Below are 55,068 nucleotides of genomic sequence, written 5' to 3'. Positions count from 1 at the left end.
CCGCCAGATACTCGGTCAGTCGGTCCGAGGTCAGTCGGGCGACGGTTTCGATCAGTTCCTTCTCGGTCAGGGTCATGACGGCATTCCTTTCCGGGGATCGTAGCTGTGTGTTTCACGCCAGGTCTCCATGAACTGTTTCAGGTCGTCATCAATCTTGTCGGGCATCGATACGGTCAGTTCGATCAACTGATCCCCACGCTCGGACGAGCCGCGTTTTTTGACACCCTTGCCCCGCAATCGCAGGGTTTTACCACTGCTGGTGCCCGCCGGTACGCTGACATTCACGCCGCCATCAATCGTAGGGGCGGGGACTTTGCCGCCCAGAATCGCCTCGTCAATGGTGATGGGCAGCGTGATGTGGATGTCGTCGCCCTGACGATCAAATACCGGATGACTGGCGACCGAAACAGTTACCAGAGCGTCGCCCGGAGGGCCTTCACCAAATCCCGGCGCCCCTTTGCCGCGCAGGCGGATGGTCTGGCCGTCTGTAATTCCAGCCGGGATCTTCACCTCGATTCGGTCGCCGTCGGGCAGGGTAAGTTTCTGACTCGCCCCGAACACGGCATCCAGAAAACTGATCTGCAGCGAATAGTTCAGGTTGTGCCCCGGCGCGTGAAACTCATGGCCGCGCTGGCCGCCAAACCCGCCACGCCCGCGCATGAATTCGGCGAAGATGTCGGACATGTCGTCCGGGTCTGCCTGACGTCCGCGATAGGGGTTGCCAGCGGCTTCGGCATATTCACGGTAAAACTGCTGTTGCGGGCGTTCCTGACCCGAGGCGTCAATCTCGCCATTGTCATACCGGGCACGGGTTTCCGGGTCTTTCAGCAAATCGTAGGCTGCGGCGGCGGCTTTGAACTTGGCCTCAGCCTCGGCATCGCCGGGCTTCAGGTCCGGATGGCATTCCTTGGCAATGCGCCGATAGGCTTTCTTGATCTCGGCGGCGCTGGCGTCTTTTGCCACGCCAAGAACGGAATAGGGATCGTCGCTCATCTCACTCTCACGGGTCAGGGCATGTCTGATCTTGATGAATGTCTTCTACCATGCGATTTCAACGGGTCAAAAGGAAGAGACGATTGAATTGCCTCGTAAAATCCTGCAGGTCTGTTAACATCCGCATGTTTCTAATTGTTGATTGACGGAGATCGTCTCATGTCTCGTAGAATTAAGTCGGCTCTGGCCTTGCTGGCCGGGAATGCCATTGGGTTATTGCTTGCCTCGCTGTTGTTGTCAGGATTTGCGATCAAGCCGATCTCTTTCATCGTCGTTGTAATCGTCTTCACCGTGGTGCAGCTGATTGCCGAACCCCTGATCCTGAAGCTGGGTGAAAAGAAAGCGCCTGCGCTGAAGGGCGGGATTGCTTTGATCGTGACCTTTGTAGGCCTGTTGGTGACTGATCTGATAACCGCTGGGCTGACCGTAGGTGGAGTTGCGAACCTGTTGGGAGCAACGCTGTTGGTCTGGCTGGGGGCGCTGATCGCCAGCGTTGTGCTGCCGATCTACGTGTTCAAAGAACTGCGCGAAGCCAAGAAGTAATCACAGCGCGTTCAGGCTGGCCTCGATGGCTTGCCACAGTTCTTCTACAGGTTCGCATCCGACGGACAGGCGGATGAAGGCGGGATCGACATCGTCGCCCCATCGCGCGCGACGTTCGGCTGAACTGTGGACCCCTCCGAAAGAAGTGGCGGGGCGCAGAAGGGGGCAAGCGTTGATGAAGGCTTCGGCTTTCTCTTCACTTTCCAGTGTCAGGGACAGCAGAAACCCGAAGCGTGCCGTCTGTGACTGTGCCAGTTTGTGGGATGGATCGCCCGGCAGACCTGGATAGCGGACCTGTTTCACTGTGGGATGTGACGCCAAACGTTCGGCCAACACCTGCGCCGAGCTGCACATACGGTCAAAGCGTACATCCAGCGTTTCCAGCCCGCGATGCAGCAGCCACGCCTCATGCGGTCCGGGGATTGATCCGGACACTTTTCGCCATTCCTCGACCCGTTCCATGATATCGTTGTTGCGGCTGGCCACATGGCCCATCAGCATGTCGGAATGCCCGCCCATCGCCTTGGTATCTGACGATACAACCACATCGATGCCCAGTTCCAGTGGGCGTTGACCCAGCGGGGTCATCGTCGTGTTGTCGGCAATGGTCACTCCCCCGGCTGCGCGCGCCTGTTCAGCAACCGCTGCCAGATCGATCATATCCAAACCGGGGTTCGAGGGGCTTTCTACAAAGACAACATCGAACCCGTCAAAACCGCCGTTGGTAAAGGCGGCAGTGGGTCGTTCCTCAACGGTCACGCCCAGACCTGAAAGGAAACGATCCGCCAGCAGGCGTGTCACGTAGTACCCGTCCGACGGGATCAGCAGGCGTGATCCGGCCTTCAGGGTCGCGAACAACGCTGCCGAGATCGCTGCCATCCCCGAAGGGAATGTCAGGCAGGGTGCGTCCTCCAGATGGGCCAGAACATGTTCCAGATGCTCCCAGGTTGGGTTGTCGACGCGGCCATAGGTGCGCAAACCTTCCGTCACGCCGGGCAGGTGGTACATGCTGCTTTGGGTCAGTGGCAGGGTTACCGGCTCACCGGCGTTCAACGCGTTGCCGCGCAGGTGCAGCATCTCTCCGGTTTTAGAAGCCATAGCTCAGCGCCCCGGAATTTCGTCGCGGGGCGGGGCGGGTTCCCAGTTCTCGATGATCTCGACCGCCTCTTGCGCGGTGTCGACGAACCGGAACAGGTCGAGGTCTTCTTCCGAGATGGTGCCGGCATCGGCCAGCGCTTCCCAATTGATGACCTTTTCCCAGAATTCGCGGCCAAACAGCAGGAAGGGCACGCGGTCCATCCGCCCGGTCTGGATCAGGGTCAGGGATTCGAACAGTTCATCCATGGTGCCAAAACCGCCGGGGAAGATGGTGATGGCGCGGGCGCGCATCAGGAAATGCATCTTGCGAATGGCAAAGTAATGGAAGTTGAAGCTGAGGTCCGGCGTCACATAGAGGTTCGGCGCCTGTTCATGCGGCAGCACGATATTCAAGCCGATCGAACACCCACCCGCGTCCTGCGCGCCACGGTTTCCGGCCTCCATCACACCGGGACCACCGCCGGTGACGATGACGTTCTCACGGCATCCGGTTTCGTTTGACTTTTCGGTCATTAGCCGCGCGAACTCACGTGCCTCATCGTAATATTGTGACAACCCGGCCAAAGTCTCTGTTCGCGCCGTGTGTTTCTGCGACGGCTCCGGAATGCGCGCGCCGCCGAACATCACAATGGTCGAGGTGATCTCGCGCTCGATCATGATCATCTCGGGCTTCAGCAATTCCAGTTGCAGACGCACCGGGCGCAATTCGTCCCGGCACAAGAATTCGTCATCGGCAAAGGCAAGGCGATAGGCAGGTGAACGCGTCTGCGGCGTGTCCGGAACCTCACTCGCGGTCGAGCGGTCGGTCTGCGCGTCGCGGAACGGATTGTGGCGGTCTTCTCTCATAGGTGATCGATCCCTGCTTGCGTGTTCATGAAACAGCTATAGGGTTCGCGATCAGAGCGCCAGTCACGGAAAGACAAGAATGAATTGGAAAAGTGAAATTTCAAAAGCCCGCGACCGTATCGCCGGATATGCACAAGTGACCCCAGTGATGGAAAGCCGCATTCCGGGCTATCCGATCGAGCTAAAACTCGAGCACATGCAGCACACTGGCAGTTTCAAGGCACGGGGCGCGTTCAACACATTGCTCAGCATGGACGTGCCACAGGCAGGCGTTGTGGCCGCGTCCGGGGGCAACCATGGTGCGGCGGCTGCTTATGCTGCGCAGACGCTGGGCTATCCCGCCAAGATATTCGTACCGGAACTGGCAGGTCCGTCGAAAATCGCGCTGATCCGGCAAACTGGCGCGGATCTAAGCGTCGTGTCCGGCGAATACGCCAACGCGCTGACCGCGGCGCAAGAACATGAGGCAGCTACTGGTGCCATGCAAATTCACGCCTATGACGCCCCGGCGACAGTGGCGGGGCAAGGGACCTGTTTTGCCGAATGGGATGCTCAGGGGTTGCAGGCCGATACGGTTCTGGTTGCTGTGGGTGGCGGCGGTCTTATTGCCGGTGCGCTGGCGTGGTTTGACGGCGCGCGCAAGGTCGTTGCAGTCGAACCTGAAACCTCGTGCGCGCTGAACGCTGCGTTACAGGCGGGTAAGCCGGTGGATGTATCTGTCTCGGGTATCGCTGCAAATGCGCTGGGCGCGCGGCGGATCGGACAGATCTGTTTCGATCTGGCGCAAGGCATGAGCTCGGTTCTGGTATCGGATGACGCGATTGCGGATGCGCAAAAGGCGCTTTGGCAGAGCCACCGCATTTTGGTGGAGCCCGCAGGCGCAGCAGCCTTGGCTGCATTGGCGTCGGGTGTCTACCAGCCTGAACCGGATGAGCGTGTTGCCGTTCTGCTGTGCGGCGCAAATATTGCACCGGACCCGTTTGCAGGGTGAATTATCGGCTTGTGAACGGGTAGGGCGGATTTTATCTATAATCCATGTCCGCTACGATTTCCGACACGATCTACCAAAACCTGAGCCAGCAAATCATCACCGGAGAGCTTGAGGCCGGGGAAAAGCTGCGGCAAGACCATATTGCCCGCCAATTTGACACCAGTCACGTCCCTGTACGTGAAGCCCTGTTGCGGCTTGAGGCGCATGGATTGGCCCGGCATGAGCCTCGCCGCGGGATGCGCGTCACCGCGCTGGACCCGGCAGAAGTGCGTGAGGTGATAGAAATGCGAGTGGCGTTAGAGACCCTTGCGTTGCAGCAATCCGTGCAGAACATGTCTCCGGTCGCGTTGGACAAGATCGATCGCGCACGCATCGCCTGTGATGAGGCGCAGACGATGCCGCAATGGGAAGCTTTGAACCGAGCGTTCCATCGTGCCATTCTGACACCTTGTGGCCTACCCCGGCTTTTGCACGCCATTGACGATCTGCATATCGCAAGCGCGCGCCACCTGTTCGCACATTGGCGGTCAAAATGGGTGCAGCAGGTAGACAAGGATCACGCCGCGCTGGTTCAGGCCCTCAGGCGCAGGGATCTGAGCACCGCCAAGGGCATCCTGACCCGCCATATACGCCGCGCAAGCTGACGAAAGGCCGTTTCAGACGCAAAATGATCCATGTTCGTCGCATTGCACCATTGTTTCCACTTGCGTATAGGCCAAACCGACACGAACAGATTCTGTAGGGAGACGCCCCATGTCCAACGCGCAACTGGAAGCCGCCATCGAAGCCGCCTGGGAGGCGCGCGACACAATCACGCCCGCCACCACCGGCGAACAGCGTGAAGCGATCGAGGATACGCTGAACGCGCTGGACAGCGGATCGCTGCGTGTTGCGGAAAAGCTTGAAAATGGCGACTGGCACGTGAACCAGTGGGCCAAGAAAGCGGTTCTGCTGGGCTTTCGCATCAAGGATATGGAAATCCAGTCCGGTGGTCCGCAGGCTGGCGGCTGGTGGGACAAGGTGGACAGCAAGTTCGCCGGTTGGGACGCAAGCCAATGGCAAGCCGCCGGGTTCCGTGCTGTGCCGAACTGCGTTGTCCGCAAGTCTGCCTATATCGCACCCGGCGCTGTTCTGATGCCGTCTTTTGTGAACCTGGGCGCTTATGTCGATGAAGGCACCATGGTTGATACATGGGCCACCGTTGGATCCTGTGCGCAGATCGGCAAGAACGTTCACCTGTCGGGGGGCGTCGGCATCGGTGGTGTCCTTGAGCCCATGCAGGCCGGACCGACCATCATCGAAGACAATTGCTTTATCGGTGCCCGTTCCGAAGTGGTCGAGGGTTGTATCGTACGCGAAGGTTCGGTTCTGGGCATGGGCGTGTTCATCGGCAAATCCACCAAAATCGTGGACCGTGAAACCGGCGAAGTCACCTATGGCGAAGTGCCGCCCTATTCGGTGGTTGTTGCCGGTTCGATGCCTTCCAAGAACAACATCAGCCTGTACTGTGCCGTGATCGTGAAACGGGTGGATGAAAAGACACGCTCGAAAACCGGCATCAACGAATTGCTGCGCGACTAAATTGCCGTATATCCTCCAAGAAGGGCTGTAGCTTGCGCTGCAGCCCTTTTTTGAGCCTTATGCCTTCACCGGATAGCGGTCTGGTTCTTCAAAAACGTCAATCACACGAGAACCCGCTTTGATCTTGCCACCGTGTTCGACACCCGAAGGGATCGAATAGCTGTCGCCCGGGCGGTATATTCTGGTCTCGGTGCCGATGGTCAGTTCGACCTCACCCTCGACGACAGTGCCCCATTGGGCTTTGTGAGAATGTGCGGGCAGTTCAAAATCCTTGAGAAAAGTAAAAAACGCCACCAGCCCAGCATCCGACCGGATCACAGCGGTCTGAACTACATCTTCGGGGAAAGGGACGTCGAGGCTGGGAAATGCTGTGATGAAATCGGGATATGTCATGAAATGGTCCTGTGTTGTCATGGTTCGGCTGTTTACCGGTACTATGGACGCCAGATTGCCCGTCTGCAATTCTGGGCTTCTTGACCGTCGGCGGGCACGCAGCTATGGCCCTGCGCATGGAAAAGCAAAAGAAACCTTCGCGTCAGCAAGTTTATACTCTTCTGGTCCAGATCGGTCGCAAGGATGGTGACGGGCTGCCCGAAGGGGCGACCGGCGCGGCGTTGATCTGCTATGCCAGCGGAGTCGACGAGGCCGAGGCCGTGCGCGAAACGGTGGCCATTCTGAAGCAAGCCGATACAGCGCCGCTGGATGTCACTGGGTATGGCACTTTGGCGGAACGCGAAGCGCAAGGGCATGACATAGAGCCGGACGAGCGTGCCCTAATGCAACGCGCATTGGACGAAAACGCCGTGATCGTCGCGCAGATGACACCGTTTTATGGCGACGAGGCTGAAGCCTAGTTTCGTGTACCGAACCACTTGCGGTAAATTTCGTCGTAAGTTCCATCTTCGCGCAGTGACAGTAAAGCCTGATTGACGTCCTCGACCAGCGGCGATCCTGTCGGGAATGCGATGCCATAGTTTTCGCGCAGGAAGATGCCGCCTGTCATGGACGCAATACGCCGCCCCTCATGCGAGGCGAAATAGGACAGGACTGGCGCGTCAAATACGACTGCGTCAAGTTCCTCGGCCTTGAAGGCGTCCAGCATCTGCTCCAGTCCGGGATAGCCGGTGAATTCGATCTCACGCCGGTTTAGAAAACTTGCCGCGGTCGAGTTGGAAATGGTGCCGACATTTTTGCCGTAAAGATCGTTGACCGAGTTCACGCTGCCGGTAATCGCGTCTACCGTCATGACCGAGGTTATGCGTGCGGTGAAAACCGACACAATGAACAGCGACGACACAACCAGCACGACCCCCAACATTCGCCCAAATGGGGTGCGGGGCATCCGCTCTTCGAAGCCGCCATTCACAACCAAGTTGAGCGCCCACCAGAATGACGGGAACCAGGCTTCGTTCAGTTTGCGGTCGAAATAAGGTTGGGCGCGGCGCTCAAAGCTCCACATCAACATGCCGCCGCCCAGTAGAATGGCAAAGGCCAGACCGATAGCAATGAAGAGTTCTTTGGACAGCAACGCCTGCAACAGCGAGGGCCGACGAACTGCGTCTGACGGCACCATGATCTGCAGCCCGGCCTCAAAGATCGGCTGACTGAAATCCATCTGTGTTTCACGCATCGCCGTGATCGAGATATTGGCGATGGCTAGGTCGGCAGACCCGTCTTGTACGGCACCCAGCATTTCGGAAAAGGCGTCCACACGGTTGACGGAATAGTCCCAGCCCAGCGACTCGGCCAGTGCCGCAAGCAAGTCCATCGAGAAACCCGTTTCATCCCCGTCCTCGACATAGGAAAACGGGGGGCGTGTCACGGTCGTGACGGAAAGGGTCTGTGCCAGGCTCTGCTGTGCGATGACGGCGAAAGTCAGGCAGATCAGAGCGTAAAACGCGCGTTTCATTTTCTTTTCACCTGTTTCGCGGCCCTGTAACGCGATTGTGTGACACACGGCAAGGTGGTCGCTGGGTAAATTGCCATGTTTTGTTGGGGTCTCGCTTTGACACGTCCGGCGTCGGAAGATTGATTTTTTTGTGGATTGGGGTTGGAAAACCGGGCAATTCGTTGAATCTGTGCGCGAACCCGCGAAAGACAAAGCTCCAGAGGCCTCCGCATGACCGACCCCGTTCAATTGACAGCCGACCTGATTCGTTGCCCATCGGTCACACCGGAAGAGGGCGGCGCGCTTGAATTGCTCGACTCGGTTCTGACTGGCGCGGGCTTTGAGTGCACACGTGTCGACCGTGGCGGCATCAGTAACCTGTTCGCGCGGTGGGGCCAGAAAGGCCACGCGCGCAGCTTCGGGTTCAACGGCCACATAGATGTTGTTCCGGTAGGCGACGAAGAGGCTTGGACGATGCCGCCTTTCGGGGCCGAGGTGCGGGACGGTGTGATGTACGGGCGCGGTACCACCGATATGAAATCCGGGGTCGCGGCGTTTGCTGCGGCTGCGATAGACTTCGTGCGCGACACACCGCCGGACGGGGCCGTCATCCTGGCGATTACCGGCGATGAAGAAGGTGATGCGCTGGATGGCACCACCGCCTTGCTCGACTATATGAGCAGCGCAGATGAGCGCATGTCGGTCTGCCTGGTAGGTGAGCCCACATGCCCGAACACGATGGGCGAGATGATGAAGATCGGCCGTCGCGGTTCGATGACGGCATGGTTCACGATCACTGGCGTTCAGGGGCATTCGGCCTATCCGCATCGGGCTAAGAACCCACTGCCTGCGATGGCGCGGCTGATGGATCGGTTGGCAAGTCACGAACTGGATCAGGGCACGGGTCACTTCGACGCCTCAACTTTGGCAGTGGTCACGATCGACACGGGGAACGCTGCCACCAACGTGATCCCAGCCCGGAGCAGCGGCGCGGTCAATATTCGTTTCAACGATCTGCATTCCGGTGCGAGCCTAAGCGATTGGTTGCAATCAGAGGCGGATCAGGTGGCTGCCGAGTACGGCGTTGAGGTGGACGTAAGAATCAAGATTTCTGGGGAAAGCTTTCTGACCCCGCCGGGGCCACTGTCTGATCTGGTGGCCAAGGCGGTCGAAGCGGAAACCGGTGTCACGCCCGAGTTGTCCACAACAGGAGGCACATCGGATGCGCGTTTCGTCAAAAATCACTGCCCGGTGGTTGAGTTTGGGCTGGTCGGGCGCACCATGCATCAGGTGGATGAATGCGTCGAGGTGGCACAGGTCGAACAGCTCAAGTCGATCTACACGCGCATCCTGACGGAATACTTTGCCTGACCCATGCCGCGCACATTGGTGATCATGGTCAAGGAACCCCATCCGGGTCGGGTGAAAACACGGTTGGGTCGCGACATCGGCATGGTGGGTGCAGCATGGTGGTTCCGGCATCAGACCCGGTCGTTGATCCGGCGTCTGCGGGATCCACGCTGGCAGATCGTATTGGCGGTGTCCCCGGATGCAGAGGGTCTGAACAGTCGGGTCTGGCCGGCTGATTTGCCGCGCGCCGCACAGGGGCGTGGCGATCTGGGGGATCGGATGGGGCGAATGCTGCGGGGCATGCCCAAAGGTCCGGTTTGCCTGATCGGTGCCGATATTCCGGGAATTTCGCGGGCTCACATTGCCAGCGCTTTTGGTGCACTGGGGCGGTCTCAAATGGTCTTTGGCCCTGCACCGGATGGCGGTTACTGGTTGGTTGGCGCGCAACGCTATGCGGCTTTGCCAGCAGGTCTGTTTCGCAATGTGCGCTGGTCGACGGAACACGCTTTGGCGGACACGTTGGCCACGGTTCCCGGCGCGCGGGTCTCGTTGCTGGATCACCTGCGCGATGTGGATACGGTGGCCGATCTGAAAGCCTGAAGTTTTTTGATCATGACGCGGTCGCAAACGCGTGATAGGCCGAAGATATGACTCGCATCCCCACCAAGCAGGAGGTCCTGGACTGGATCTCGGCGAACCCCACTCTGACGTCGAAACGCGATATTGCCAAGGCCTTTGGCATCAAGGGCGCAGATCGGATTGATCTCAAGCGCATCCTCAAAGAACTTGAGGCCGAAGGGCATCTTGAAAAGCGCAAGCGCAGCTATCGCGACCCGGATCGCCTGCCGCCGGTCAGCGTTTTGCAGGTCAAGGCACCGAACCAAGATGGAGACCTGTTTGCCCGTCCGCTGGAGTGGCATGGTGAGGGGGTCGAGCCCATCGTGCTGATCATTGCCCGCGCCAGTGATCCGGCGCTGGGCGAGGGCGACCGCATTCTGGCGCGTCTGACCGTGGTGCATGAAGAAGATCATAACTATGAAGCTCGCCTGATCCGCCGCATCGGAACCAACCCGCGCAAAATCGTCGGCATCTTCCGCAAGGGCGCCGAAGGGGGGCGGATCGTGCCCATCGACAAGGCCGGATCCACCGAATGGCTGGTTGCCGACGGGGCACTGCTGGGCGCTAAAGACGGCGAATTGGTCGAAGCTGAGCAGGCGGGACCCAAAAATCGCATGGGTCTGCCGCGTGCGCGCATTGTTGAACGTTTGGGTGATCCGACCGCGCCCAAGGCTGTGTCACTGATCGCGATTCATCAGCACGGCATTCCGGATGACTTCCCTGACAAGGTGATTGCCGAGGCGGACAAGGCCAAGCCAGTTGGTTTGAAGGGCCGCGAAGACCTTAGGGAAATGCCTTTGCTCACCATCGACCCTTCGGACGCGCGGGATCATGACGATGCATGCTATGCGCACGCCGATGACGACCCGAAGAACCCGGGCGGGCACGTGATCTGGGTCGCCATTGCAGATGTCGCCGCTTATGTGCAGCCCGGAACTGCCCTGGATCGTGAGGCGCGAAAGCGGGGCAACTCAAGCTATTTTCCTGATCGGGTGGTTCCGATGCTGCCGGATCGTTTGTCGGGCGATTTGTGTTCCCTGCACGAGGGTGTGCCGCGTGCCTGTATCGCTGTGCGGATGCAGATCGACGGAGATGGGAACAAGATTGGACATCGCTTTGTCCGCGGACTGATGCGGTCGGCTGCCTCGCTGAATTACTCAGAAGTACAAGAGGCCATTGACGGCACTCCGAATGATCGCACCGGGCCGTTGCTGGAGCCAGTGTTAAAACCGCTCTATGCCGCGTACGCTGCCTTGAAAAAGGCCCGCGCGGTGCGGCAGCCGCTAGAGCTTGATTTGCCCGAACGTAAGATCGTTCTGTCAGAAACCGGCGAAGTGACGAGCGTGGCGTTCCGCGACCGTTTGGATGCCCATAAGCTGATCGAGGAGTTCATGATCCTCGCCAATGTCGCCGCTGCTGAAACCCTGATTGCCAAGCGCCGCCCGCTATTGTTCCGTGTGCACGAGGAACCCGCGCCTGAGAAGCTTGAAAGCTTGCGGGAAACAGCACAGGCGGCGGGTTTGAACCTGGCCAAGGGGCAGGTATTGCAGACCCGGCATCTGAACGCATTGTTGAACGCGGCTGCGGGGACAGAGGACGCCGAACTCATCAATCTGACCACTCTGCGGTCAATGGCGCAGGCTTATTATAACCCAGAGAACTTCGGGCATTTCGGATTGGCGCTGCGGAACTATGCGCATTTCACATCACCCATCCGCCGCTATGCCGACCTGATCGTACATCGCGCTCTGATCTCGGCCCATGGCTGGGCCAAGGACGGGCTGACTGAAGATGAAATTATGCGCTTGGACGAAATCGCCACGCACATCTCGGACACAGAGCGCCGTTCGATGATGGCGGAACGGGACACAACCGATCGTTATCTGGCCGCCTATCTAAGCGAGCGGGTGGGCAATGAGTTCTCTGGCCGGATCAGCGGCATCGCCCGTTTCGGGGCCTTCGTGAAGATGGACGAAACCGGCGCGGACGGGCTGGTGCCGGTGCGGTCTTTGGGGCGCGAGTTCTTTCATTTCGACCGCGAGGCCGGGACACTGATGGGGTCGGACACCGGCCTGATCATCGCCATCGGTCAGCGTGTCACCGTTCGCTTGACCGAAGCAATACCTGTTACTGGCGGTCTGGAACTGGAACTTTTGTCGATCGACGATCAGGCGCTGCCGCGCGGACGGGGTCATTCCAAGCGGGCGACCCGCCGAAAGGCTGTCAGCACCAAGCGCAAGAAGGACAAGATCAAGCGCAAGGTGGAACGCAAGCGCCGTCAGAGGTGATAGGTCAGCGCCCGGGCGATCAGCCACCCGTGGCGGTTCGGATCTATCTGATGCGGGTCGTCGAACAGAAGGGCACGGGTCCCGTCAATGCGATCTTCATTCGGGAAGGCAGAGGTGAAATCACCCATCAATCGGCTTTGACAATGCACGAACAGTGCAAAACTGGCCGACTTGTGTGCCCCCAGCCGGATCGTTGATCCTTTGGGCGCAAGATACGCAGGTTGGCCCCAGCGCAGCTCCTCTCGCAGCGGGGTGGCCGCGGGCAGAGTTGTTGCCGTATCAATGATCAGGTCACGCAGCGCAAAGGCCCCTGCGCGCGCGGGCGGTGCCAGGGCCTCGAATGCTGCGGCGACTTTGGGGTTATCAAAAGGTTTCAAACGGGTATCGCCTGTTCCATCCGGTCCACGTAACTGTTCAACACCTTATCCTGTTTGATGCGCTGGGTCAGCGGGGTATCCGCAGGCGTTACGCGCATTGCAGCCAGCATCGGACCGACGCTCATATCCGCAGACGTCGGCCTGTCCCCCAGCAAGAACGAGGATTGCCAAAGATAGGCCGAGATCGCTTCAAGATCGCGTTCAACCCTGTCCAACCGTTCGGACAGCGAGAACCGCCCAATCCCTTGAGACGTAATCCCCTTCAGAACAGATTTTCGGATTGCGTTGGACGCAGGCTTGCGGATCAGGGCCGGTATCCCGGTAAAGAAGGTTTCGCGTAGGATCGGCCACACGTCGTCATTGCCCCAACGGTCCAGAACGATGTGAAAATACAGGTGTTCTTCGGCCATGCGTACCAAAGCGCGGGAATGCGCCTTTTCCACATCGGTCAGCCCCTGATCGAAATTTGCGCCGTTGGTTTCCAGCCAGTCGCGGATCAGGTCGCTGTCGGGGATCAGACGCTCGGGTGTGCGCAGAACGGGTAGTTTCTGATGCGGCATCTTTCGGGGATCAAGCATGTCAGAGCGCTGCCATTTCCGGCCGGAATGTTGCAGCATCAAAGCCGTCTTGACGCAGAACGGGCTGGCACTGAACAGGCCGAAGGCAGAAGGATAGGTGAGAAGGGTCAGCATCACTGGGCTCCGTTTGTGGGGATGCTTGATACGTAGTCGGCACTGATGACAGTTTCTGACATTAGGTTTAAGCTAGGGTGCATCATGTCTCGCACCGCCCGACTCTTCCAATTGATGCAGGCCCTGCGTTCTGGCCCGTCGCCCAAAACCTCAGCGCAACTAGCGCAGGATCTGGATGTGTCTGCCCGGACCATCCATCGCGATATCGATGCGCTGCGTGGTCTGGGGGCCGTGATCGACGGCGAAGCGGGGTTTGGGTTTACTCTGATCGAGGATGCAACATTGCCCCCGCTGGGCTTCACCGATGATGAGCTTGAGGCGCTGGTTCTGGGCCTGCGTGAAGTTCAGGTTATTGGTGATCCGGCTTTGGCAGAAGCTGCCAATGTTGCCCTTCGAAAGTTGCAGGGCCGCTTGCCCGCGCGTCAGTCGCACCGATTGAGTCACGCAATTTTGGCGGCCACCCGGTTTGACCGACCCCCGGCACCGACGATTGACGCGGCAACACTAAGACAGGCGGCTTGGGATGAGCGTGCAGTAGAGTTTTCGTATGCCGACGCAAAGGGAGAGGCCACGCGGCGGCGCGTAGATCCGCTTAGCATCTTCTATATGGACCGTTCGAACGTGTTACTCAGCTGGTGTCATCTGAGGCAGGATTTCCGCGTTTTTCGCCTCGACCGGATGCAGGATATGTGTGTGACGGATCAAAGCTTTAGGCCAAACCGGGTGCCGATGCTGCGCGATGTGCTGGCCCGCATACGCGCAGACCGGGAAGCACAAGACTGCGAGGCAGGTACCTGAGCGCTTTGTGATTTACCGATTTTGCGCTACCCTAAGGGTGAGCAGTAATCAGGAAAAATCGGTATGCATAAATGCGTAGGCGGCGTCATGACCGTCGCATTATGGGCATCCATGGTGCAGGCGGACACAACAAAAACTGGAAAATGGTCGGGCGGCAATATGCTTGGCGAAACGATACAGCTGGCCTCGGCAGACTTGGCTGTTTCGCTTCGACCCGTTCCGCGACCATCAATCGAGGCGCTGCAGGTGTCTGCGGCTGCGGCAGCGCGGTTTCAGGTTTGGCTGAGCGCGTTTCAGGATAGGGCGCGACAGCAGGGCATATCGCAAGGAACGCTGTCTAAGGTGTTTTCGGACATAACGTTTGACGAAGACATTATCGCGCGGGATCGAAATCAGGCGGAATTCTCGAAACCGATCTGGGAATATCTCGATTCCGCCGTCTCGGATACGCGCCTGTCCAATGGTCGGGCCGCAATGCAACGGCACCGGCAGGTGCTGAAGCAGATCGAGGCTGAATACGGAGTCGAGAAAGAGGTGGTCACGGCAATCTGGGGGCTGGAAACCTCGTTTGGGTCCTACCGTGGCAGTAGCCGCACGCTCAGGTCTTTGGCGACACTGGCTTTTGATGCACGGCGTGCTCAGTTCTTCGAAACTCAGTTAATCGCTGCCCTAAGGATCGTGCAGGCAGGCGACGTAAGCGCTGCAAATATGTTGGGCAGTTGGGCGGGCGCGATGGGCCACACGCAGTTCATGCCGACCTCGTATCTGGATCATGCGGTCGACTTTGACGGAGATGGCCGTCGCGACATTTGGTCAGATGACCCAACGGATGCGCTGGCTTCGGCGGCGTCGTATCTGGCGCAACACGGCTGGACTAAGGGGCAACCTTGGGGTGTCGAAGTGCGATTGCCTGCGGATTTCGATTACGCGTCGGCGCGGCGCGACTTCACCCAGATGCCGTCCGAATGGGCCGCGCAGGGTGTTGTGGGAACCGATGGCAAAGCAGTTCCGGATCACGGTCAGGCCGCGATTCTGCTTCCCGCAGGCGGGCGGGGTGTTGCCTTGATGATCTTCGACAATTTCAAAGTGATCGAGGCGTATAACGGGGCCGACGCGTATGTGATCGGCATCGGGCATCTGTCCGACCGGCTGGCCGGAGGTGTACCGTTTCGATCCGACTGGCCGCGCGCTGACCGCGTGTTGAGTTTCACCGAGAAAAAGGAACTGCAAACCCGCCTGACCAATGCCGGGTTTGATACAAAGGGTATAGATGGGCGCGCTGGGCCAAACACGATCAGCGCGGTGCGCGCATACCAACTGGCGCAAGGTTTGCGGCCAGATGGGTATCCAACTGAGGAATTATTGGAGCGGCTGCGATAAGGCAGTCGTAAAACCCAGGGCCGGCTCAGTTTCAAACGCGGGCGCTGACTGCGTCTTTCACGATTTGGCATTGTGAAGCCTCCCGTCTGCCACCACTCACACGGCAGACAGGAGGTAGACCCTGCGGGATGGCAGGTTGCGATACAGGCCGAAGTAATATTCTTCCGAATCGCATTCGAATATTTGAAGCTGACGTGGGTGAAATCAAGTTTTTTGTCGCGCGTAAACTTATGGTAGCTGTTGGCAAGAGGTCTCGTAACTATTGACGACTGTCTTCTCAAAGGTGGCAACGTGCAGAGTTCTACGTCTGGGTTTGCAGTAAGAAACGTAAGTTTGAAGCCAAATAAGAAAAGGGACGCTGTTCAAAGCGTCCCCTGACTTTATAATTGCGAAATGGCTTACGAGGCCGCTTTCATCAATCCTTGTGCGATGATCTCGGCCTGCGCCTCATCCAGCGATTTGTGGATTCGCACGAACATCTCGTCGATATCTGCGGGGGTCAGGATCAGCGGGGGTGATATGATCATCCGGTCGCCGACATGGCGCATGATCAGGTTGTTGGCAAAGCACCGGTCGCGACAGATATAGCCGACAGTGCCTGGCTCGGACGCGAATTTGGCGCGGCTGGCCTTGTCTGGTGTCAACGCGATTGAGGCCATCATGCCGACAATCTTTGCCTCACCGACCAACGGGTGTTCGGCCAGAGCCTCCCATTTTTCCTTCAGGTAAGGGGCAGCTACATCGCGTACATGCTCGACGATTTTCTCTTCTTCAAGAATGCGCAGATTTTCCAAAGCTACGGCAGCGGCGACCGGATGGCCGGAATAGGTGTAGCCGTGGTTGAACTCGGTGCCGCCGATCACTTGGGCAATCTCGTCGTTCACGATTGATCCACCGATGGGCGCATAACCGGAGCTCAGGCCCTTGGCGATGGTCATGATGTGCGGCTTGATCCCGACGGTTTGCGAACCGAACCAATTGCCGGTACGGCCAAATCCGCAGATGACCTCGTCGGCGATCAAAAGGATGTCGTACTTGTCACAGATACGCTGGATTTCCGGCCAATAAGTATCCGGCGCGACGATCACGCCGCCTGCGCCTTGCACGGGTTCGGCGATAAAGGCTGCAACGCGGTCTTCGCCCAGTTCCAGAATGGCTTCTTCCAGTTCGCGTGCGCGGGCCAGTCCGAATTCTTCGGGCGACATGTCACCACCTTCGGCCCACCAATTGGGTTGGTTGATGTGGTGAATGTTTGGAATCGGGATGCCGCCTTGCGCGTGCATTCCTGCCATACCTCCCAATGAGGCCGAGCCCACGGAAGACCCGTGGTAGGCATTATGGCGGCTAATGATGATGTTCTTATTCGGCTGGCCTTTTTCGGCCCAGTAAGTTCGGACCAGACGGATATTGGTGTCGTTGGCCTCGGACCCGCCCGCCGCAAAGAAGACGTGGTTCAGATCGCCAGGCGCCAACTCGGCAATCTTTGCGGCCAGCGCTATGGCCGGAACGTGGGTCGTTTTGAAAAATGTGTTGTAATAGGGCAGTTCACGCATCTGACGTGCGGCTACTTCGGCCAGTTCGTCGCGACCGTAACCGATATTGACGCACCACAAGCCAGCCATGGCGTCAAGAATCTCTTCGCCCTCGCTGTCGGTCAGATAGACCCCCTTGGCGCGAGTGATCACGCGTGCGCCTTCCTGACCCAGCGCGCCGTTGGCAGAAAATGGATGAAGGTGATGCGCGGCGTCCAGTGCCTGTAGTTCGGCGGTTGGCATATGGTTGGTGATGGTGGACATCTGAGGCTCTCCCACAAAAGCAGTGGTGATCACAATATGATCAAATTTTGGACTGTCAATCGAATCGGACGAAATCAGCCTGATGTGAGCGACTCCGAGATCAATTCCATACCCTGTTCAATGTCCTGAGCGGTAGCTTTTGCCGCCTTTTGAGCGTCTCCGTTTCGTAATGCGCTGATTATATCCTTATGCCGATCAGGCAGGCTTTGCGTGCCAAAGCGACCGCACACCACACGCAGAGACGGGCCAAAACGCAGCCACAGTCTTTCGGCAAGATCACTGAGAATCGCTGCATTGGCGTGGGAATATAGCGATTCATGAAAGGCCTGGTTTAAACGCAGATAGCCCCCAACGTCGCCATCTGCGATCATATGATCCAGCTGTTTGTCGATACGCTCAAGATGATCTATGTCGTCTGCCTGTAAATTCGCAGTGGCGAGTCTGGAAAGCTCTGATTCTATTGAGATTCTGGCGAAAATCATCTGCTCAATGTCGTCGGAGGTCAAAAGCGGAACGCTAACGCGGCGGTTACCTTGAAATACCAAGGCCCCGTCCGAAATCAGCCTACGGATTGCCTCGCGGACCGGGGTCATTCCAACACCCAGCGAATCAGTCAGACCCTGGATTGTGACGGGTTGCCCAGGGACCAATTCCCCAAACAGGATCTGCGACCTGAGGGTTTGATAAACCTGCTCGTGCGCGGGCTGTTTCCCGCTTTCGGCTTGCGGCGAAGATGCCTTATTTTTGATCAAATCCAATTGGTTCATCCTATTTCGACATACCCTGACTTGTCAGGTGACAGACCTCGTGAAACCATACGCTGGATCAGGGAAAAACGCAAAACTTGATCAAATCCAAAAAAACGGGAAAATAGCCGTACACTTGCAGGGAGAAGAATATGACAATCAAAACGCTGACCATGACAGCGGTCATCGCATTGGGGACTTCAGCGGCTTTCGCTGAAGAGGTGCGTGTCTACAACTGGTCCGACTACATCGACGAAGAGCTTCTGAGCAAATTCGAGGAAGAAACTGGTCTGACCCTCATCTACGACGTGTTTGACAGCAACGAGGTTCTGGAAACCAAGATGCTGGCTGGTGGTTCGGGCTATGACGTGGTGGTGCCTTCTGGCACGTTCCTTCAACGTCAAATTCAGGCAGGGGCGTTTCAGGAACTGGATGCGGCCAAATTGTCGAATGCGGGCAACCTTTGGGACGTTATTCAAGAGCGAACTGCTGGATATGACCCAAACAACGCCTATTCGATTAACTATATGTGGGGCACCACGGGCATTGGTGTGAATGTCGACAAGGTCAAAGAAGCCTTGGGCGACGATGTGGCACTGAACAGCATGGATCTGGTTTTGAAGCCAGAGAACATGGAAAAACTGGCGGCGTGTGGTGTTCATTTCCTTGATGCGCCAGCCGAAATGATACCAATGACCTTGCAGTACATCGGTGAGGACCCCGACAGCCACGATCCGGATGTGATCAAAAAAGTTGAAGACGTTCTGACAAGCGTTCGCCCTCATATCCAGAAATTCCACAGTTCGGAATATATCAACGCGCTGGCGAATGGCGATATTTGCGTTGCCGTGGGTTGGTCAGGTGACATCCTGCAGGCACGAGACCGCGCAGCCGAAGCCGAGAACGGTGTGAACATCGAATATCATCCGTTCGCGGAAGGATCGCTGATGTGGTTTGACCAAATGGCGATCCCGGCGGATGCACCGAATCCGGAAGGCGCGCATAAGTTCCTGAATTTCATCCTGGATGCCAACAACATGGCTGCCGCGTCCAATTACGTCTACTACGCCAACGGCAACGAAGCTTCGCAGGAGTTCCTCGAGGAAGACGTGATCGGCGATCCGGCGATTTATCCGGATGAGGCCACGATGCAAAACCTGTACATCACGACGCCATATCCCGCGAAAACGCAGCGCGTCGTGACTCGTCTTTGGACCAAGATCAAGTCAGGTACCTGATCGGAGTGAACAAGCGCGGGGCGGTCAGGAAACCGCCCCGCTGCAATATTGTCCTTTAAGACAAGCGGGGGCTGCTTTGAATTCTGACGTCTTTGAGCCATGGGAAGACCCACAGGCGAAACCTTTGATCCAGTTCCAGAATGTGACCAAGCGCTTCGGCGAGTTCACAGCGATCGACAACCTGTCGCTGGATATTTTCGAACGTGAGTTCTTTGCGCTGCTCGGCCCGTCAGGGTGCGGCAAGACAACGATGATGCGGATGCTTGCCGGGTTCGAGACCCCGACCGAAGGCCATATTCTACTGGGCGGTCAGGATATCGACCCGATCCCACCGAACAAGCGGGCCGTGAACATGATGTTTCAGTCATATGCCCTTTTCCCGCATCTCAGCGTCTGGGAAAACATCGCGTTTGGTCTGCGCCGGGACAACATGCCGAAACATGACCTGGATGAGCGTGTTGAAGAGATGTTGCGTCTGACACGGTTGGAGCAGTTTGCCCGCCGTAAGCCGCATCAGATTTCAGGTGGACAACGACAGCGCGTGGCTTTGGCGCGCTCGCTGGCGAAGGCTCCAAAACTTCTGCTGTTGGACGAACCGTTGGGCGCGCTCGACAAGAAACTGCGCCAAGATACGCAGTTCGAATTGATGGATATTCAAGAGAAAACGGGCACGACTTTCGTGATCGTCACCCACGACCAGGAAGAAGCCATGACCGTTGCTAGCCGCGTGGCAGTGATGGATCAGGGGCAGCTGATGCAGGTTGCCACGCCCGACCGGATTTATGAAAACCCGGCCTCGGTCTATGTCGCTGATTTCATTGGAGATGTGAACATTATCGAAGGCCGTGCAGCCCCATCGGGGGAGGATACTTATCAGATTGATTGGGCCGAAGGTCAGGCCCCTTTGACGGCGTCATCGTCAACCGGATTCTCGAACGGTCAGTCTTGTCATCTGGCGATCCGCCCTGAAAAAGTGACTATCTCTGCCGAGCGGCCGGCCGATGCGGTCAACGCCGTTCAGGGCAAGGTTCATGACATTGCCTATCTGGGCAATCTGTCCACCTATCACGTCGAACTGCAAAATGGCACAATCATCAAGGCGCAGACGGCCAACACCCGCCGCATCTCGCGCCGTTCGTTCACCTGGGAAGACCCGGTCTGGCTGTCCTGGACAGCGACGGCTGCGGTTTTGTTGGCCAACTGATGCGCCGCGCTGTTCTGATCGCCATCCCTTATGTCTGGCTGTTGGCATTGTTTCTGGTGCCGTTCTTCATTGTCTTGAAGATTTCACTGTCGGACACGGCGCTTGCCATTCCGCCCTATACTCCGACTTTGGACTTTTCAGCCGGTTGGGCGGGGATCAAAGATTTCTTCAGTCAGCTGGATTTTGAGAATTATGTCTGGCTCACCGAAGACGATTTGTATTGGAAAGCCTACCTGTCCAGCGTCAAGATCGCTTTGATCTCGACCTTCCTGACGCTGTTAGTTGGCTACCCTATTGCCTATGGCATGGCACGTGCACCCCAGGAATGGCGTCCGACGCTGATGATGCTGGTTATCCTGCCCTTCTGGACCTCATTCCTAATCCGGGTTTACGCGTGGATGGGTATTCTTTCGAACGAAGGGTACCTGAATCAGATTTTGCTTTGGACGGGTCTCATCTCGACCCCGCTGACGATCCTGAACACCTCGACCGCTGTCTATATCGGCATCGTTTACACCTATCTACCCTTCATGATCCTACCTATCTACTCGGCTTTGGAGCGCTTGGATGGATCACTGATCGAGGCAGCCGAAGATCTGGGATGTTCCCGTTTGCAAGCGTTCTGGCTGGTGACGATTCCGCTGTCCAAACCCGGGATCATCGCGGGTTGCTTCCTTGTGATGATCCCAGTGATCGGTGAGTTTGTGATCCCCTCGCTTCTGGGCGGTTCAGGTACGCTGATGATCGGCAAGGTTCTGTGGGAGGAGTTCTTCTCGAACCGAGACTGGCCGGTGGCCAGTGCTGTGGCCATCGTGTTGCTGTTGATCCTGGTGATTCCCATTGTGCTGTTCCAGCGGAACCAGCAGAAACAGGCGGAGGCCGACGGATGAACAGATTAAGTTGGTTCAATACGGTTTCGCTGACGTTGGGATTTGCGTTCCTGTACATCCCGATGATCATCCTGATCGTTTTCAGCTTTAATGAAAGCAAGCTGGTCACGGTCTGGGCCGGGTTTTCTACCAAATGGTACGGAGAGCTTCTTCAGAACGAGGCGTTTTTGGATGCTGCCTGGGTCACGATCCGGGTCGCGGTGTTTTCGTCGACACTGGCAACGATTCTGGGAACGGCTGCCGCTTATGTGCTTGTCCGAAGCGGGCGGTTCTTTGGCCGGACGCTGTTTTCCGGCATGATCTATGCACCGTTGGTGATGCCCGAAGTGATCACCGGTCTGTCACTGTTGCTGCTGTTTATCGGAATTGGTCTGGATCGCGGTATTCTGACCATCGTGCTGGCCCACACGACCTTTTCGATGTGTTTCGTTTCGGTTGTTGTGTCCTCGCGCCTCATCACTTTCGATCGCTCGTTGGAGGAAGCTGCGCTGGATTTGGGATGTTCACCGGCGCAGGCGTTCCGCCTTGTTACCCTGCCGATCATCGCACCGGCGGTGATCTCAGGTTGGTTGCTGGCCTTCACCTTGTCGCTGGACGATCTGGTGATTGCCTCTTTCACCTCGGGGCCGTCGGCCACGACATTGCCGATCAAGATCTTCTCGGCCGTGCGCCTTGGCGTCAGTCCGGAAATCAACGCATTGTCCACGATCATGATTGCCGTGGTGACAGTTGGGGTGATTACGGCCTCGCTTGTGACCAAACGGGCGATGGTCAGGCAGCGGCAGGATGAGATGGCCGCGGCACGCACCGAATGAAGCGGGTATTTCCCGACTACGCTTATAGCGACGCACCACGCGACGGCTGTTGGTGGGACGAAACAGTGCCTGCCTTGGATTGGCCAGAGTTGCAGGGCGACACGAAGGTGGATGTCGCGGTTGTTGGTGGCGGGTTTACTGGCGTTTCCGCTGCCCTGGATTTGGCTGAAGCCGCTTCAGTTGCGGTCTTCGAAGCTGGTCCGCCGGGGTGGGGTGCGTCGGGGCGAAATGGCGGTTTCTGCTGTCTCGGTGGGTCCAAACTTAGTTCAGCGATGATGGAGCGTCGCTACGGGCGCGCTGCGGCGCAAGCCTATGCTGCGGCGGAAGAAGATGCGGTGAACCTGGTCGCCGCTCTTCTTGACCAGCATGGGATAGCAGCAGACAGACATTCCAGCGGAGAAACCCAATTGGCGCATTCGAACCACGCCATGGACGTGTTGCGCAGAAACCAAGATGAGATGGGCGTGCTGCATGATGCAGCAGACTTACCCGGGTTGGGATTGGGCGGTCCCTTTTTGGGTGGGTACACGCACCCGGTTGGCTTTGGCCTGAACCCTCGCAAATACTTGTTTGGGCTTGCGAAAGCAGCGGAAGCTTTGGGTGTGCGCCTGTTTCAAAACAGCCCGGTGCAGCGTATCGACAAAACTGCATCAGGATTTGCTTTGAAAACACATACTGGGCAGGTCCACGCAGAAATCGTGCTGATCTGCACCAACGGGTATTCCAGCGAAGACATTCCGGATTGGATGTCGGGGCGGTACATGCCTGCTCAGTCTACGGTTATGGTTACGCGACCGCTCAGCCAGGCCGAGCAAATGGCACAGGGCTGGACGTCGGACCAGATATGTTACGACACACGTAACCTTCTGCATTACTTCCGCCTGATGCCGGACGGGCGATTTCTGTTTGGCATGCGGGGCGGGCTGCGGTCCTCAGTGCAGACAGAAGCATCCATACGGGCAAAGGTTCAGCAGGATTTCAAAAAGATGTTTCCGGCCTGGTCACAGGTTGAAGCCACGCATCTTTGGTCCGGATTGGTGTGCATGTCCCGTGCGCTGACGCCTTATGTCGGTCCCATACCTGAGCAGCCGGGCATCTACGCTGGCTTTGCATATCACGGCAACGGCGTCGCTATGGGAACCTATTGTGGTCGAGCCTTGGCAAGGCTGGCCTTGGGGCAGAATGCCGGCTTGCCCACGCTTATGAGTCAAACACCTCAGCGGTTTCCAATGGGACGTTGGCGGCGGGCAATCATGCCGCCAGCCTATGCCCTGATGGCTCTTGCGGATCTTAGATAAAGTCGTCGATCACAGAGCAGCCGTTTCCAGCCTCAGACCTTCTGCATAATCGGGCGCGCCATTCTCCGCGCGCCACAGACAATAGCTTGCCATACGCCAGGCGTACCAGGGTTTGAGGTGCTGATAGCGGGCTACGATTTCCGCATTATCATAGGCGGACAAAAACTGGTCTTCCTCTGCTTTTGAAAGAGGTGCCCCCCGGTACAGCCGTTGCATGGCAGGCGACAGGAACAAGGCAAGGTCTTCGGTTGGGTCGCCACGGGCAGGGCATTGCCAGTCGATCAATGTCAGGCCGTCAGTTGCAACCAAAATGTTGCCTGCAACAGGATCACCGTGGATCAAACATGTCCGTTCCGTGGGCGCAACCTCTATAGTTGGTTGCTGTTCAAACAACCTGTGCCGTGCCTCCGAGGTGCAGCCTTGTAGAATGCGACACCCGTGGGCCTTTAGATCGGTACTGCCGTTACATCCGGACGGGGCCGGGACCGAAAGCACAAGGTCATGCAATCGTCGCAACAACCTGCCAACCGTATCGGTGCCCTTCTGCCAGGGTGTTCCGGGGGCGTGGTCATAAAAAACCCAATGCGCGTCCTTGTGCCGCCCTGCTGCACGCAAACGCGGCACGAAGCCTTCCGGGCCAAGGGCCTCCAGGCACCGCGCCTCGAGTTCAGCGTCATTACGAAACAGCGGATTGCGAAGCGTGGTGCTGTAAAGCTTCAGCACCTTGTCGCCTCCGTCCTCTAGAACTTTCCAAACTTGATTGGTGCGTCCACCATACAGCGATTCAAAACGCGGGTATGTGCTGACCAGCCCCTGAGCGCAGAGGTGGTCAACCAGATCGCGAGGAGGTGCAGGCGTTTCGGGCAGAGCTTCTGTCACTTTTTTTGGCGAGTCGATTTGCCAAGCTTTGGACGCTCCTGTGCCGCAGATCAAGCACCAGTTCGAACGGCGTTCACCTTGCCTGCGGAAATCACCTGCCCGCCGCTGAGGATCAATAGCACTGAGTTGCCCCCAACCTGTGCTTCTACAACGCGGTTATAGGCAGCAGCTGGCGTTTGGGTCAGCAGTTCTCCATTCTTGTGGCTTTCCAGTGTAGCAGTGTAGTTGCCGGTGCCTATCGGATCGCCCGATGCGGTCACGCCAGCCCACACAAACTCGGATTGTGCTGGGGACACTGTCATTCTATCGAGAACGGTTCCGTTTTCGTCACGTATTACCAGTTTGGCAGTGTCGGCCTTTGGATCAGCCTGAGCAAACAGTGTCTTGGGCTGACCTTCAAAACGGAAAGCAGATGTTGATCGGACGTCCATACCGACCCAGCTTGCAAGCTCATTCAGATTGACGCTGCCCAAAGTGCCGGCCAAAGACGACAAGTGATCATTGGTTTGAACTTGTTGCTCGACCATCGAGAACTGGGCCAGCTGCGATGCATACTGAGTCGAGTCCATGGGTTCTAACGGATCCTGATTCTGTGCTTGGGCAGTGAGCATTAGCAAGAAGGTCTCAAAGTCAGATGTGATCGCAGAGGTCTGTGTATTCTCTGCGGATTGCTGAGAGGTCGATGCTTGTGTGGTGGTGACGGGAGTGATCATCGGTCAAAACCTCATGTCGATGCCCCGGCCTGGGACCTGAATTTGTTGCAGAGATACGATTTGAGCATCCGAATCGCTTTGCGGGTCATCGAACGCAGATCCGGACTCTGGTGTATCGGTGCCAACCGCCTGGCCATCCGCATCGGAAGATGTGCCCAGATCAAAGTTCAATTCACCGTATCCCAGTTTCTGAAACTCTTCCGCAAGTACGGATAAATGGCGTCGCATCAGCTCTAGGGTCTCGGGGCGTTCGGTGGCAATTGTCATATGCATGCCGTCGTCGCGCCCGTTCAGAACAATGGAAACTCGCCCCAACTCTTCAGGGTTCAGCGCTATCTCCATTGCTCCGGATCCCGCACGACCCTGAATCGACGCCGCAAGTTGACCAGCGATTGCTCGTGCGATTTCGGCGCGGGCAAAAGTTGACTGTCCAGAAAGGTGTTGCGTCGTTTCACGCGGAGCGGTTTGGAGTGCTTCGTCCTTGGTAACAACTGTGGTTTCAGCGCTCTGATCAAGGACCGCGTGTTCCTTCTCGATAAGGTCTGCCAACATTTGAAGCTGTGCAACAGGCGGCGCGTGGGCCGGTTTTGTTGATTTGATTGTTGCGGGCGTGACCTCAGACCGTTGCGTGGACTCAATGCTTTGAGATGTTGGGGCGGATTCCGGGGCGTTGAACGTGCCTTTTGCCTTAGTCAGGTGGTCAATCGGTCGGCTCTCCTTTGCGACCGCGACAGGCGTCACGTGCTGGTTCAAAGCAGGCAGTACCTGACCTGTCTTGGATCGCGTTAATGCGGGTGCAGGAGCATCAACCGGGTCGGGCTGGCTTGTTGTCGATGAAAACTTTGGCCGTTCCGGGTCATTTTCAGCGGATGCACTAGGATCACCTGCCGATGCCGGTGTGTTACTTGAAAGCCCTCCTTCAGCCACAGGCTGACTATACGCGACATGTGTTGAAGAGCTCACCAGTTCCACTACACGAAGAGGTTCTAAAAGCGGGGCAGCTTCGGGTTCCGCCATATCTATGCTTTGTGCTTCTGCGTCCGGCGTTTCGATTTCAGGGGCGGCAAGGGACAGGTCGGTATCGGGCAGATCGTCGGCTTTTCCATCTTGGCCCAGGATGTCCTCAAAGCGTGTCACCCCGCTGGCCTGCCCCATTTCATTTTGTGACGAGGTCGGTTTTGCAGGGGCTATTGACGCCGTAGTGGCCAGCATAATTGAGTTGGGCATTTTGCTCCGGCTCCGTGTGATTGGCCAGAACTCTGCACTCAGGAAGTTACGTTTATTTTAACTGCTTTCGCTTTTGATCGAGAAAGTTCGAAGCAAATTTCGGAGAAAGCTATGCAAGTTTCCACCCACGCGCAGGCGGGCCAAATTCCTTTGGCCCAGACCCAACTCAAAGAAGCAGCCGTTGAACTGGAGGCGGCCTTTTTAAGTGAAATGCTAAAATCCGCTGGGCTGGGAGAAACGCGCCAGAGTTTTGGCGGTGGGGCAGGGGAAGACCAGTTTGGCTCGTTTCTTGTTCAGCATCAGGCGCAGCAACTCGCCCGGTCCGGCGGCGTCGGTCTTTCTGAAATACTGCTCAAGTCGTTGATGGAGAAAGCTGATGACATCTGAGGTCAACATGACGCTGATCAAGTCTTTGGAAGAGGTTCTGGATCTTGAGCGCGCGGCGCTAGTGCAAGGGGATCTTGATCGATTGACGCATATGGTTCCGGAAAAAGAGAAGCTGATCGGCGCAATAAATAATCTTCAAGTGCAGGACAGCGACGCATTGATTCGGGTGCAGCAGAAGGTCGCGCGTAATCAGGCCTTGCTGAACAGTGCGGCCGACGGAATCCGCGCCGTGGCCAGCCGCATGGCTGAACTGCGCCGGGTTCGGCAGGAATTCAGTACCTACGGCGCTGATGGTCAGCGCAGCGAATTCGCGATGCGTGGAACAGTGAAATTGGAAAAAAGGGCATAGGCAGGAGTTTGATTCAAATCCGAAATTTCCCGCCTTGAGGTTTTAGCACTCCGTTAGGGGATCTGGTTCAAGAGTGAGGCTGCACCTGAGAATGGCAGGTGGCGCGATTGGCCAAGCGGCGCATCGCATAGGTCAGAACGACACCAATGCCCGCAGGTTTTGCGGGGTGAACACGGGCAAAATGGCTCAAACGGAAAAGGATGACAGCAATGTCCAGCATTCTGACAAACAATGGCGCGATGGTTGCGCTGCAGACACTGAAGTCGGTAAACAAAAATCTGGCGATGACGCAGAACGCGATTTCGACCGGTAAGGATGTCGCGACGGCCAAGGACAATTCGGCAGTTTGGGCGATATCCAAAGTGATGGAATCGGATGTCAAAGGCTTCAACGCCAACAAGGACAGCCTGGCGTTGGGGGAATCGACCGTTGCTGTGGCCCGGAACGCGTCGGAAACCGTGACCGATCTGCTGACACAGATGAAGGAAAAGATCGTTGCAGCGCAGGAAGACAACGTTGACCGCGGCAAAATCAACGATGACGTGACTGCTCTGAAAGACCAGATCAACTCGGTTGTCAGCGCCGCGCAGTTCAACGGTCTGAACCTGGTGGACGGCTCTGCAGGCTCTGCGTCGATCCTCGCGTCCTTGGATCGGGACAGCCTTGGCAATGTCACGGCATCGTCGATCACTGTAACAGGTCAGGACTTGTCCACTGGTGGTTACACCGCAGCCCAGGTATTTGACGGTTCAACCGGGGCGTCTACTGGCAATGACCGAGTTGGTGCGACCATCGACAACGGTGCGACTTCAGCAACCGCTCTGGTTACGGATGAATCCAGCGGGGCCTTCGCGGCGGGTGACAAGGTAGTTGTCGCAATTGACGATCAGGTTGTGTCGTACACAGTTTCCGCAGCCGATGCAGCCGCGACCACAACGGGCGACCTGGTTGCCGTGGGTCTGAAAGCAAAGATCGAGGAGTTGGGGATTTCCGGCCTGACTGTTGACTACGATTCTGGCACTCAAGGCACTCTGTCCATCACCAATTCGACCGGCGACGACATCTCGTTCTCGGCTCAATACGTGAACGCTGGTTCGGGTGGTCTGGGTGCGTTGACGGGCATTGACGTCTCGACCGGCGCTGGCGCGACTGCCGCTTTGGCAACGATCGAAACGCTGATCGATACCTCGATTGACGCATCGGCTGCTTTCGGGTCCTCGCAGGGTCGGATCGAGACCCAGAAAGAGTTCATCTCGAACCTGGCTGATTCGTTCAAGTCCGGCATCGGCTCGCTTGTCGATGCGGACATGGAGGAGACTTCTGCGCGGCTGCAGGCGCTGCAGGTACAACAGCAGCTGGCTACTCAGTCGTTGTCGATCGCCAACCAGGCACCACAGTCGATCCTGTCGTTGTTCCGCTAAATCACAAAGCGGGTCGGGGCATGATTTTAGTGCCCCGACCCTGATCGCCTGACGACGGCCCTTTGGAAGGATTTCAAGTGATACCGCAAACGCTCGCCCACCGCGCTTACGCACAAACCGCTGCGCCGACTCGAACGCCCCGCGATACCGAATATGAGGCAATTTCCAGGATCACGCGGCGTCTTAAGGCCGCAACAGCCCGCAAGGCGACAGATTTCTCGGCGTTTGTTCAGGCCGTTCATGAGAATCGACGGCTTTGGGGGGTGCTGGCAACAGGCGTTGCCGATTCCGCGAACGCTTTGCCAAACGATCTGCGGGCGCGGATTTTCTACCTTGCCGAGTTTACCGAAAAACACAGCAGTCGTGTGTTGGGAGACGGCGCAACGGTTGAGCCATTGTTGGAAATCAACACGGCTGTATTGCGCGGGTTGCGCCAGATGGGGGCGACCTGATGAGCGGTTTGGTCCTAAAGCTTGCCCCGAAAGAAAGAGTACTGATCAACGGCGTGGTTATTGAGAACGGGGATCGTCGGAGCAGGTTTTCAGTCATGACGCCACAGGCAAACGTTCTGCGGCTGCGGGATGCGATCCATCCTGACGAAGTTAATACGCCTGTGCGCCGTGTCTGTTATGCCGCGCAGCTGGTTTTGTCAGGTGACATGGAGCCGGATCAGGCACGTCAGCAATTGCTGCGTAGCGTGGAAGAGTTGAGCCAGGTGTTCACGGATGCGGACAGTCGCAAGGTGCTGTCTGAGGCCACGGATGCCTTGGTGGCCGAGCATTACTACAAATGTCTTAAGTCCCTGCGTTCGCTTCTACCACGTGAAGAGCGGCTTATGGCCTATCAGCAATGACCTTTCAGCCAGTTATCCCAACCGGTGGAATTGTAGGCTGGCGGTTTCTTCAGCGTACGTACGACAACCAGTTCCAAAGTTTCTCGTCTTCCTCGGTGAATGAGCGGGAGACGCGGTATTTTCTTGAGAATATCGGCAAGGTGGAATCTGCAGAACAGCTGGTGTCGGATCGCAGGTTATTGCAGGTCGCCTTGGGCGCGTTTGGATTAGAAGGCGATTTGGACAATCGGTTTTTTGTCCGCAAAATCCTTGAAGACGGAACGCGAGCCGATGACGCTTTGTCCAACCGTCTGGCGGACAAACGGTATCGAGAGTTCTCTGACGCTTTCGGGTTTGGGCCCGGGGACGTTCGGAAAACAGCGTTGAAAACCAACATGGAAAAGATTACTCAGGCCAATGTGACGACACGGTTTGAAGTCGCCGTAGGCGATTCGGACGAGACAATGCGTATCTCGCTTTACGCGCAGCGCGAGCTGGCCGATTTGGCCAAAACGGCTTCAAGCGCAGATACCAAGTGGTTTGACCTGATGGGCCTGCCCCCCTTGCGCAGCATGATGGAAACGGCGCTTGGCCTGCCTCGGTCCTTTGCTCAGCTGGATATCGACAAACAACTGGTCGAATTCAAAGACCGGCTGTTGCAGCTGACGGGCTCGGAAGATTTGTCTCAGTTTTCGGATCAGAAAGCACTCGAGCAACTGACCGACACTTACTTGGCCCGAAGTCAGATTGCGCAGCTTCAGAATACGATTTCACCGGGGCAGACGGCTCTGATCCTGCTTGGGGCTGGTTAGAAAGAGTGTTTGGTCCAGAACTGGATCGTCCTTTTTTGGGGCAGGATCATGTGTGTGCAGACAACATTTTCACGTAGGTTTTAACTGTCCAGAATGGCATCCGCCGCAGTACGTAAAGCATATGACACAACAGGTTGAGACACGTTGTGCAGCTCTACCGCACCCAAAGGCAAAGCGTTCGAGCAGGCGGGCTCGATATCTTCGGACACGACAATGCGATGCCCTTTGGTTTTCCCGAACTCTCCTAAACGTGCGGCGATATTGGCGGCTTGACCGATGACTGTGAAATCAAGGCGTTCGCGTGAACCCACATTTCCATAGGTCACGCGCCCGTAGGACACGCCGATCGAACAGTCACAATGCGTGTCAGAGCCGTCCTTACGCAGCTCCCCCAACGTTTCAACGATTTTGACCGCTGATAGTTGTGCGTTCATACGTGCGGTTGCGGCGTTCTCGTCCGCAGCTGGAAAGACGGCCAAGACAGCATCGCCAATAAACTTAAGAACTTCCCCACCGTTTTCATGAACGATACCTGAGACCGTTTCAAAGAACGCATTCAACACATTGATGTAGTCGCTGCGCCCCAGCTTTTCTTCCAGGCTTGTCGAGTTGCGCAGATCGCAGAACATGATCGCCGCGTCGATCTCATCCCCGTCCCCGCGCCGGATCTCTCCTCCTAAAACACGGGCACCCGTGCGTTTGCCGACATATGTTTCCAACAAAACCTGAGCGTTTTCTCGTTGCATGAACACTTCATAGAATCGCGCGATAACCGAAGAGCACTCGAAAACAAGGCCCAGGTTTTCTGTCGTAAACCCGTCTGGGTGATCGCAGGTCAGTGTCAGTACATTTGTCCGCCCATCGGAAAACGGCAGCGGCATGGCGACATAGTCGGTCGCGCCTTTGGCCCGTAAATCCTCCATGATCGGGAAACTATTGTGCGGGTTGTCATCGTTCAGCCGTTGCCGCACGCCCCCCAAACCGTTCGAGACGTGGCGCAGCGGGCTGTTTATGAAGGCCGGGTGATCATGGATTTCGTATGTTGGCGCCCGGGTCAGAATCTCTTCTTCGCCTTTTTCCCAGATATAATGCTTGCCCACGATCAAGGGGTGTAGGGACCATGCCAAAATACTCAGACGCTGTATCGCGATACCGTGCTCCAGCATTTTTTCAGCCAAAGCTTCTGTAAAGCTCTCTGGTGTCGTCGCTGTCGACGCACCGCGCATCAGCCAATCAATCAGAGGCCCGCTGATGTTGCCATCGTCAACTTCGCGCAGGCGGTTGTCGCCCAAATCTATCCGTGTATAGGCGCTGGGCGTAAACCCGATGCAGCCTTGTATCGCTTTGCTTTCTGGCAAAGTGTCTTCGTAGGCCCAAACGGAATTGGTCAGTGTTTCACCGGGCAGGCTAATGTCGTGATAAGTGGCCGTGCCTTTGAACGGGCAAAAAGTTTGCAATTCAGTTTCTGCGCTCAGATCTACGCAAACGTCTGCGCGCGGCACATAAACCGTGGGCGGCAGGCGTGTTTCATACATAACCTTGGCATTTGTGCTTTCAGCCAAAAGGACGTCATCGCGGTAAATCGCAATCCTGCCGCTCAGAGGTTCGACAGAGATTCCATATCCATTCATCTTTGGTGCGGCGTGGACGTTCATAAGCGACCTCCCTTGCCTTTGGTATATTCAGAATGGGCGCTCCCATCCCACTTTCCAAGAGGCCGAAACTGGATTTTACCGGAAACGAGCGTTGGCGTCCAAGTGATCAGACCATCTGAATGACGTCTTTTTCTATGGACAGCATATAGCCTTTCTTGGCGATATTCTTGACCAAAAGTTCACTGACCATTTGATTTCCAAGCGCGTCGCGCAGCCGTTTGATCCGCGTTGCGCCTGCGGCTTCGTCGCAGTCGGCTTCGTCGCGACCGGAAATCACTCCTTCGATCTGGGCACCGGACAGAACCTCGTCATCCAGCCGGGATTCCGCCAGAACGGATAGGGTTTCCATGGCGGCGGGCGTCAGTTTGAAATCCATATTGTTGAGGTAAACGGTGTTCTCCTCGCGACTGATCAGCAGGGATGTCACCTGAATGCCAGTGCGTTCAATCTGAGCCATGCGTCGGTTCAGCAGAACCAGCATCACCAGAAAGACCAGCGCCGAGATCATCATCGCGCTGGCAAAAACCAATAGTACGTAGATGACCATTCGGTAACTGGACAAGGTGTCGGCAAAGGCGGTGCCGGACTGGGCCAGTATTTCAAGCAACCGGATTTCTGTTTGCGAGGTCAGATCGGCCTCGACAAACAGCCGTTCGACCCGCGCGTTGAAGGCGTTTGCGTCTGGCAGCGTCCAGAACAGGAAAACGGCAGCGGTGATCAGGATAGCAACGATGGCAGCGATGCCCAGCACAACCAGCCGGACGCCCGACCGGCGCGCATCAGAAACGGAGATAGAATTGTCCGGCATTGTCCTTCCTCTGATCCAGCCCTTCTGGCCCAAAAACGGATTGCACCTCTAGCAGTGTCCACCCCGATGCGTTCAGGCGCTGTGCGATTTCAGCCCGGGCCCGGCCCTTGTCGCAGGCCGAGACCTGAATGACCCCGTAATGCAGGCGCAGCGGGTTGTCTTTCTTGGCCTTGTAATCCGCATAGCAATCCGCCGCAGACACGGCAGAACCAAGCGATATCAGGGCCGCAAAGGTCAGAGAAGAGAGGATCTGTTTCATAGGCCGCATCCTGCGCATGAGTTGCCGCGATATTCAATAACCCAAGGGGTTTGCGGGTTCTGATATCGGATAACACAGGGCTGTTATTGCCTGTCTGGACCCACCGCCCCAGTGTCAGGGCAGTCAGGACGCGGTCCGTCATACGGTCGCCCAATCAACGAAAAGGATGCGCATCATGCATAAGAAATTCATCGCTCTGATCATTGCGACCGCTGTTGCCATTACTGGTGTCTCGGCTTCTCAGGCGAAGGCGGCGGATGCCAAGGACATTCTGGGTGGCCTGGCGGCCATCGCGATCATCGGCGCGGGAGTTCATTATTATAACAAAGAAAAGCACAAAGACCGGGCGGCTCGTTATCAGGCATATAACCCGAAACCCTACAAGCCACAGCCCGTGCGCCCGTTGCCGCCGCGCGTGGCGCGGTACGATCTGCCGCAGCGCTGCCTGCGCAAGTATAACGGGTATTCACAGGACCATTTGTTGCTTGGTCCGAAGTGCCTGAAGAAGCACTACAAACATGTCCATAGCCTGCCGAAAGAGTGCAAGGTTGGTTTCTGGAACGGCAAAAAGGTTAAGCGGGCATATGAGCCTGCATGCCTGCGCAAGAAAGGATACCGCGTCGTTTATCAGTAACATCGGTCGAGCAGGAGCGGCGCCCATGAAGCGTCGTGTTAGAGAGGGTGGTTTGGGCCACCCTCTCTTTTTTCTTGCGGTGCTGCGTGAAACGCGGTTTTCCGATGGCATGACAAAGCCAGATTTCGAACTTGAGCAGGCGCTGCTGGAGCGGGGCCATATTCGTATCGCCGGAGTGGATGAGGTCGGGCGTGGCCCTTTGGCCGGGCCTGTTGTGGCTGCAGCCGTGATTCTGAACCCAAAGGATATTCCCGAGGGGTTGAATGACTCCAAGAAGCTGACCGCAAAACGTCGGGCCGCACTGGACGCAGAGATTCGCTCCAGCGCTGCATTTGCCATTGCCGAAGCGACCGTTGCCGAGATTGACGAGATTAACATCCTGAGGGCTTCGCATTTGGCGATGGTGCGCGCGGTTGAGGCACTGACACCTGCCCCTGATTTCCTGCTGATCGACGGCAACATGATTCCGCGTGGCATGAAAATCCCGTCGCAGGCCGTCGTGAAGGGGGATGCCCGTTCGGTGTCGATTGCAGCTGCTTCGATCCTTGCGAAAAACTGGCGGGATCAGGTGATGGTGGATTTGGCGCAACAGCATCCGGGTTATGGATGGGAAACCAACGCCGGTTATCCGTCAAAACAACACAAAGAGGCGCTGCAAAATCTTGGCGTGACCCCACACCATAGACGTTCGTTCAAGCCGGTGCACAATATCTTGTATCAAGAGTAAATCGTAAGGTGCTGATTCAAAAAAGAAATTGACGGCGAATCGTCTTTGACTCATCCTTGTCTCAACCAAATGAGCGCAAAAGCGCCGTGGATACTTGAGGCAGTGATATGACAACGACCACCAAAAAGGGCGCAAAAGCGCTCCCTTTAAACACGATTCTTTCCGGGGACTGCATCGAAGTGATGAACAGTCTGCCCGAGGCGTCGGTTGACCTGATTTTCGCGGATCCGCCCTATAATCTGCAGTTGAAAGGCCAGTTGCACCGCCCGGATAACTCTCAGGTGGATGCGGTTGATGATCACTGGGATCAGTTTTCCAGCTTTGGTGCCTATGACCAGTTCACGCGCGAATGGCTGAAGGCGGCACACCGTCTGCTGAAGCCCAATGGCGCGATCTGGGTTATTGGGTCTTATCACAACATCTTCCGCGTGGGCTCGGCCCTGCAGGACGCGGGGTACTGGATTTTGAACGACGTTGTATGGCGCAAGTCGAATCCCATGCCGAATTTCCGGGGCAAGCGCTTTACCAACGCGCATGAGACTATGATCTGGGCCAGCAAGCGCGAAGGTGCGAAATACACGTTCAACTATGAAGCTTTGAAAGCGCTGAACGAAGGCGTGCAAATGCGCAGCGACTGGGTGCTGCCGATCTGCACCGGGCATGAGCGTCTGAAGGACGAAAACGGCGACAAAGCGCATCCGACGCAAAAGCCGGAGTCGCTGCTGCACCGCGTGTTGATTGGCTCGACCAATCCGGGCGATGTGATTTTGGATCCGTTCTTTGGCACAGGTACAACCGGTGCAGTCGCCAAAATGCTGGGTCGCGAGTTCATCGGAATCGAGCGTGAGGAAAGCTATCGCAAAGTGGCCGAGAAACGCATCGCCAAGGTGCGCAAGTTCGATCGCGAAGCGCTGGAAGTCAGCGCCAGCAAACGCGCCGAACCGCGCGTACCCTTTGGCCAACTGGTCGAGCGTGGAATGCTGAGACCGGGCGAAGAACTCTATTCCATGAACCAGCGCCACAAGGCCAAAGTGCGCGCCGATGGCACGCTGGTCGGTCAAAACGTCAAAGGCTCGATCCATCAGGTTGGCGCACATCTGGAAAACGCTCCATCTTGCAACGGCTGGACATACTGGTGCTTCAAGCGTGATGGAAAAACGGTTCCGATCGACGTTCTGCGTCAGCAGATCCGGGCCGAGATGAACTGATTTCACGAACACCGCCGGTGCCTGTGGCCTGACACAAGGCACTAAGCCTTGCCCCGCCGATCCTACGGCGGGGTCTTTTGTTTTGGCATCAAGAGTGGTTGCATGACAGTGACCCTGACACTGCAAGAAAGATCACGGCCATGACCGAGACGACCGCGCAGCCCCGCCGCAGCCTGTTTTTTACACAGCCTGATACATATGATTTGGACAACAAGTATACCGAGGCGGCGTTAGAACGGCACAAGCGCGAAGGGTTGGAACTGGCCGTGCGTGCCCGTTGGGTGGCGATGGCGCTGACTGGGGTTCTTCTGATTTTCCTTAACCCGCAGTGGGAAGTGCTTTGGTATCACTTCATCCTGTTGCTGATCTGCGCCAACGGGTGGCTGATACGCCGTGCGGGTCGCGTTGGGCAGTCGCGGGTTGAGTTGCTGCTGATCTTTGTCGACCTGCTGATCATGACGCTTGGAATGATTGTGCCTAACCCGTTCAGCGAAGATGTTCGACCGTTGGCGATGCAATATCGGTTCGACAACTTCCAGTATTTTTTCATCATTTTGGCAGCTGGGACTTTGGCCTATTCTTGGCGGACGGTGATTGCCATCGGCTCCTGGACCGCGATGATGTGGACGGCGGGGTGGATCATTGCCTGGTGGGTGGCCACCCCCATTCCAGGTATCAGCGAAAAGGTTGCGACGGCCTTGCAAGGGTATCCGGATGTGGCGGAATTGCTAAATCCCAACAGCTTCATGGCCCCGCAGCGTATCCAGCAAGTCGTCGTTTTTATCATGGTTGCGGTGACATTGGGTGTCTCGATGCGGCGATTGAACCAGCTGTTGATGAGCAACGCCGGTTTGGAAAGGGAACGGGCCAACCTGTCGCGATATTTCTCTCCTAACGTGGTGGATGAACTCAGCCAGAACGACGAGCCGCTGAAACAGGTCCGTAAAGAGAATGTGGCAGTCTTGTTCATCGACATCGTGGGTTTCACCAAATACGCCGCCGGGCGTGATCCCTATGAGGTCATCGAGGTGCTGCGAGGTTTCCACGCCCGTATGGAGACCGAAGTGTTCCGGCACCATGGAACCCTGGACAAGTATCTGGGTGACGGCTTGATGGCGACTTTTGGTACGCCGGTGCCGACGCCCTTGGATGCGAGCAATGCCTTGGGCTGCGCGCGCGCGATGGTAAAAGTGATCGACCGCTGGAATCTGGATCGTCGGCGTGCCGGAGAACCTGAAATCCAAGTTGGGATTGGGGTGCACTATGGCTCGGTCGTTTTGGGGGATATTGGCGCCAACCGGCTGGAATTTGCAGTGATCGGTGATGCGGTTAATGTGGCTGCCAAGCTGGAGGCACTGACGCGCGAGTTTCAGGCAAACATAGTTGTCAGCGATGCTGTGCGGGAACGGGTAGCCGAAGAAAACCCCACTGTGCCAGGTGCGATGGAAGGCTTCACTGCACATCGCGATCAATCTGTCCGCGGGGTAGAGACGCCGATGAATATCTGGGTGATGAAGAACTGAAACCCTCCCGCCCATCAGAACAGCATCGAAGATGCCGTGCTGACAGTTGGGCCAGACAGCGCGCAGACGCGCGCTGCGGTCACGCTTTGGGCATCGGGTTCAAAGCCTTGTTGTAGGGGTGCCAGTCCTTAATCTCGGGGTAATAATGGCGTCGCCATTCCCGAACACGCGGGTTCATCACCCGCTTCCAAAGCGGAGGGATCATCGCTGCGACTGTCATCACCGGATAGCCATACGGCAATTGCGGGGCTGAGTCTGGTCTGTGATGTTGCAACAGCGGAAACCGGCGGTTGGGTTTGTAGTGATGGTCGGAATGGCGCTGCAGATTGATCAGCAACCAGTTTGATGCCTTATGCGCCGCATTCCAGGAATGACACGGCAAGACATGTTCGTACCGACCGTCGCCCAGATATTTTCGTGTCAGGCCGTAGTGTTCGACGTAGTTGACCAGCTCAAGCTGCCAGATCGCGACACCGGCTTGCAGCAGAAACAGGGCCAAACCAGCCCACCCTCCGATCAGCGCAGCCAGCGCCAGCATCGCGCCTTGCAGGGCCCAGTATCGCCAAAACGGGTTGGAACGATCCGTCCATGGCCGGTCTTTGCGGGCCAGCTTGTCGCGTTCGGCGTTGAAGGCTGACATCAGACATTGCCATAGAACGCGGGGATAAAAGCGGTGGAACCCTTCATTGTAACGGGCTGTCACCGGATCGCGTGGTGTGCCCACGTAACGGTGATGGACCAGCAGATGTTCGGACCGGAAATGAGAATACAGTACCATGGCCAAAAGGATATCCCCCAGCCATCGCTCGCCCCGACTTTTCTGGTGCATAAGCTCGTGACTGTAGTTGATCCCGATTGTACCGGACAGGACGCCCATACCGAAAAACAGGCCAATCTTTGCGGGCGTCGACAGATGGTTGGTGTGGGTTGCATACCAGATCAAACCAAACAGCGTCAGGAATTGAAGCGGCACCCAAAGCTTGGTCAGCAGGATGTACCAGCGCAACACATCATCAGATGTCTCCGGATCGGCGTTTTGCTCGTTCAGGCCGGTGATCCGGTCCAGAACCGCAAAAGCCCACCACGTTGAAAGTGGGATCAACAGGACCCACCAGCTTCCGGCAATTGCGGTGAACCAGATCAACGGGATCAACAGCAGGGACACCCAGAAAGGGGAGGCGGATTGCCAGCGGGACAATGTGCCTGTTGCGATCATTTTTTCTGCTCCGACGTTATGGGCCTAGCCTATCCGCGACCCGGCGGATTGCACAGCGGTCTTAACGTTCTCTCCACAGATCGTAGGCTTTGCGCATCACTGTCGGCAGGTCGCTGGGTTTGAAACTGTGCTTGTCTAGCATGGTTAGGTGTTCGGGCACGAATTGATCCTCTAGATCGACAGTCCAAACTCTGAGAATCAAATGGAAATGCGTAAAGGTATGGCGCACTTCTGCGGGCAGGATCGTCCACTCTGCCGGGAACGGGGCGCGTTCGGTTGGGGCATCGTTCCACTCTGATCCGGGCCAGCCTAGCATTCCGCCCAGCAGCCCCTTGTCCGGTCTGCGTTCCAGCACCATGGCCCCGTCTGCCTTACGCGCAATATAGACGTGGCCATAGCGGGTGGGCTTGGGTTTTTTCGGTGTCTTTCGGGGCAAGTCGATCATGGTACCCGCGATGCGGCCCTGACAGGGGTCACGCAACGGACATATGCCGCAGGCCGGAGATTTCGGCGTGCAGATCGTGGCCCCCAGATCCATAACCGCCTGAGCATAGTCACCGGGTCGCGTGGTCGGCGTCAGGGCCTCGGCTTTTTCTTTCAGCAAAGGTTTAGACCCTGGCAAAGGATCGTGGATGTCATAAAACCGGGCCATGACCCGTTCGACATTGCCATCCAGCACTGTTTCGGGCTGATCAAATGCAATGGCCGAGATCGCAGCGGCGGTATAAGGGCCAATGCCGGGAAGTTTCAGCAGCGCATCATGGGAATCAGGAAACTGGCCATCGTGGTCTTGCGCCAAAGCACGGGCGCATTTCAGCAGGTTACGGGCACGGGCATAATACCCAAGCCCAGCCCATTCCCCCATCACCTGTTCATCCGGCGCAGCGGCAAGCGCGTGAACCGTTGGCCAGCGGGTTGTGAAACGCAGGAAATAGTCCCGCACTGCCGCCACGGTGGTTTGCTGCAACATCACTTCGGACAGCCAGACCCGATAGGGGTCAGGGCGCACCCCTACGGCCCGATCCGCGGGGCTGACGCGCCATGGCATGTCGCGCGCGTGGCGGTCATACCATTCCAAAAGCGCGGCGCTGACGGTGAATTCAGGGGAATCACGCAAGTTTTATTCATCTCCTTGTCGGGTTTCGCTGGCACCCGATGGTCTGCCCATTACAATAGCGGTGTAGGAGTGGGAAACCAGATGCAACGCAGACGTTCCTCGACCCGCGGGTTCAAACGCACCGCGTCTTTGCTGAATGATCAGATCCGGCGCGCCGGTGAAAGCCGGGGCTTTGCTGTGTCGCGGTTGTTGACCCATTGGGCCGAGATTGTAGGTCAGGACACCGCTGCCATCGCGCGCCCGGTCAATGTGGGCTATGGTAAGGGCGGCTTTGGTGCGACCCTGACCGTGCTGACCACCGGCCCGCAGGCACCGATGCTGGAAATGCAGAAGGAACAACTGCGCGGTAAGGTCAACGCGGTTTACGGATACAACGCCATCAGCCGCATCCGCATCACCCAGACTGCTCCGACCGGTTTTGCCGAGGGGCAGGCCAGTTTCGACCACAAGCCGAAGCAGGCAAAACCCCAGATTGCTCCAGACGTTGCCGCCGAAGCCGACAAAGTGTCACGCGACGTGAATGATGAAGATTTGCGCGCAGCCCTTGAACGTCTCGCTTGCAACGTTTTATCCAAACAGAAACGCTGAGAAAGGGCCGAGAATGAGCCGTATTGCAACCGTAATCTGTGCGGCCGTCGCCGTAGCCGCTGGAGGCTATTGGCTGTCGCTGTCAAATTCCAATTCGTCCAACCTGTTGGTGAGCACTGCTGAGGCGCAGGAGGCTGAGATTGATACCTCGACCGTTATCGAAATGGTGCAGGGTGCCGAAGACGCACCGGTCGAGATCATCGAATATGCTTCTTTCACCTGCCCGCATTGTGCGAGTTTTCATCAGGGCGCGTACAAGCAGCTCAAGAAAGACTTTATCGATACCGGAAAGGTCAAGTTTACCTATCGTGAGGTTTATTTTGACCGCTACGGTCTGTGGGCGTCGATGGTCGCACGCTGCGCCGGACCCGAAAAGTTCTTTGGCCTCACCGACGTGATCTACGAGAAGCAGTCCGAGTGGACACGCGCGGGCGGTCCGGCTGAGATCGTTGACGAGCTGCGCAAGATCGGCCGTTTGGCCGGGATCGACGGCGATCAGCTGGAAGCATGTCTGCAAGACGGCACCAAGGCGCGTACACTGGCTGCGTGGTACCAGGAAAACGCTGAGCGTGACGGCATTCAAGCCACCCCGTCCTTCATCGTGAATGGCAAGAAGGTCGACAATCAATCCTACGCGGATTTCAAAAAGCTGATCGAAGCCGAGCTTGGCAGCTGATCTTTTGCCGGTCGGCTCCCGATGGGGTCGGCCGGATCTACTTAGGTGACGGGGCCGCGGTCAACAGCATCTTTTTGAACTTTTCGCCTTCCGGTATCTTAAGCCGGACCGGCAGCGTGATCACCTTACTTCGGAATGCAGGTGGCAGGCGCACGGCGTCTTTTTCTGTGGTCACCATCTGAGCACCCAGAGCGCGTGCGTCGTTTTCCAGCCGGGTCATCAAGGCCTGGGTTAGGGGCTGGTGATCGTCCAATGCTTCGGCCCGTATCAAATCGGCACCGATACGGCGCAGAGTTTGAAAGAACTTTTCTGGGTGTCCGATACCGGCAAAGGCCAGCGCCCGGGTTCCTGTCCAGTCCATACCGGTTTGCAGCGGTTCGATTGCCCCGGTGACATGAGGCACCGTCAGGTGGTCTTGCCATTGTTCAGCAAAGGTCCTTTGTGCGGTCTCGTCGCCAAGCGACAATACCAGATCGGCGCGTTTCAGGCCCACATCCACGGGTTCGCGCAAGGGACCGGCGGGCAGACACAAGCCGTTTCCAAACCCGCGCTGCGCGTCGACGACGATAACCGAGAAATCCTTGCTGACCGAAGGGTTTTGGAACCCGTCATCCAGAACAATCGCGGTCGCGCCTGCAGCCGCAGCCGCACGTGCGCCTGCAGCCCGGTCCTTGGCCACCCAAACCTCGCCGAACATTGCCAGCAGCAGCGGCTCATCTCCGACCTCGGCGGCTGTGTGTTTGGCCGGGTCGACCTGCACCGGGCCTTCCAAAGACCCCCCGTGCCCACGCGTGACGACATGCGGCTCGTGCCATGCGTTTCTTAGTTGTTCGAGCGTCCAAATCACCGTGGGAGTCTTACCGGAACCACCTGCATTTAGGTTGCCGATACAGATCACTGGTACCCCGGGCTGCGCACCAGTTTGCGAGGCGATCCGGCGGGCTGTTGCTGCCGCATAGAGGTGACCGAGCGGCGCCAGAAGGCGCGCCCTCAGATCCCGTTGCTGAGGGGAAGTGTTCCAGAAATCAGGTGCCCGCACGTTCTGCACTCCGCTGATCCAGAATATCCTGCACCATGTCGATCAGGGTGTCCGCCTGGGGTGCGCCTTCGGTTATCATCTTCCACCCCGCCAGCGCCATCCCGGCCGCAAGATCCGGTGCCAAAAGTTCGATAAGCGCATCCCCCAATTCAGTCGCTGTCTTGACCTGTTTCGCAGCGCCCGCCCGCTGCAGCTGAGAATACAGCGCGTCATGGCGGTGCACAAAGGGTCCGTGAATGATGGCTGACCCCAATGCAATAGACTCTGACGGATCACGCCCGCCAGCGCCACGTTCCAGAGAGCTGGCCATAAAGGTCACGGCTGAAACACGGTACCACAGCCCCAGGTTTTCTGGGTCAGCGGTCAGGATCACTTGGGTGCTGTCTTCGATTTCGTCGCCGTCGTCCCAATTGACGCAACGCAAATCCATGGTTTCAAGACGCCGCTTTAGCGGTCCTGCTTCCGTTTCGTCAGCGACATGCAGAACCAGCACTAGACGGTGCAGCATCCGAAGCACCTGCCGATGGGCCGTTAGAACCGAAATGAATTCTTTGTCTTGTACCCAAGCCGCCAGCCAAACCGGACGCCCTGCAAGGGTGTGGTTGGTTTCAATCAACTCGTCTTCGGGCCAGGGTCGCGGGTTTGGGCTGATACGCAGGGGTGGAGCCTCGTGGACCTTGGACGATTGAACACCAAGTCTGCGTATATGGCGTGCAGTCTCTGGCGATGCCGTCATGATTTCTTGAAAACAGTCAAAGGTTGCCCGGGTGATGTCCGGCAACCAACGTGCACTTCGCGGCAAGGAGACGCTGAATTCGGCATCGAATAATATCAGCGGGATGTCCTGATCACTTGCTCTGATTAAAATGTTGGGCTTCAGATCACCGCCGACCCAAAGACCCATTGTCGGATGCCAATGCTCCAGGAAACCACGCACAGCCCCGCTTTGGTCCTGAGGCAGGTTGGTCAGATGGAAATCGCAACCTGGCCAACTGTCCAGATCTGCGTCCGGTGGACCGGTCAGGACAAAGCTCAGTTCGGATCGAACCTGAAGCAAGCGTTGGCAAAAGTCGCTCACAGCGCGCAAGTGACCCGGCGTGGCGACTTGAATCCAGAGCAACTCACCTTCAGGACGAGGTAGGTCGATGCGCTGACCGACGGTGTTGCGCATTCCCCAGGACAGAACCCTGTAGGCCGCCAAGCTCAGGGATCCCGGCTTGCTCATGCCCCAATCCCGGGTCCGCTCAGATCCAGCCGCTTTGAAAGCTCTTCATGCAGCGCCGCGTTCGCTGCGATTACTCCGTTCAGCCGAGGAGTGGCGTTGTTGAACACCAAAGATTGCCCAGCCCGGTCGGTACACACACCACCGGCCTCTTGGATAATCAGATCACCGGCGGCAATGTCCCATTCCCAGCTTGGGCGCAAAGTCAGCATCGCGTCAAACCGCCCCTGTCCAACCAGAGCCATGCGATAGGCCAGAGACGGGCGATATGCGCGCCCGAAGTCAGGCACATGCCCGTCGCGCCAGTGCCGTGTATCGAGAGTCGGCTTAGCTGCCAGAACTTCCGATTGCTGCAAGTCGACACAGGCCGAGGTTTTGATTTCCTCACCATTCAGCGTTGCCCCCATTCCCCGGGCGGCAGCATAAAGCAAATTCCGCATCGGCAAATAGATGACAGCGGCCGTCACTTTGCCTTCATTGGCGACGGCGATCGAATGCGCCCATGTGCGCGCACCCTCGGCAAAGCTGCGCGTGCCGTCAATCGGATCGATGATGAAGGCGTTGCGGCGCTCCAGCCGCTCGGACGTGTCCTCGGACTCCTCGCTCAACCAGCCATACCCCGGTCGTGCGGCACGCAGCCGATCCCCAAGCATTGCGTTCACGGCCAAATCGGCCTCGGTCACTGGACCGGCGCCATCGGGTTTATCCCAGCGCTGCGCTTGCGTCCCGGAATATCGTGTGGCGATCTTGCCGGCCTCGAGTGCTGCGTCAATGAGCAGGGACAGGTCAGTTGCCGGCAAGTGTCATTCCTTCGATCAGCAACGAGGGGACCACGCGTGACAGATATGGACGGGCGTCATTCGCCGGAATAATCCGTCGTAACATGTCCCGCAAATTACCTGCGATAGTGCATTCATTGACCGGATGTTTGATCTCGCCGTTTTCCACCCAGAACCCAGAAGCCCCGCGTGAATAGTCACCGGTGTTGGGGTTGATCGTCGACCCGATCATGGATGTGACCAGCAAGCCGGTACCCATATCACGCACCAGATCAGCACGGCTTTTGTCGCCCTGCGTCAGGCTGAGGTTCCAGTTGCTGGGAGAAGGCGGGCCGGACACGCCACGCGCAGCGTTGCCTGTTGACACCATGTCCAGCTTGCGTGCGCTGGATAGATCCAGCGTCCACCCGGTGAGGACACCGTTTTCAACAATTGCCCTGCGTTGTGTCGGCAAACCCTCGGCATCAAAAGGGCGAGAGCCCGAGATGCGCGGGCGGCGCGGGTCTTCGATCAGCGACAAATGCGCGGGCAGAACCTCTTGCCCCAAGCAATCCTTGAGCCAAGACGCGCCGCGTGCGATCGCTGCACCATTGCTGGCAGCCAATAGATGGCCGATCAGTGAAGACGAGATGCGTTCATCAAACAACACAGGGAAACTGCCGGTTTCAGGCTTGCGCGCGCCCACCTGCTGCACGGCGCGTTCACCTGCGGTGCGCCCGATCTCAACCGCGCTGCGCAGGTCGGATTGAAACGTCCGACTGTCGCCGTCATATTCCCGTTCCATCCCGGTGCCTTCGCCCGAGATCGCAACGCAAGACACTGACCGGCTGCTGCGCTCATAGCCGCCGGAAAAGCCGTTTGTGGCGGCCAGATGCACGCGGTGGGTTCCATAGCTTGCGGCCGCATCTGAGACTTGAGTGACACCTGATACAGCCAATGCCGCAGCTTCGGCTGCCAGAGCGTCCTGCATCAGGGTTTCGGCGGATGGGGCCGGGGTCGGGTCAATGAGTTCCAGTGACTGCGCATCCCAGTTGCTCAGAAGCTGGTCGCGATCAGCCAGTCCAGAATATGGGTCTTCGGGGGCTTCCTTGGCCATGGCAACGGCGCGTTCCGCCATAGCGTGCAGGGTTTCCGGGCGGCTGTCGGAACTGGATACGATGGCAGACCGTTTACCCAGAAAGACCCGCAACCCCAAATCCGTGCCTTCCGAGCGTTCCGCGTGTTCCAGCGTGCCGCCCCGCACCTCGACCGCAACCGAGGAGCCGTCAAGCACGATGGCATCCGCCGCCTCTGCGCCTGCTTTGCGGGCCACATCAAGCAATTGCTGGCTGATTTCTTCTGGTGTGCGGGTCATAAGGCCTCCGGGTTTATTTCCAAGGACCTAGCCTTGGACTGCCCGTCTCACAAGACCCGTGACCGGATTGTGTGATGGGGATTTCGACAGACCCACCCCGGTTCAGAGATTCGGGCGAGGAACGGTGGAAAGAGGGCCGCAAGATACGCGGCCCTTTTCAAACATTATTTGATACGCTGGCCATTCGCTAGGATCTGACCATCCTCGGTGAATTCGATGGTCGAATTCAGTGTGTCCGGTTCTTCGCCCGGAACTGCCATCAGGCCCATCATCATCCGAGCCCCCAAGGCGTCATTGTCTGAAATGATACCCATGCCGATCAGGGTGTCGATCAACTGGTTGGCACCAACAAGTTCCAGGTTCGCAACGCCGCTTGGGCTGGGCAAGCCATCGAATTCTTCGGTGTTCGAGTTGTCGAACGCAAAGTCGCCGTCACCTGTCAGTTTCGTACCGACCAGAGACACCAGCAGTTCATTGATTTTCAGAGAATGCAGCTCACCCGGAGCTTCCTCGGACTCGAGGTCAATTTCCGGGTCGAAGATGTTCATCAGGACCTTTGCCGTGCCGGTGGCATCCAGCGCGATTGTCGCGGGATCACGCGGAAGTGCGCCTGCAGGATCGAAAATACCCCACAGTACGTCCGACATCGTGAAATCGGTCAGATTGAACCCCAGACCAAACGGCTGAACTTCGTCCGACTGCTGAACCGGGAACTCAAAGTTAAGCCCGGCATTGGCCATTGAGATATCAATCGGGAAGGGCAGGTCTGCTGTAGTCACTGCCAGCGTCGTGCTGTTTTGGTCGATGTCATAGACCAGCTTTTCGGCATCGATGGTGGCTGCAAATCGCCCACCTTCCGAAGTACTGTTCATCGAAAATGCCTGGCCTTCGCTGGTTCCACTCAGATCCGTGTTGCCCGACGCGTAGGTAAAGACTCCGTCGAACGCAAAACCGGCTTCGTAAAAGGACTGCGGATCCGAAAGATCAATGTCTTTCGGAAACACGTTTTCGCCTTCAAATGCCAATTGGTCCAACTGCCCATTGATCAATCCGGTTTCACCGCTTTCAGGGTCCTGAAAGTTCATGTTGTAGGTCAGGCTGGCTGCATTGAATGTCTGTGTGAGATCGCGGTTTTCGCCGATCTGCATCCGCGAGCTGCCGTTCAGATCATTCGCCGCGACCGCCAGGTCAAAGACGTCATCCGGAACCGTTTCGCCGTCAACTGCGATCGAGTCCAGTGAAATACTAAGCATATCGGCATTGTAGTCATAGGTCATGTCTTCGGGGGCGCCCGATACGACCATGTTCAATTGGCTATGAGAATAGGTCACCGTAGCTGCAAAGTCGCCTTCTTCGGCCTGACCCGTGATTTTCATGGGAAAGTTCTCGGGTATGCCGACTGACACAGTCCCATCGCCGTTTTCGGTCAGCGTCATTTCGGGCATGACCATTTGGAATTGCCCTTCCTCTTCGGGCAGTGCCATTGAAAGCGTCATGTTCGAAATCGTGGTCACACCGTCCGCCGAGCTTTCGTCGCCCGTGATGGTATAGCCCATCGAGGTAAAATAGCCTTGCCAGTTGGACCAGACATCATCAGCCGTCAGGTCGGCAAGCGCGCCCTGAGTGGCAACGGCATAAGCCAAAGCTGCACCGCAGCTGCGGCGGAGAAAAACGGACATAAGGTAACCCTTCTTGATCAATTTGTGGCGCATGGTCGGGTTTGTGACGGGTATCGTCAAGGGGGGGCAAGGGCTGGACCCTTTCCCCGTTTCCGGGCTACGGCTGTAGCCGAAAGCAATTGCAGCGCGTGAGGAGAGGCAGATGCAGGGTAAAACGGTTCTTATTACAGGGGCCAGCCGGGGAATCGGGGCTGAAGCAGGGCGCGTTTTTGCCGCAGCCGGGGCCAATGTGGCTTTGGTGGCGCGCAGCCACGACCAGATCGATGCTTTGGCAGCCGCTTTGGGCGATCAGGCCATCGCTTTGGCGTGTGATGTCAGCGACTTTGCGCAGGTCGAGCAGGCCGTGGCCACCTGTGTCGACCGCTTCGGTGGCTTGGATGTTCTGATCGGAAACGCCGGTGTGATCGATCCGATCTTTCATCTCTCGAACGCCGATACTGAGGCATGGAGCAAGGCCATCGACATCAACCTCAAGGGTGTCTTTTATGGAATGCGCGCCGCGCTGCCGATCATGCGGGCCGCTGGCGGGGGAAGCATTCTGACCATCTCGTCCGGGGCCGCATCAAACCCGGTTGAGGCATGGAGCCATTATTGCGCGTCCAAGGCCGGGGCCAAAATGCTAACGGAATGTCTGCATCTGGAAGAGGCCCATAACGGTATTCGCGCCATGGGCCTGTCACCGGGGACGGTGGCCACGGATATGCAGCGGTCGATCAAGGCCAGCGGCATCAATCCGGTTAGTCAACTGGATTGGGATGTGCACATTCCCGCAGACTGGCCCGCGCGGGCGCTGCTCTGGATGTGTTCCGATGATGCGAATGAGTTTTTAGGCACCGAAATCTCGCTGCGGTTGGAGGATATTCGCAAACGGGTTGGGCTGATATGATCAATTTGATCAAAGCGGATGGCCTGTGGACAGTCACAATCAATAACCCGGGCAAGGCCAACGCTCTGACCGGGGGCATGCTTACCGAACTGGCCGAGATTGCCGAGGCCGCGACCGAGGCGAAGGCGTTGATCCTGACGGGGGCGGGCAAGGTGTTCAGTGCCGGTGCCGATCTTGACGAAGCGCGCGCCGGTCTGGCCACGTCGGATGTCTGGGAACGTCTTTCTGGTGCTATTGCGGCTCTGCCCTGCCTAACTGTTGCTGCACTGAACGGAACTCTGGCTGGCGGGGCCAACGGTATGGCCTTGGCCTGCGATTTGCGTATCGCGGTGCCCTCGGCCAAGTTCTTCTATCCGGTGATGAAGCTGGGGTTTCTGCCGCAACCTTCCGACCCCAAGCGGTTGGCGGCTTTGGTGGGACCGGCACGTACCAAGCTTATTTTGATGGCGGGCCAGAAAATCAGCGCACAAGAGGCATATGATTTTGGTTTGGTGGACCGGATTGTCGAACTTGATCACCTGATGCAGACCGCGCGCGATCTGGTGGCCGATAGCGTCAACGCCGACCCGAAGATTGCCGCCGGAATCGCAAGGTTGTGTTCATGAGGCTGTCGGCCCTGCGCCTGCGGGTCGCTGATCCGCTCAATTTGGCGGCCTTCTATCGCGACATTTTGGGAATGTTTGTCAGGGAAGAAGGGGCTAACGTTCGTGTAGGTTATGCGGGCGAGGATGCAGATCTTCTGTTGCTGCCCGGCGGCGGTGGATACACCCATGACCGAGGCCAGCGCTATTGGAAGATCGGCATAACCGTACCGGATGTTGATCTTGCGGCGACCCATCTGCGCGCGCGGGATGTCCCGGTAAGCGATCCGAACCAGTTCATGGATATCGGCTACATGTGTCATCTGACCGACCCCGAAGGCTTTGTCATCGAGCTGTTGCAACATGATTTCGAAGGCAACCGGCCTCCGTACGCCGCTGAACCCGATGCGCCGTTCGCGCAGGAGCGGATCGGTCAGATCACGTTGCGGACCGGGGATATCGCGGCTGAAGACACGTTTTGGCGCGGGCAAGGTATGTCATTGTTGTCCATGCAAGAGGTTGCTCCTTACGGCTTTGATCTGCATTTCTATGCCTTCACGCAGGAAACGCCCCCAAATCCCGATCTGTGGTCGGTTGAAAACCGCGAATGGCTTTGGAAACGGCCCTATACAACGCTGGAATTTCAGCACGTTGCGGGGGCTCAGTTCGCGCCTGTACCAGATTATCAGGGCATTGAAATCGAAGGCGTGCCTAAACCTTTGAACGACGCCTTTGGTGATCCGATCCTGCCGGGTTGATTACCGTCCGTGCCGTTTGCCTGGAACCTTTGACCGAAAGCCGGGTGGGCGTTTGCGAACCCAGTTCAGGAACTTTTCAAGCCTTGGATGCGCGCGCAGGGCTTCGACAGTGTTGTAATTGCGCGCCAGTTCGGCCTCGGTCAGTGTGGCATGGACCTCCTTATGGCAGATCTGATGCAAAAGAACGGTTGGCCCGCCCTTGCCTCCTTTGAGTTTTGGGATCAGATGATGCAGGCTGCCGCCTCCGTCGGGGATCGGGCGGTCGCAAAGCGGGCAGATCGGATCGCTGTTCGTCATGATGGTTAGAAACTTGCGCCTGAAAGTGGCGAAGGCAAGAGGATGTGAATGGCGCAGGCAGTGGTAATCGGAGCAGGCCCCGCCGGGTTGATGGCCGCCGAACAACTGGCCGCTGCAGGGCATTCCGTGCTGGTGGCCGAGGCTAAACCGTCAGTCGCGCGTAAGTTCCTGATGGCTGGAAAATCTGGACTGAACCTGACCAAGGAAGAGCCGTTCGATACCTTGATCCGCGCATACGGCGAGGCTGCGGATTGGTTGACTCCGATGGTTTCCGCTTTCGATTCCGATGCGGTTCAACACTGGGCGCGCGATCTGGGTCAGCCGTTGTTTACAGGCTCAACAGGCCGGGTTTTTCCCGAGGTTATGAAAGCCTCCCCCCTATTGCGCGCCTGGCTGGCCCGGTTAGGAAACGCAAGAGTAGAGGTCAATACCCGCTGGCGCTGGACAGGCTGGGAGGGTGAGGCGCTGAAGTTCGACACCCCCGACGGGGTGCGCAGCGTTTCGACTGATGTCACCGTACTGGCGCTGGGCGGGGCAAGTTGGGCGCGCCTTGGCTCGGACGGTCAGTGGACAGAAGCTCTTGCAAGTATAGGTGTGGCTCTGGCTCCATTCGAGCCGGCAAATTCTGCTCTTTCCGTAGATTGGAGCGATCATATGCGACCACACTTTGGGGCCGCGTTGAAATCGGTCCGCTGGATGGCAGGCGATTCTCAAAGTCGAGGCGAAGCCGTAATTTCTGCAAAGGGGCTGGAGGGCGGCGGGCTGTATTCGCTCACCCCAGCCTTGCGTGCCGGGCAGTCGTTGTTTGTGGATTTGGTGCCCGATCTGGATCACAAAACCCTGCACGCGCGCTATGCCGCGAAACGGTCGAAGGTTACACTGTCCCAATGGCTGAGAAAGTCGCTGAACCTGTCGCCTCAAAAAGCCGCAATTTTCCATGAGATGATGAAACGCAGGGGCACAGCTCAACCAGATCAGTTTGCAGTGTTAAAGAAACTGCCCATCCTGTACGCCGGTCTGCACCCGATGGACGAAGCAATCTCGACGGCAGGGGGCGTAAAAAGGGCGTCGTTGGATGGCGGCCTGATGCTGACCGCGTTGCCGGGTGTGTTCTGTGCCGGAGAGATGTTGGATTGGGAGGCCCCGACAGGGGGTTATTTGCTGACAGCCTGTCTGGCTACCGGACGGTGGGCTGGTCTGGCAGCCGCAGATTGGCTGGAAAAGACCCGGTAGTTCAACGTGATCGCGCCAGCATCGCAAGGCGGATCATGGCGCGTTCCACCAAGGCCATAGCGGGTGCCGTTTGACCTGCAGACCTAAGCGATAAATCCGTGTCAGTCAGAACCGTCAGCGCAGTTTCCAGCTTGGGTGCACCCCAGCCCTGTGCTTGTCGCAGAATACGGTCCCGTCGTTTGCCATAAACCGGCGGGCGCAGTTTTCCTATCCCCTGTGCCGCGCCGCCCGGATCTGAGGCGCAGGCGTAAAGCGTGCGAAAATGCCGGGTCGCCCCAATGCACAATGTCACACCATTTGTCCCTTGCGCCTGCAAGCGCCGGATCAGCGGTCCGATCTCGCCCGCGCGGCCTTCGGCTACCACGTTAAGAACATCGTCCAATGCGGCTTCGGTCGAGCGTGGGGCGCAGGCTTCGATGTCTTCGATGGTCAGCTCGGAACTGTCGCCGCGCTTGTAAAGCGACAGTTTCTCAACGGTTTGGGCGAAATCGCCGGGGCTGAGGCTGACGGCCAGCTCGCTAATGGCGGACATGACATCGCGGGGTATGTTCTTCAGGCCTGACTCGGTCAGAATCCGTTCTACTTCGGCGCGGGACGGAGGGTCGTCATAGATGCCAACCGCATAGGCTGCGGGGTGCCCTTCAAACGCTTTGCGAATCTTCGAACTGGGTTTCAGTTGCCCGGCCGTAACGACGATCTGGGCGTCTCCGGGGGTCCAATCTTCAAGTGCGGCCAAAATCGCAGGTGCTGCGGTTTCGGTGGCCTCTTCGACAAATACCGCGCGGGGGCCGGGAAAGAACCCAACGGCCTTGACGGCATCCAGCAACAACGCGGGATCACCGCGCAGATCGCTGCCGGGCAGGCGTGTCAGGCGCATTTCCTCTTCGGCACCGGGGCCAAGCAAAGCTGTCAGAACCTGCTGACGCTTGAGCGCGACCCGCATCGCATCCGCGCCATAGATCAGCAACCCGGTCTTGTCCGCGTCCGGCTTGGAGAAATATCCATCAGCCTCGCGCGGGCTCAGCTTCATGTGGCCAGATCCGGTTTTGAATTCAATCGGTTCACGATCTGGCTCGATAGAATCACCATCAGGCGGTCTTTGGCGTCGCGCTCATCAGCCAGGGTGGAAACGGTCGAACCCGCGGCGGAATAGGCCACAAAGTCGGTCGCAGTACCCGAAGCCACGATCTGTCCGGTTGCATTGGACCGCAGCGTATACTGGGCCCGCCCGTCAATCGTGTACCGTTGCGTTTCATTCGTCGTGGTAATCGCAGCCCTACGCGTCACGGTTGTGACCCGCACGTCCAATTTGTACTTGCTGACCGCATCAGCGCTGCGGCCCAGTTGCTGTTCCAGATTCTGGACCAGAAGATAGCTGTCGACATTGTTCGGCTCGGACACAGCAACCTTGCCGTAGAGTTGCGAACCCGTTCCCCCAGGTGCGTAGACCGGTTGGAAGCCACAGGCCGCGCCAAGGAAACAGGCGGCCAGCGGCATCAGCAAAAGGGTTCTGCGGTTAAACAACGACATTCACGATCCGACCTGGAACTACGATCACTTTCTTGGGCGCGTTGCCATCCAGCGCCCTTTGCACAGCTTCGGTGCTGAGCGCGATTTTTTCAACCTCGTCCTTGGCCAGATCCTTGGAGACGCTGATTTCCGCGCGACGCTTGCCGTTGATCTGGATCGGAAGGGTAACGGTGTCATCAACTAGCATCGCCTCATCAGCGACGGGCCAGGTTGCGGTGGCAACCAGACCTTCACCACCCAACATGTTCCAAAGCTCTTCAGACAGGTGCGGTGTCATCGGCGACATCAGCTGTGCCAGCGTTTTGGCGGCTTCGCGTTTGGCCCCAGAGCCTGCCTTGGATTTGGCTAGCGTGTTGGTGAAAGCATACAGTTTGGCAATCGAGGCGTTGAAGCCAAAGGATTCGACGCCGCCCGAGACATCGTGGATCGCCTTGTGCATCTCGCGCAGCAGGGTTTCGTCTTCACCATTGGCCGGAACGTCCGACTCGACGATTTCATAGGTGATGCGATGTACGCGGCTCAGGTGTTTAAAGGCAGCCTCTGCACCCGAAGCAGTCCATTCCACGTCCCGCTCGGGCGGCGAATCGGACAGTACGAACCAGCGCGCGGTGTCGGCTCCGAAGGCCGAGATAATGCTAACTGGGTCCACCACGTTTTTCTTGGATTTCGACATCTTGGCCGAGGGGGTGATCTCGACCTCAGTGCCATCTGCCAGTTTGCCGTCGGTAACGTCCTCGGGCAGGTGATAGACCGGGCGGCCATTCGCGTCTCTGGTCTGGTAGATCTCATGCGTCACCATGCCTTGCGTGAACAGCGCATCGAAGGGCTCGATGGCCTTTTTCGGTAGGTGACCGGTTATGTTCATCGCGCGTGCAAAGAACCGGGAATACAGCAGGTGCAGAATCGCGTGTTCGATGCCACCAATATACTGGTCGACATTCATCCAGTACTCGGCCTCGGCCGGATCGGTGGGCGTTTCGGCCCGTGGCGCGGTGAAGCGGGCGAAATACCACGACGAATCGACAAACGTGTCCATCGTGTCGGTTTCACGCTTGGCCGGAGCCCCACATTTCGGGCAGGCGCAATCCCGCCACGTCGGGTGGCGGTCCAACGGGTTGCCCGGTTTGTCGAATGTGACATCGTCGGGCAGGCGGACTGGCAGGTTTTCTTTTTTCTCGGGCACTACACCGCAGCTGTCGCAGTGCACAACAGGAATCGGACAGCCCCAATACCGCTGGCGGCTGAGGCCCCAGTCACGCAGGCGGTACTTGGTGACACCTTCGCCCCAGCCAGCGTTCTCTGCAAAGTCGACAGTTGCGTTGATCGCCTCGTCGCCGGTTGCCTCGGTCAGGCCCGCGAAATGGTTCACCCAGCGGACTTTTTCGGTTTTCGGCGGAACGAACGCGATCTTGTCGACCGGCGTGTCATCGTCCAGGGCAAAGAACGTATCGATCACCGGCAGGTCGTATTTGCGGCAGAAATCAAGGTCGCGCTGGTCATGCGCCGGGCAGGCAAAGATCGCGCCCGTGCCGTAATCCATCAGGATGAAGTTCGCGATCCAAACCGGCAGTTCCCAGTTCGGGTCCAGCGGGTGCTTGACGCGAATACCGGTGTCATAGCCTAGCTTTTCGGCGGTCTCGATGGCCTCTTCGGTGGTGCCGCCTTTGCGGCATTCGGCAACAAATTCAGCAACTTCGGGGTTTTCTGCTTCAAGCTGTTTAGCAATCGGGTGATCCGGCGAGATACCAACAAAGGACGCGCCCAGCAGCGTGTCGGGGCGAGTCGTGTAAACCGTGATTGGGTCGCCACCATCGGTGCGTTCGAACCCGAATTGCAGGCCGCGCGACTTGCCGATCCAGTTTTCCTGCATCAGGCGCACTTTGGCGGGCCAATTGTCCAGCGTGTCCAACGCGTCCAGAAGTTCTTCGGAATAGTCGGAAATCTTGAAGAACCATTGCGTCAGTTCGCGACGCTCGACCAAAGCGCCCGAACGCCACCCGCGCCCGTTTTCCACTTGTTCGTTGGCCAGAACGGTCATGTCGACCGGGTCCCAGTTCACCACCGCGTTCTTGCGGTAAACCAGCCCGGCTTCGAGCATGTCCAGGAACAGAGCCTGTTGTTGGCCATAGTATTCAGGGTCACAGGTGGCGAATTCACGAGACCAGTCAATCGACAGACCCAAAGGCTTCATCTGCCCGCGCATGTCGGCGATGTTGCCATAAGTCCAATCTTTCGGATGGCCACCAATAGCCATCGCCGCGTTTTCGGCAGGCATCCCGAAGGCGTCCCATCCCATCGGGTGCAGTACGTTATGCCCTGTCGCCAGCTTGTGACGCGCAATCACGTCACCCATCGTATAGTTGCGCACATGCCCCATATGGATTCGGCCGGACGGGTAAGGGAACATCTCAAGCACATAATACTTTGGCTTGTCCGCCTTGTGGTTGGCGGTGAAGATTCCAGCCTTGTCCCAGGCCTCTTGCCATTTTGCTTCGATTTCGTTGGCCGAATAGCGCGACATTTTGCGGTCCTTCGTGAATGAAAACGCCGGGTAGGAACCCGGCGTGGTATTAGTGTGATTTTCGGCGGGTTGCTAGAACTTGTTGTCCGCAATGCGTAGCTGACGCGCACGAGACAGAATAGCGTCCTCTACAGCGCGGGTCGTTGCAGCGCTTACAGGTGCCCCGCCGTTGGCTTGCAGAGCAACGGACAACGACCTGGCAGCCAGCGCTGGGTCACTGATGTGAACGGTAGCCCGGTATGAACGCCCTCCACCCGGTGGTGTGCCGTAACCCGTTACAATGACACCGGTAAACGGATCGACTTCTTGCACGGGCAGGAAACTCAGCACATCAAGTGAAGCCGCCCAAAGGTAGCGATTCACATTGGTCACCTGCTCGGCTGTGCTGCGGTCGAAAATGTCCCAAATTGTCGAACGGTTAGGATCGTTCAACTCGCGCTCATCTGAATTGCCGCCGGCGAGGTTGGGCGTATAGGTCGTCGAGGCGCTTTGATTCTGTCCACATGCCGAAACAACGGCGGTCAGCATGATCAATCCCAAAATCGTCGGCAGGCGCATTGTAAACCGGTCCTGTTTCACTTGTTCTACGGTATTCAGGGCATACTCCTAGCCAAGGACCCCCTCTGCAACAACCCTATTCTTCTGAAATCCTGGTGGGTGGCCGGTATTGGGGGGTGAGCGGACTGTGGCATCCTTGCACCAATCTGACCCCAATGACGCCGCAGCGT

General features: G+C 57.4%; 59 protein-coding genes (1 of these 59 running past the window's edge). 31 read left to right on the top strand and 28 right to left on the bottom strand.

Features of this window, described 5'->3' with window-relative positions:
• Both GOV89_RS17285 and GOV89_RS17280 read right to left on the bottom strand, forming a co-directional pair.
• Positions 1-76, bottom strand: partial view of a hypothetical protein gene (locus GOV89_RS17285; RefSeq protein WP_171095721.1) — the beginning only. The gene continues 263 nt to the left of window position 1, outside the view; 76 of the gene's 339 nt are visible here — the first part of the coding sequence; it begins with the start codon at positions 74-76; the stop codon falls past the left edge of the window.
• Positions 73-993: a DnaJ C-terminal domain-containing protein gene (locus tag GOV89_RS17280; protein WP_171180386.1), complete on the bottom strand. Its 921-nt coding sequence runs from the start codon at positions 991-993 to the stop codon at positions 73-75. Before GOV89_RS17280 ends, GOV89_RS17285 begins: the two co-directional genes overlap by 4 nt.
• Positions 994-1,152: 159 nt before the next feature.
• Between GOV89_RS17280 and GOV89_RS17275 the strand changes: the two genes are divergently transcribed.
• Positions 1,153-1,536, top strand: coding sequence for a hypothetical protein (locus GOV89_RS17275; RefSeq protein WP_171180384.1), 384 nt, complete (start codon positions 1,153-1,155; stop codon positions 1,534-1,536).
• Here GOV89_RS17275 and GOV89_RS17270 read toward each other — a convergent pair whose 3' ends face one another.
• Together GOV89_RS17270 and GOV89_RS17265 are read right to left on the bottom strand one after the other, a co-directional pair.
• A complete protein-coding gene (locus tag GOV89_RS17270) occupies positions 1,537-2,634 on the bottom strand; it encodes a cystathionine gamma-lyase (RefSeq protein WP_171180382.1) in 1,098 nt (365 codons plus the stop codon). It lies immediately after the preceding gene.
• A 3-nt stretch (positions 2,635-2,637) separates the two neighbouring features.
• Positions 2,638-3,480: a TIGR00730 family Rossman fold protein gene (locus tag GOV89_RS17265; protein ID WP_171180380.1), complete on the bottom strand. Its 843-nt coding sequence runs from the start codon at positions 3,478-3,480 to the stop codon at positions 2,638-2,640.
• A gap of 79 nt (positions 3,481-3,559) precedes the next feature.
• Between GOV89_RS17265 and GOV89_RS17260 the strand changes: the two genes are divergently transcribed.
• The 3 genes from GOV89_RS17260 (at position 3,560) to dapD (ending at position 6,052) form a co-directional block, all read left to right on the top strand.
• Entirely contained in the window at positions 3,560-4,471 is a 912-nt protein-coding gene (locus GOV89_RS17260) for a threonine/serine dehydratase (protein WP_171180378.1), read from the top strand.
• A gap of 44 nt (positions 4,472-4,515) precedes the next feature.
• Positions 4,516-5,115: a GntR family transcriptional regulator gene (locus tag GOV89_RS17255; protein WP_171180376.1), complete on the top strand. Its 600-nt coding sequence runs from the start codon at positions 4,516-4,518 to the stop codon at positions 5,113-5,115.
• 109 nt (positions 5,116-5,224) lie between these two features.
• Positions 5,225-6,052, top strand: coding sequence for a 2,3,4,5-tetrahydropyridine-2,6-dicarboxylate N-succinyltransferase (gene dapD / locus GOV89_RS17250; RefSeq protein ID WP_171105853.1), 828 nt, complete (start codon positions 5,225-5,227; stop codon positions 6,050-6,052).
• Between the two features lie 57 nt (positions 6,053-6,109).
• On the opposite strand, the gene GOV89_RS17245 is transcribed toward dapD, so the two are convergent.
• A complete protein-coding gene (locus GOV89_RS17245) occupies positions 6,110-6,445 on the bottom strand; it encodes a cupin domain-containing protein (RefSeq protein WP_171180425.1) in 336 nt (111 codons plus the stop codon).
• A gap of 116 nt (positions 6,446-6,561) precedes the next feature.
• Here GOV89_RS17245 and GOV89_RS17240 point away from each other — a divergent pair, with 116 nt between their 5' ends.
• Positions 6,562-6,906 carry a hypothetical protein gene (locus GOV89_RS17240; protein WP_171180372.1) on the top strand — a complete coding sequence of 115 codons (345 nt, stop codon included), beginning with the start codon at positions 6,562-6,564 and terminating at the stop codon, positions 6,904-6,906.
• Here GOV89_RS17240 and GOV89_RS17235 read toward each other — a convergent pair.
• The gene (locus GOV89_RS17235; RefSeq protein WP_171180370.1) at positions 6,903-7,961 is read right to left on the bottom strand and encodes a transporter substrate-binding domain-containing protein; all 1,059 of its coding nucleotides are present in this window, start codon (positions 7,959-7,961) and stop codon (positions 6,903-6,905) included. The two genes, GOV89_RS17240 and GOV89_RS17235, sit on opposite strands and share 4 nt — an antisense overlap.
• Positions 7,962-8,171: 210 nt before the next feature.
• Here GOV89_RS17235 and dapE point away from each other — a divergent pair, with 210 nt between their 5' ends.
• From dapE to rnr, 3 genes are read left to right on the top strand one after another with little or no spacing between them, the layout of a single operon-like run.
• A complete protein-coding gene (dapE, locus tag GOV89_RS17230) occupies positions 8,172-9,311 on the top strand; it encodes a succinyl-diaminopimelate desuccinylase (RefSeq protein WP_171180368.1) in 1,140 nt (379 codons plus the stop codon).
• A 3-nt stretch (positions 9,312-9,314) separates the two neighbouring features.
• Positions 9,315-9,890, top strand: coding sequence for a TIGR04282 family arsenosugar biosynthesis glycosyltransferase (locus GOV89_RS17225; protein WP_171180366.1), 576 nt, complete (start codon positions 9,315-9,317; stop codon positions 9,888-9,890).
• A gap of 47 nt (positions 9,891-9,937) precedes the next feature.
• Positions 9,938-12,196: a ribonuclease R gene (gene rnr / locus GOV89_RS17220; protein ID WP_171238714.1), complete on the top strand. Its 2,259-nt coding sequence runs from the start codon at positions 9,938-9,940 to the stop codon at positions 12,194-12,196.
• On the opposite strand, the gene GOV89_RS17215 is transcribed toward rnr, so the two are convergent.
• Entirely contained in the window at positions 12,187-12,573 is a 387-nt protein-coding gene (locus tag GOV89_RS17215) for a DUF1801 domain-containing protein (protein WP_171180361.1), read from the bottom strand. The two genes, rnr and GOV89_RS17215, sit on opposite strands and share 10 nt — an antisense overlap.
• Positions 12,570-13,265 carry a glutathione S-transferase family protein gene (locus GOV89_RS17210; protein ID WP_171180359.1) on the bottom strand — a complete coding sequence of 232 codons (696 nt, stop codon included), beginning with the start codon at positions 13,263-13,265 and terminating at the stop codon, positions 12,570-12,572. The genes GOV89_RS17215 and GOV89_RS17210 overlap by 4 nt, the downstream gene beginning before the upstream one ends.
• Positions 13,266-13,349: 84 nt before the next feature.
• Here GOV89_RS17210 and GOV89_RS17205 point away from each other — a divergent pair, with 84 nt between their 5' ends.
• Positions 13,350-14,063 (top strand): YafY family protein, encoded by a 714-nt coding sequence (locus GOV89_RS17205; protein ID WP_171238713.1) that lies wholly within the window; start codon positions 13,350-13,352, stop codon positions 14,061-14,063.
• Positions 14,064-14,150: 87 nt separating this feature from the next.
• On the top strand, positions 14,151-15,443 hold the full coding sequence (locus GOV89_RS17200; RefSeq protein ID WP_245222909.1) for a lytic murein transglycosylase: 1,293 nt from the start codon (positions 14,151-14,153) through the stop codon (positions 15,441-15,443).
• Positions 15,444-15,841: 398 nt separating this feature from the next.
• On the opposite strand, the gene GOV89_RS17195 is transcribed toward GOV89_RS17200, so the two are convergent.
• A complete protein-coding gene (locus tag GOV89_RS17195) occupies positions 15,842-17,239 on the bottom strand; it encodes an aspartate aminotransferase family protein (protein WP_171180353.1) in 1,398 nt (465 codons plus the stop codon).
• 74 nt (positions 17,240-17,313) lie between these two features.
• On the bottom strand, positions 17,314-17,997 hold the full coding sequence (locus GOV89_RS17190; RefSeq protein WP_245222912.1) for a GntR family transcriptional regulator: 684 nt from the start codon (positions 17,995-17,997) through the stop codon (positions 17,314-17,316).
• Positions 17,998-18,137: 140 nt separating this feature from the next.
• Between GOV89_RS17190 and GOV89_RS17185 the strand changes: the two genes are divergently transcribed.
• The 5 genes from GOV89_RS17185 to GOV89_RS17165 all read left to right on the top strand — a co-directional run bounded on the left by GOV89_RS17185 (position 18,138) and on the right by GOV89_RS17165 (position 23,430).
• Entirely contained in the window at positions 18,138-19,223 is a 1,086-nt protein-coding gene (locus GOV89_RS17185; protein WP_171180349.1) for a polyamine ABC transporter substrate-binding protein, read from the top strand.
• Between the two features lie 76 nt (positions 19,224-19,299).
• The gene (locus GOV89_RS17180) at positions 19,300-20,427 is read left to right on the top strand and encodes an ABC transporter ATP-binding protein (RefSeq protein WP_171238712.1); all 1,128 of its coding nucleotides are present in this window, start codon (positions 19,300-19,302) and stop codon (positions 20,425-20,427) included.
• On the top strand, positions 20,427-21,317 hold the full coding sequence (locus GOV89_RS17175) for an ABC transporter permease subunit (protein WP_171236111.1): 891 nt from the start codon (positions 20,427-20,429) through the stop codon (positions 21,315-21,317). The genes GOV89_RS17180 and GOV89_RS17175 overlap by 1 nt, the downstream gene beginning before the upstream one ends.
• Complete coding sequence (locus GOV89_RS17170) at positions 21,314-22,132, top strand: ABC transporter permease (protein WP_171180347.1); 819 nt, start codon at positions 21,314-21,316, stop codon at positions 22,130-22,132. The genes GOV89_RS17175 and GOV89_RS17170 overlap by 4 nt, the downstream gene beginning before the upstream one ends.
• Positions 22,129-23,430, top strand: coding sequence for an FAD-binding oxidoreductase (locus GOV89_RS17165; RefSeq protein WP_171238711.1), 1,302 nt, complete (start codon positions 22,129-22,131; stop codon positions 23,428-23,430). Before GOV89_RS17170 ends, GOV89_RS17165 begins: the two co-directional genes overlap by 4 nt.
• Positions 23,431-23,439: 9 nt before the next feature.
• On the opposite strand, the gene GOV89_RS17160 is transcribed toward GOV89_RS17165, so the two are convergent.
• From GOV89_RS17160 to GOV89_RS17150, 3 genes are read right to left on the bottom strand one after another with little or no spacing between them, the layout of a single operon-like run.
• On the bottom strand, positions 23,440-24,309 hold the full coding sequence (locus GOV89_RS17160; RefSeq protein ID WP_371810650.1) for a phosphotransferase: 870 nt from the start codon (positions 24,307-24,309) through the stop codon (positions 23,440-23,442).
• 50 nt (positions 24,310-24,359) lie between these two features.
• The gene (locus tag GOV89_RS17155) at positions 24,360-25,022 is read right to left on the bottom strand and encodes a flagellar hook capping FlgD N-terminal domain-containing protein (RefSeq protein ID WP_171238710.1); all 663 of its coding nucleotides are present in this window, start codon (positions 25,020-25,022) and stop codon (positions 24,360-24,362) included.
• A 3-nt stretch (positions 25,023-25,025) separates the two neighbouring features.
• On the bottom strand, positions 25,026-26,249 hold the full coding sequence (locus GOV89_RS17150; RefSeq protein ID WP_171238709.1) for a flagellar hook-length control protein FliK: 1,224 nt from the start codon (positions 26,247-26,249) through the stop codon (positions 25,026-25,028).
• Positions 26,250-26,360: 111 nt separating this feature from the next.
• Between GOV89_RS17150 and GOV89_RS17145 the strand changes: the two genes are divergently transcribed.
• From GOV89_RS17145 to GOV89_RS17120, 6 genes are all read left to right on the top strand, one after another.
• The gene (locus tag GOV89_RS17145; RefSeq protein WP_171236107.1) at positions 26,361-26,636 is read left to right on the top strand and encodes a rod-binding protein; all 276 of its coding nucleotides are present in this window, start codon (positions 26,361-26,363) and stop codon (positions 26,634-26,636) included.
• Positions 26,626-26,985: a flagellar export chaperone FlgN gene (locus GOV89_RS17140; protein ID WP_171238708.1), complete on the top strand. Its 360-nt coding sequence runs from the start codon at positions 26,626-26,628 to the stop codon at positions 26,983-26,985. Before GOV89_RS17145 ends, GOV89_RS17140 begins: the two co-directional genes overlap by 11 nt.
• 209 nt (positions 26,986-27,194) lie before the next feature.
• Positions 27,195-28,406, top strand: a complete 1,212-nt coding sequence (locus GOV89_RS17135) for a flagellin (protein ID WP_171238707.1) — start codon at positions 27,195-27,197, stop codon at positions 28,404-28,406.
• Positions 28,407-28,483: 77 nt separating this feature from the next.
• Positions 28,484-28,858: a flagellar biosynthesis regulator FlaF gene (flaF, locus tag GOV89_RS17130; protein WP_171238706.1), complete on the top strand. Its 375-nt coding sequence runs from the start codon at positions 28,484-28,486 to the stop codon at positions 28,856-28,858.
• Positions 28,858-29,259 carry a flagellar biosynthesis repressor FlbT gene (flbT, locus tag GOV89_RS17125; RefSeq protein WP_171238705.1) on the top strand — a complete coding sequence of 134 codons (402 nt, stop codon included), beginning with the start codon at positions 28,858-28,860 and terminating at the stop codon, positions 29,257-29,259. The genes flaF and flbT overlap by 1 nt, the downstream gene beginning before the upstream one ends.
• Positions 29,256-30,050: a DUF1217 domain-containing protein gene (locus GOV89_RS17120; protein ID WP_171238704.1), complete on the top strand. Its 795-nt coding sequence runs from the start codon at positions 29,256-29,258 to the stop codon at positions 30,048-30,050. Before flbT ends, GOV89_RS17120 begins: the two co-directional genes overlap by 4 nt.
• 80 nt (positions 30,051-30,130) lie before the next feature.
• Here the strand turns inward: GOV89_RS17120 and GOV89_RS17115 are convergent, their stop codons facing one another.
• The 3 genes from GOV89_RS17115 to GOV89_RS17105 form a co-directional block, all read right to left on the bottom strand.
• Complete coding sequence (locus GOV89_RS17115; RefSeq protein ID WP_171236100.1) at positions 30,131-31,705, bottom strand: DUF427 domain-containing protein; 1,575 nt, start codon at positions 31,703-31,705, stop codon at positions 30,131-30,133.
• Between the two features lie 106 nt (positions 31,706-31,811).
• The gene (locus GOV89_RS17110) at positions 31,812-32,513 is read right to left on the bottom strand and encodes a helix-turn-helix domain-containing protein (protein ID WP_171238703.1); all 702 of its coding nucleotides are present in this window, start codon (positions 32,511-32,513) and stop codon (positions 31,812-31,814) included.
• The gene (locus GOV89_RS17105; RefSeq protein WP_171180322.1) at positions 32,485-32,772 is read right to left on the bottom strand and encodes a hypothetical protein; all 288 of its coding nucleotides are present in this window, start codon (positions 32,770-32,772) and stop codon (positions 32,485-32,487) included. The genes GOV89_RS17110 and GOV89_RS17105 overlap by 29 nt, the downstream gene beginning before the upstream one ends.
• A 175-nt stretch (positions 32,773-32,947) precedes the next feature.
• Here GOV89_RS17105 and GOV89_RS17100 point away from each other — a divergent pair, with 175 nt between their 5' ends.
• From GOV89_RS17100 to GOV89_RS17085, 4 genes are all read left to right on the top strand, one after another.
• Positions 32,948-33,406: a hypothetical protein gene (locus GOV89_RS17100; protein WP_171238702.1), complete on the top strand. Its 459-nt coding sequence runs from the start codon at positions 32,948-32,950 to the stop codon at positions 33,404-33,406.
• 109 nt (positions 33,407-33,515) lie between these two features.
• A complete protein-coding gene (locus GOV89_RS17095; protein ID WP_171238719.1) occupies positions 33,516-34,133 on the top strand; it encodes a ribonuclease HII in 618 nt (205 codons plus the stop codon).
• A 107-nt stretch (positions 34,134-34,240) separates the two neighbouring features.
• On the top strand, positions 34,241-35,341 hold the full coding sequence (locus GOV89_RS17090) for a site-specific DNA-methyltransferase (protein WP_171188606.1): 1,101 nt from the start codon (positions 34,241-34,243) through the stop codon (positions 35,339-35,341).
• A gap of 140 nt (positions 35,342-35,481) precedes the next feature.
• Positions 35,482-36,864, top strand: a complete 1,383-nt coding sequence (locus GOV89_RS17085) for an adenylate/guanylate cyclase domain-containing protein (protein WP_171238701.1) — start codon at positions 35,482-35,484, stop codon at positions 36,862-36,864.
• A 79-nt stretch (positions 36,865-36,943) separates the two neighbouring features.
• On the opposite strand, the gene GOV89_RS17080 is transcribed toward GOV89_RS17085, so the two are convergent.
• Positions 36,944-38,080 carry an alkane 1-monooxygenase gene (locus tag GOV89_RS17080; RefSeq protein WP_171238700.1) on the bottom strand — a complete coding sequence of 379 codons (1,137 nt, stop codon included), beginning with the start codon at positions 38,078-38,080 and terminating at the stop codon, positions 36,944-36,946.
• A 61-nt stretch (positions 38,081-38,141) separates the two neighbouring features.
• On the bottom strand, positions 38,142-39,197 hold the full coding sequence (mutY, locus tag GOV89_RS17075; RefSeq protein ID WP_171238699.1) for an A/G-specific adenine glycosylase: 1,056 nt from the start codon (positions 39,195-39,197) through the stop codon (positions 38,142-38,144).
• Between the two features lie 81 nt (positions 39,198-39,278).
• On the opposite strand from mutY, the gene GOV89_RS17070 reads away from it, so the two are divergent.
• Together GOV89_RS17070 and GOV89_RS17065 are read left to right on the top strand one after the other, a co-directional pair.
• The gene (locus GOV89_RS17070; protein WP_171188610.1) at positions 39,279-39,785 is read left to right on the top strand and encodes a DUF721 domain-containing protein; all 507 of its coding nucleotides are present in this window, start codon (positions 39,279-39,281) and stop codon (positions 39,783-39,785) included.
• Between the two features lie 13 nt (positions 39,786-39,798).
• Entirely contained in the window at positions 39,799-40,461 is a 663-nt protein-coding gene (locus GOV89_RS17065; protein ID WP_171238698.1) for a DsbA family protein, read from the top strand.
• Positions 40,462-40,498: 37 nt separating this feature from the next.
• Here GOV89_RS17065 and lpxK read toward each other — a convergent pair whose 3' ends face one another.
• From lpxK to GOV89_RS17040, 5 genes are all read right to left on the bottom strand, one after another.
• Positions 40,499-41,500 carry a tetraacyldisaccharide 4'-kinase gene (gene lpxK / locus GOV89_RS17060; RefSeq protein ID WP_171238697.1) on the bottom strand — a complete coding sequence of 334 codons (1,002 nt, stop codon included), beginning with the start codon at positions 41,498-41,500 and terminating at the stop codon, positions 40,499-40,501.
• A complete protein-coding gene (locus GOV89_RS17055) occupies positions 41,487-42,725 on the bottom strand; it encodes a 3-deoxy-D-manno-octulosonic acid transferase (RefSeq protein ID WP_171238696.1) in 1,239 nt (412 codons plus the stop codon). Before GOV89_RS17055 ends, lpxK begins: the two co-directional genes overlap by 14 nt.
• On the bottom strand, positions 42,722-43,522 hold the full coding sequence (locus tag GOV89_RS17050; RefSeq protein WP_171238695.1) for a 3'(2'),5'-bisphosphate nucleotidase CysQ: 801 nt from the start codon (positions 43,520-43,522) through the stop codon (positions 42,722-42,724). The genes GOV89_RS17055 and GOV89_RS17050 overlap by 4 nt, the downstream gene beginning before the upstream one ends.
• Positions 43,509-44,855 (bottom strand): TldD/PmbA family protein, encoded by a 1,347-nt coding sequence (locus GOV89_RS17045; protein WP_171238694.1) that lies wholly within the window; start codon positions 44,853-44,855, stop codon positions 43,509-43,511. The genes GOV89_RS17050 and GOV89_RS17045 overlap by 14 nt, the downstream gene beginning before the upstream one ends.
• A 164-nt stretch (positions 44,856-45,019) precedes the next feature.
• Positions 45,020-46,534: a DUF2125 domain-containing protein gene (locus GOV89_RS17040; protein WP_171238693.1), complete on the bottom strand. Its 1,515-nt coding sequence runs from the start codon at positions 46,532-46,534 to the stop codon at positions 45,020-45,022.
• Between the two features lie 142 nt (positions 46,535-46,676).
• Here GOV89_RS17040 and GOV89_RS17035 point away from each other — a divergent pair, with 142 nt between their 5' ends.
• The 3 genes from GOV89_RS17035 to GOV89_RS17025 are packed head-to-tail and all read left to right on the top strand — an operon-like array spanning position 46,677 to position 48,759.
• A complete protein-coding gene (locus GOV89_RS17035; protein WP_171236087.1) occupies positions 46,677-47,420 on the top strand; it encodes an SDR family oxidoreductase in 744 nt (247 codons plus the stop codon).
• Complete coding sequence (locus GOV89_RS17030; RefSeq protein WP_171238692.1) at positions 47,417-48,025, top strand: enoyl-CoA hydratase/isomerase family protein; 609 nt, start codon at positions 47,417-47,419, stop codon at positions 48,023-48,025. The genes GOV89_RS17035 and GOV89_RS17030 overlap by 4 nt, the downstream gene beginning before the upstream one ends.
• Positions 48,022-48,759 (top strand): VOC family protein, encoded by a 738-nt coding sequence (locus GOV89_RS17025; protein WP_171238691.1) that lies wholly within the window; start codon positions 48,022-48,024, stop codon positions 48,757-48,759. Before GOV89_RS17030 ends, GOV89_RS17025 begins: the two co-directional genes overlap by 4 nt.
• On the opposite strand, the gene GOV89_RS17020 is transcribed toward GOV89_RS17025, so the two are convergent.
• Entirely contained in the window at positions 48,760-49,056 is a 297-nt protein-coding gene (locus GOV89_RS17020) for an HNH endonuclease (RefSeq protein ID WP_171238690.1), read from the bottom strand. It lies immediately after the preceding gene.
• 48 nt (positions 49,057-49,104) lie between these two features.
• Between GOV89_RS17020 and GOV89_RS17015 the strand changes: the two genes are divergently transcribed.
• Positions 49,105-50,289 (top strand): TIGR03862 family flavoprotein, encoded by a 1,185-nt coding sequence (locus GOV89_RS17015; protein WP_171238689.1) that lies wholly within the window; start codon positions 49,105-49,107, stop codon positions 50,287-50,289.
• A 1-nt stretch (position 50,290) separates the two neighbouring features.
• Here GOV89_RS17015 and holA read toward each other — a convergent pair whose 3' ends face one another.
• From holA to GOV89_RS16995, 4 genes are all read right to left on the bottom strand, one after another.
• The gene (gene holA / locus GOV89_RS17010) at positions 50,291-51,319 is read right to left on the bottom strand and encodes a DNA polymerase III subunit delta (RefSeq protein WP_171238688.1); all 1,029 of its coding nucleotides are present in this window, start codon (positions 51,317-51,319) and stop codon (positions 50,291-50,293) included.
• Positions 51,316-51,819 (bottom strand): LPS assembly lipoprotein LptE, encoded by a 504-nt coding sequence (gene lptE / locus GOV89_RS17005; RefSeq protein WP_171180286.1) that lies wholly within the window; start codon positions 51,817-51,819, stop codon positions 51,316-51,318. Before lptE ends, holA begins: the two co-directional genes overlap by 4 nt.
• Positions 51,806-54,340, bottom strand: a complete 2,535-nt coding sequence (leuS, locus tag GOV89_RS17000; protein ID WP_171238687.1) for a leucine--tRNA ligase — start codon at positions 54,338-54,340, stop codon at positions 51,806-51,808. The genes lptE and leuS overlap by 14 nt, the downstream gene beginning before the upstream one ends.
• A 72-nt stretch (positions 54,341-54,412) precedes the next feature.
• Positions 54,413-54,898 carry a DUF3576 domain-containing protein gene (locus GOV89_RS16995; protein WP_171238686.1) on the bottom strand — a complete coding sequence of 162 codons (486 nt, stop codon included), beginning with the start codon at positions 54,896-54,898 and terminating at the stop codon, positions 54,413-54,415.
• Positions 54,899-55,068: the final 170 nt, after the last annotated feature.

This window comes from Ruegeria sp. HKCCA5763, from assembly GCF_013034545.1.
Lineage (GTDB): Bacteria > Pseudomonadota > Alphaproteobacteria > Rhodobacterales > Rhodobacteraceae > Ruegeria.
Note: the sequence above shows the minus strand (reverse complement) of the source record. Positions and strands in the feature narration are given on the sequence as shown.

What these genes read in the sequence shown, in the direction of transcription:
- GOV89_RS17170 (WP_171180347.1), top strand. Translation starts at nt 21,314, where the DNA reads ATGAACAGATTAAGTTGGTTCAATACGGTTTCGCTGACGTTGGGATTT.
- GOV89_RS17155 (WP_171238710.1), bottom strand. Translation starts at nt 25,022, where the DNA reads ATGATCACTCCCGTCACCACCACACAAGCATCGACCTCTCAGCAATCC.
- GOV89_RS17045 (WP_171238694.1), bottom strand. Translation starts at nt 44,855, where the DNA reads ATGACCCGCACACCAGAAGAAATCAGCCAGCAATTGCTTGATGTGGCC.
- GOV89_RS17040 (WP_171238693.1), bottom strand. Translation starts at nt 46,534, where the DNA reads ATGTCCGTTTTTCTCCGCCGCAGCTGCGGTGCAGCTTTGGCTTATGCC.
- GOV89_RS17135 (WP_171238707.1), top strand. Translation starts at nt 27,195, where the DNA reads ATGTCCAGCATTCTGACAAACAATGGCGCGATGGTTGCGCTGCAGACA.
- holA (WP_171238688.1), bottom strand. Translation starts at nt 51,319, where the DNA reads ATGAAGCTGAGCCCGCGCGAGGCTGATGGATATTTCTCCAAGCCGGAC.
- GOV89_RS17280 (WP_171180386.1), bottom strand. Translation starts at nt 993, where the DNA reads ATGAGCGACGATCCCTATTCCGTTCTTGGCGTGGCAAAAGACGCCAGC.
- GOV89_RS17080 (WP_171238700.1), bottom strand. Translation starts at nt 38,080, where the DNA reads ATGATCGCAACAGGCACATTGTCCCGCTGGCAATCCGCCTCCCCTTTC.
- GOV89_RS17095 (WP_171238719.1), top strand. Translation starts at nt 33,516, where the DNA reads ATGACAAAGCCAGATTTCGAACTTGAGCAGGCGCTGCTGGAGCGGGGC.
- dapE (WP_171180368.1), top strand. Translation starts at nt 8,172, where the DNA reads ATGACCGACCCCGTTCAATTGACAGCCGACCTGATTCGTTGCCCATCG.
- GOV89_RS17090 (WP_171188606.1), top strand. Translation starts at nt 34,241, where the DNA reads ATGACAACGACCACCAAAAAGGGCGCAAAAGCGCTCCCTTTAAACACG.
- GOV89_RS17120 (WP_171238704.1), top strand. Translation starts at nt 29,256, where the DNA reads ATGACCTTTCAGCCAGTTATCCCAACCGGTGGAATTGTAGGCTGGCGG.
- GOV89_RS17100 (WP_171238702.1), top strand. Translation starts at nt 32,948, where the DNA reads ATGCATAAGAAATTCATCGCTCTGATCATTGCGACCGCTGTTGCCATT.
- GOV89_RS17020 (WP_171238690.1), bottom strand. Translation starts at nt 49,056, where the DNA reads ATGACGAACAGCGATCCGATCTGCCCGCTTTGCGACCGCCCGATCCCC.
- flbT (WP_171238705.1), top strand. Translation starts at nt 28,858, where the DNA reads ATGAGCGGTTTGGTCCTAAAGCTTGCCCCGAAAGAAAGAGTACTGATC.
- GOV89_RS17105 (WP_171180322.1), bottom strand. Translation starts at nt 32,772, where the DNA reads ATGAAACAGATCCTCTCTTCTCTGACCTTTGCGGCCCTGATATCGCTT.
- GOV89_RS17245 (WP_171180425.1), bottom strand. Translation starts at nt 6,445, where the DNA reads ATGACATATCCCGATTTCATCACAGCATTTCCCAGCCTCGACGTCCCT.
- GOV89_RS17110 (WP_171238703.1), bottom strand. Translation starts at nt 32,513, where the DNA reads ATGCCGGACAATTCTATCTCCGTTTCTGATGCGCGCCGGTCGGGCGTC.
- GOV89_RS17210 (WP_171180359.1), bottom strand. Translation starts at nt 13,265, where the DNA reads ATGCTGACCCTTCTCACCTATCCTTCTGCCTTCGGCCTGTTCAGTGCC.
- GOV89_RS17260 (WP_171180378.1), top strand. Translation starts at nt 3,560, where the DNA reads ATGAATTGGAAAAGTGAAATTTCAAAAGCCCGCGACCGTATCGCCGGA.
- GOV89_RS17025 (WP_171238691.1), top strand. Translation starts at nt 48,022, where the DNA reads ATGAGGCTGTCGGCCCTGCGCCTGCGGGTCGCTGATCCGCTCAATTTG.
- GOV89_RS17055 (WP_171238696.1), bottom strand. Translation starts at nt 42,725, where the DNA reads ATGAGCAAGCCGGGATCCCTGAGCTTGGCGGCCTACAGGGTTCTGTCC.
- GOV89_RS17035 (WP_171236087.1), top strand. Translation starts at nt 46,677, where the DNA reads ATGCAGGGTAAAACGGTTCTTATTACAGGGGCCAGCCGGGGAATCGGG.
- GOV89_RS16995 (WP_171238686.1), bottom strand. Translation starts at nt 54,898, where the DNA reads ATGCGCCTGCCGACGATTTTGGGATTGATCATGCTGACCGCCGTTGTT.
- GOV89_RS17175 (WP_171236111.1), top strand. Translation starts at nt 20,427, where the DNA reads ATGCGCCGCGCTGTTCTGATCGCCATCCCTTATGTCTGGCTGTTGGCA.
- GOV89_RS17240 (WP_171180372.1), top strand. Translation starts at nt 6,562, where the DNA reads ATGGAAAAGCAAAAGAAACCTTCGCGTCAGCAAGTTTATACTCTTCTG.
- GOV89_RS17235 (WP_171180370.1), bottom strand. Translation starts at nt 7,961, where the DNA reads ATGAAACGCGCGTTTTACGCTCTGATCTGCCTGACTTTCGCCGTCATC.
- GOV89_RS17225 (WP_171180366.1), top strand. Translation starts at nt 9,315, where the DNA reads ATGCCGCGCACATTGGTGATCATGGTCAAGGAACCCCATCCGGGTCGG.
- GOV89_RS17015 (WP_171238689.1), top strand. Translation starts at nt 49,105, where the DNA reads ATGGCGCAGGCAGTGGTAATCGGAGCAGGCCCCGCCGGGTTGATGGCC.
- GOV89_RS17085 (WP_171238701.1), top strand. Translation starts at nt 35,482, where the DNA reads ATGACCGAGACGACCGCGCAGCCCCGCCGCAGCCTGTTTTTTACACAG.
- GOV89_RS17265 (WP_171180380.1), bottom strand. Translation starts at nt 3,480, where the DNA reads ATGAGAGAAGACCGCCACAATCCGTTCCGCGACGCGCAGACCGACCGC.
- lptE (WP_171180286.1), bottom strand. Translation starts at nt 51,819, where the DNA reads ATGTCGTTGTTTAACCGCAGAACCCTTTTGCTGATGCCGCTGGCCGCC.
- GOV89_RS17070 (WP_171188610.1), top strand. Translation starts at nt 39,279, where the DNA reads ATGCAACGCAGACGTTCCTCGACCCGCGGGTTCAAACGCACCGCGTCT.
- GOV89_RS17205 (WP_171238713.1), top strand. Translation starts at nt 13,350, where the DNA reads ATGTCTCGCACCGCCCGACTCTTCCAATTGATGCAGGCCCTGCGTTCT.
- GOV89_RS17200 (WP_245222909.1), top strand. Translation starts at nt 14,151, where the DNA reads ATGACCGTCGCATTATGGGCATCCATGGTGCAGGCGGACACAACAAAA.
- GOV89_RS17140 (WP_171238708.1), top strand. Translation starts at nt 26,626, where the DNA reads ATGACATCTGAGGTCAACATGACGCTGATCAAGTCTTTGGAAGAGGTT.
- GOV89_RS17255 (WP_171180376.1), top strand. Translation starts at nt 4,516, where the DNA reads ATGTCCGCTACGATTTCCGACACGATCTACCAAAACCTGAGCCAGCAA.
- GOV89_RS17115 (WP_171236100.1), bottom strand. Translation starts at nt 31,705, where the DNA reads ATGAACGTCCACGCCGCACCAAAGATGAATGGATATGGAATCTCTGTC.
- dapD (WP_171105853.1), top strand. Translation starts at nt 5,225, where the DNA reads ATGTCCAACGCGCAACTGGAAGCCGCCATCGAAGCCGCCTGGGAGGCG.
- rnr (WP_171238714.1), top strand. Translation starts at nt 9,938, where the DNA reads ATGACTCGCATCCCCACCAAGCAGGAGGTCCTGGACTGGATCTCGGCG.
- GOV89_RS17270 (WP_171180382.1), bottom strand. Translation starts at nt 2,634, where the DNA reads ATGGCTTCTAAAACCGGAGAGATGCTGCACCTGCGCGGCAACGCGTTG.
- GOV89_RS17195 (WP_171180353.1), bottom strand. Translation starts at nt 17,239, where the DNA reads ATGTCCACCATCACCAACCATATGCCAACCGCCGAACTACAGGCACTG.
- leuS (WP_171238687.1), bottom strand. Translation starts at nt 54,340, where the DNA reads ATGTCGCGCTATTCGGCCAACGAAATCGAAGCAAAATGGCAAGAGGCC.
- GOV89_RS17275 (WP_171180384.1), top strand. Translation starts at nt 1,153, where the DNA reads ATGTCTCGTAGAATTAAGTCGGCTCTGGCCTTGCTGGCCGGGAATGCC.
- GOV89_RS17065 (WP_171238698.1), top strand. Translation starts at nt 39,799, where the DNA reads ATGAGCCGTATTGCAACCGTAATCTGTGCGGCCGTCGCCGTAGCCGCT.
- GOV89_RS17150 (WP_171238709.1), bottom strand. Translation starts at nt 26,249, where the DNA reads ATGCCCAACTCAATTATGCTGGCCACTACGGCGTCAATAGCCCCTGCA.
- GOV89_RS17145 (WP_171236107.1), top strand. Translation starts at nt 26,361, where the DNA reads ATGCAAGTTTCCACCCACGCGCAGGCGGGCCAAATTCCTTTGGCCCAG.
- GOV89_RS17030 (WP_171238692.1), top strand. Translation starts at nt 47,417, where the DNA reads ATGATCAATTTGATCAAAGCGGATGGCCTGTGGACAGTCACAATCAAT.
- GOV89_RS17185 (WP_171180349.1), top strand. Translation starts at nt 18,138, where the DNA reads ATGACAATCAAAACGCTGACCATGACAGCGGTCATCGCATTGGGGACT.
- GOV89_RS17165 (WP_171238711.1), top strand. Translation starts at nt 22,129, where the DNA reads ATGAAGCGGGTATTTCCCGACTACGCTTATAGCGACGCACCACGCGAC.